This is a genomic window from Pararhizobium qamdonense (genome assembly GCF_029277445.1).
Lineage (GTDB): Bacteria > Pseudomonadota > Alphaproteobacteria > Rhizobiales > Rhizobiaceae > Pararhizobium > Pararhizobium qamdonense.
Genome location: NZ_CP119566.1, coordinates 1,121,030 through 1,178,700, shown reverse-complemented (window position 1 = coordinate 1,178,700; position 57,671 = coordinate 1,121,030). Strand labels below are relative to the sequence as shown.

The window sequence follows — 57,671 nt, the reverse complement described above, 5'->3', positions numbered from 1 at the left end:
AAAAACGCCTTCGACCTCGAGATATCCTTGACCGGCAGGTTGACGAAAATCATTCTCATGGACAGTCTCCTCCTTGGTTAACACATGGTCCGCTCCCAGAAGCGGACCGGAATTTGTCGTCAGGCAAGCGCCAGAAGGTCGGAGCGCAACCGGTCCGGCCGCCCCTCGCCCAGCGCATCATCGACATCGGCATGCGTGCGCTTCCAGATCGGCACCGCCGTCGAGAGCAGCGCATGGCCTGCCGGCGTCAGCTTCATCCGCCGCAGCCGGCGATCCCTGTCATCACTCATCGTAACGAGCAGCCCGCGCTTTTCCAGTGGCTTCAGCGCCGCCGTCAGCGTGGTGCGATCCATTGCCAGAAGATTGGCAACCGGACCCATGCCCGGCGGGTCCGGCCGATTGAGCGACATCAGCAGGGAAAATTGCCCATTGGTCAGATCGAGCGGCCGCAATGCCTCGTCGAATTTCCGCGCCAAAGCCCGCGCCGCGCGCTGCACATGAAGGCACAGGCATGTGTCGCGAACATGAAGGGTGGTTTCGAAGGGAATCACAATGGGCTTTGACATGAGCTAATAATGTTGATATCAACCTATTTAGTCAAGCGGAACGAAACGCGATTTTCTGAGGAGGAATGAACGATGTTGAGCAATCCGGTTGTATCCAGAGACGAATGGCTTGAAGCGCGCAGGGCCCTGCTCGTTACCGAAAAGGAAGAAACCAAGCTGCGCGACAAGATCCGCGCCGCCCGGCAGAACATGCCCTGGGTCAAGGTCGACAAGGCCTATCTGTTCGAGACGCCGCAGGGTCAAAAGACACTTGCCGACCTGTTCGACGGCCGCAGCCAGCTGATGATCTATCATTTCATGTTCGGCCCGGACTGGGAGGCCGGCTGCCCCGGCTGTTCTTTCCTGTCCGACCATATCGATGGCACGCTTGCCCATCTCAACAATCACGACGTCACCTATGTGACCGTCTCGCGCGCACCGCTCGACAAGATCGAAGCCTATAAGAAGCGAATGGGCTGGAAATTTCCCTGGGTCTCGTCCTTCGGCAGCGATTTCAATTTCGACTACCACGTCTCCTTCACCAAGGAAGAGCTGGAAAGCGGCAAGGTCTTTTACAATTTCCGCGAAACATCCGGCGACGACGCCAATGACGAGCTGCCTGGCATGAGCGCCTTCATCCGCGACGAGGCCGGCAATATCTACCACACCTATTCCGACTATGCCCGCGGCGGCGAGGAGATCCTGACGACATTGATGATCCTCGACCGGGCGCCCAAGGGCCGCAACGAAACATCGACACTGAGCTTCGTGAAGCGTCATGACGAATATGACGCAGAGGCAAAGCCGCATTCCTGCTGCGCCTGACCTGACTGACCCGGAAATCGCCCTTAAGAGAGGAGAAGACGCGATGAAGGCAGATCTTGTGGACGAACACCGCTGGCTCCAGCAACTGACGGGACGATGGCGCCTGACGTTCAATCCTTCCCAGGAAAGCGGCGAGATGGATGGCGGCGCCAGCTGGGAGGAGACCGCCCGCTTGCTGGGCGACGCCTGGGTCGTTGCCGAGGCCACCGGCACGATGCCGGACGGCAGCGCGGCAACGAATATCCTGGCGCTTGGCTACGATCCGGCAAGGAAACTTTATGTCGGATCGTTCATCAGTTCCGTCATGACAAACCTCTGGATTTACGAGGGCAAGCTCGATGAAACCGGAAAGGTGCTGACGCTCGACTGCGAAGGCCCCGATTTCGGCAATCCCGGCCAAACCGCCCGCTACCAGGACATCATCACCATCAGGGACGCGGATAGCCGCAATTTCTCGTCCCGCATCCGCCGTGCCGACGGCACGTGGAAATCCGTCATGTCCTGCGACTACAACCGCATTTGAACAATCCAGCGATCCCGGCCAGACGGCCACAAAATGAGGAGGAGAATTACAATGAAAAAAGGACATGGCGCATTCGTCTGGTACGAACTGATGACCACCGATACCAAGGCTGCCGAAACCTTCTATGATGACGTGGTCGGCTGGACCTCGGCCGATTCCGGCATGCCCGATGCGGATTATACGCTGTTCAAGACCAACGGCTTGCGGGTTGCCGGTCTGATGACATTGCCGCAGAGCGCCCGGGACATGAACGTTCCACCGGCCTGGCTCGGCTATATCGGCGTCGATGATGTTGATGCTTCAGCGGAAAAGCTCGTCAAGCTCGGCGGCACCGTGCACCGGCGACCGGACGATATTCCAGGCGTTGGCCGCTTCGCCGTTGTCGCCGACCCGCATGGTGCCGTCTTTGCCCTGTTCAGCACGAGCGACGGCGAAATGCCGGATATCAAGCAGATGGACCCCGGCAGCATCGGCTGGCATGAGCTGATGGCCGGCGATATTGCCGTCGAGCTTCCCTTCTATCAGGAAATGTTCGGCTGGCAGAAGGATGAGGGCCTCGATATGGGCGACATGGGCATCTACCAGCTCTTTTCCCATGACGGCGCCCAGATCGGCGGCATGATGAACAAGCTGGCCGCCATCCCGGCACCACCCTATTGGGGGTTCTACTTCAACGTCGATGCTCTCGATGCAGCCATCGACCGCTCCAACGCCAAGGGCGGCAAGGTCGTCAATGGCCCGATGGAAGTCCCCGGCGGCGCCTGGGTGGTCAATTGCGTCGATCCGCAGGACGCCTATTTCAATCTTGTGGCGATGAAACGCTGATCCATTCGGCACGCACCGGCGCAATACGCCGGTGCCATCTTGTGAGGAACTCCCGGAGGTCCCATGACGCTGGACGCAATCGAGGTCATCACCCTGTTCGTCGATGATATCGATGAAGCCAAGTCATTTTATCAGCGGGCGTTTACTCCCAAGGTCCTATTTGAAGACGACGTCTCCGCCGTGCTGAATTTCTCCGGCCTGCTGGTCAATTTGCTGGTATCGAGCGAAGCACCGGAGCTGGTGACACCTTTGCCTGTGGCTGCATCATCCTCCGGCTCGCGTATGCTGTTGACGATCAAGGTTGATGACACCGACGCCGTCTGCGCCGAACTCAGCCGCCTCGGGATCACGTTGCTCAACGGCCCGATCGACCGTCCCTGGGGCCGCCGCACCGCAGCCTTCGCCGATCCTTCCGGCCATGTCTGGGAGATTGCGGCAGACATCAGGTAACCGGCAGGGCATTCCCGGTGCTTTGCCCAAGATGGACACCAGCATCACCTGCAAACGGGTTATTTCTGCAACTCCTAAAATATGGTAGATATCGCCCAGTCGAGGGCAAGGACCATGTCCAATTCGCTGCTGGAAGCACTGAGCGCTGCAGAACTTCACTGTCCGGTGATCACTGCCGGTGATCCGGACTATGATCGCTACCGCCATGTCTGGAACGGCATCGCCGACCGCCTGCCGCGCGCGATCGTGCGCCCTCAGGATGTCGAGGATGTTCAAAAAGCCGTGCGGGCGGCGGCGGCCTCCGGAGCCTTACTTGCCGTGCGCGGCGGCGGCCATAGCCTGCCTGGTCTCTCCACCTGCAATGACGGGCTGGTGCTCGACCTCTCCCTGATCCGTCCCATCGTTATCGACAACCAGGCCCAGACCGTCGATGTCGGCGGCGGCGCTTTGCTCGGCGATCTCGATCGCGCAACGGTGCCACGGGGTTACATCGTGCCAGCAGGCGTAATTTCTCACACCGGCATTGCCGGACTGACGCTGGGCGGCGGCATGGGCTGGGCAAGCCGCAAATATGGCCTGACGATCGACAGCCTGCTGGGTGCCGAAATCGTGCTCGCCAGCGGCGATATCACCTGGACCAGCCCAACCTGGAACCCGGAACTCTTCTGGGCCATTCGCGGCGGAGGCGGAAATTTCGGCGTCGTCACCCGCTTCCGGTTCCAGCTGCATCCGTTCGACGGCATTGTCGCTGGCCAATGGAACTACCCGTTCAGCAGTGCCCGCCAGGTCCTCCCTGTGTTGCGCGATCTGCTGCGGCAACAATCCAGGGATCTGACCGTGTCTTTCACCGCATCGCAATCGGGGATCGCCGTCACGGCTGTTTGGTTCGGTGATAGCGCACACGCGCCAGCAACATTGTTACCGTTCGGGACCTTGGCTCACGGTGCCGGTGGCGGCCTGGAAAACCTGTCTTATCTCACGCTGCAAAGCCGCAACGACGCAGCCTATGCCTGGTCGCGCCGTTATTATGCCAAAGGCGGTTTCTGGTCCGAAATCAGCGATCAGGCCATCGGCCACATCATCGATGCGATCGCGCATGCGCCGGCGCCGGATTGCGAAATCTACGTCCTTCAGCTGGGTGGCGCGATCGGGGACGTGGCGGACGAGGCAACCGCCTATACCGGGCGCAACGCCGGCTTTTACTGGCTGTGCGAACCCATCTGGGACGACAGCACCGGCGATGACGGATGTATCGAATGGGGCCGCAGGAACGGCCGTCTACTGTCCGATGGCTCGATCCCTGGAAATTATGTCAACGAGCAGGGCGACACCGGCTCGCACATCGCCCGCGATGCCTATGGGCATGAGAAATACCAGCGCCTTGCCCGCCTCAAGGCACGCCTCGATCCGGCCAATCTGTTCCGCCTCAACCAGAACATCGAACCGCAGGAATAGGCCCAACTGAGCCATGCGCTGCTCTTCCTGCGGGGAAATGAATCTTCCCGCCGGGAATTGCGCCTTGCAATCTCTCTTCGCATTGCACAAAATCCCCTCAATGGCGGCAGAGACACGCCATCAAGGGGATAAAAATTCGCATGGCGATCAAAGCAAGCATATATCACCTGACGCATTACAAGTATGACAAGCCCGTACGGCTCGGTCCCCAGATCATCCGGTTAAAGCCGGCGGCCCATTCCAAGACCAAGGTGATCAGCCACTCTTTGAAAGTCACGCCGGAAAATCACTTCGTCACGCTGCAGCAGGACCCCTACGGCAACTACCTCTCGCGCTACGTCTTTCCCGACCCGGTTACCGAGTTCAAGATCGAAGTCGATCTCGTCGCCGATATGACCGTCTACAATCCCTTCGACTTCTTCATCGAGGAAGACGCGGAGACTTTTCCCTTCTCCTACCCTGAAGATATCCGCGACGACCTGAAGATCTACATGCAGCCGGAGCCGATGAGCCCGGCGCTGGAAGCCTATATCAACGGCATCGATCTGACCCCCACCCGCACGATCGATTTCATCGTCGGCCTCAATGCCCGCCTGCAGCAGAAGGTCAACTACATCATCCGCATGGAACCCGGCGTCCAGACGCCGGAAGAGACGCTGCAGCTGGCGCTTGGCTCCTGCCGCGATTCCAGCTGGCTGCTGGTACAGATCCTGCGCAATCTCGGGCTCGCCGCCCGCTTCGTCTCCGGTTACCTGATCCAGCTCGCACCCGATCTGAAAGCGCTCGACGGCCCCTCGGGTACCGAGGTCGATTTCACCGATCTGCATGCCTGGTGCGAAGTCTATATCCCCGGCGCCGGCTGGGTCGGGCTTGATCCGACCTCTGGCCTGCTGACCGGCGAAAGCCATATCCCGCTGGCGGCCACCCCCCATTACCGCAATGCCGCGCCCATCTCCGGCGGCCTTTACGGCGATGCCAACACCACGTTCGACTTCGCCATGACCGTCAGCCGCGTGGCGGAGCATCCGCGCATCACCAAGCCGTTTTCCGAGGAAAGCTGGCAGGCGCTGAATGCGCTCGGCGAACACGTTGACACGGTGCTGAACGGCGCGGATGTGCGCCTGACCATGGGCGGCGAGCCGACCTTCGTTTCCATCGACGATTTCGAATCGGAGGAATGGAACACCGGCGCCGTCGGCCCGACCAAGCGCGACAAGGCCGACGAGCTGATCCGGCGCCTGCGCGAACGCTTCGCCCCCGGCGGCTTCCTGCATTACGGCCAGGGCAAGTGGTATCCCGGCGAAAGCCTGCCGCGCTGGACCTTCTCGCTTTATTGGCGCAAGGACGGCAAGCCGATCTGGCATGACCCGGACCTGATCGCCGCCGAAGGCAAGGATACCAATGTCACCGCCAAGGAAGCCGAAGCCCTGATCACCGGCATCGCGGCAGCCCTTGAGATCGAACAGGAAATGGTCATCCCCGCTTTCGAGGATCCGGCCGAATGGATCATCAAGGAAGGCAGCCTGCCGGAAAATGTCGATCCCGACAATTCCAAGCTTGAAAGCCCGGAAGAACGGGCGCGTATCGCCAAGGTGTTTGCCAGAGGTCTCACCACCCCGACCGGCTATATCCTGCCCGTCCAGGCCTGGAACTCCAAGGCGGAGGGACAGAAATGGATTTCCGAGAAATGGCGCACCCGCCGCGGCAAGATCTTCCTGATCCCCGGTGATTCGCCGATCGGCTTCCGCATGCCGCTCGGCACCCTGCCCTATGTGCCGCCGTCGCAATATCCCTATATCCACGAGGCCGATCCTTCGATCCCGCGCGATCCGCTGCCCGATTACGGCGCACCGGCACGGGCGCTGGCCGAGGCCTCGCGCAAGGCCGCAGCCGAAGCGCGGCAAAAGCGCGTCGAGCAGGTGCTGGAAGCGGCCAATGCCGATATTCGCGGCGCCGTGCGCACCGCCATGAGCGTCGAGCCGCGCGATGGCCGCCTCTGTGTGTTCATGCCGCCGGTCGAGCGCATCGAGGACTATCTCGACCTGGTCGCCGCAGCCGAAAAAGCCGCAGCCGATCTCGGTCTGCCTATCCATATCGAGGGCTATTCGCCGCCGCAGGACGAGCGCATCAACGTCATGCGCGTCGCACCCGACCCCGGCGTCATCGAGGTCAACATCCATCCGGCCTCCAACTGGGCCGATTGCGTCGCCATCACCACGGCGATCTACGAGGAGGCCCGTCTCACCCGCCTGGGCGCCGACAAGTTCATGATCGACGGCCGCCACACCGGCACCGGCGGCGGCAACCATGTCGTTGTCGGCGGCAACAATCCCAACAACAGCCCCTTCCTGCGCCGGCCGGATTTGCTGAAAAGCCTGATCCTGCACTGGCAGCGCCATCCATCGATGTCCTACCTGTTTTCCGGCATGTTCATCGGCCCGACCAGCCAGGCGCCGCGCGTCGATGAGGCCCGGCACGACACGCTGTACGAGCTGGAAATCGCCATGGCGCAGGTGCCCTTGCCCGGCATGGCGCAGCAACCTTTGCCCTGGATGGTCGACCGTCTGTTCCGCAATCTTTTGACCGATGTCACCGGCAACACGCACCGCTCGGAAATCTGCATCGACAAGCTGTTCTCTCCGGACGGCCCGACCGGCCGTCTCGGCCTCGTCGAATTCCGCGGCTTCGAAATGCCGCCGAATGCGCGCATGAGCCTTGCCCAGCAGCTGATGGTGCGGGCGCTGATCGCCCGCTACTGGCAAAACCCGGCCGAAGGCAAGCTGGTGCGCTGGGGCACGACCCTGCATGACCGTTTCATGCTGCCGCATTATGTCTGGCAGGATTTCCTCGACGTGCTGAACGACTTGCGCGCCAACGGCTTCAATATCCGGCCGGAATGGTTCGAAGCGCAGCTCGAATTCCGCTTCCCCTTCTGCGGCGAGGTCGAATACGAGGGCGCCAAGCTTGAGCTGCGCCAGGCGCTGGAGCCCTGGCATGTGATGGGCGAGGAAGGCGCGCCCGGGGGCACCGTGCGCTATGTCGACAGCTCGGTCGAACGGCTGCAGGTCAAGCTCGAAACCGCCAATCCCGAACGCTACACCGTGGCCTGCAACGGCCGGGCACTGCCACTGACCAAGACCGGCTTCAATGGCGTTGCGGTTGCGGGCGTCCGCTACAAGGCCTGGCAGCCCTCGTCGGGTTTGCACCCCAATTTGCCGGTTAACACGCCGCTTACATTCGATATTTATGATACATGGTCGAAGCGTTCGATCGGCGGCTGCATCTATCATGTTGCCCATCCGGGCGGGCGCAGTTACGACACTTTTCCGGTGAACGGCAATGAAGCGGAAGCACGAAGGCTCGCCCGTTTCGAACCGTGGGGGCACACGGCCGGCGCCTATGCACTTCAGCCGGAAGCCCCATCGGCAGAATTTCCCCTGACGCTCGATTTGCGGCGTCCGGCAGGCATGTAGGACTTTGATGTCAAAGAAGCAGACGGCCCAAGCGACACGGCGCGAAGACCGGATCGGCAACGATCCGGTCTTCGGCTATCGTGCGCTGCCCGGCATTGCCGATGAAATGCTCGACACGCAGGGTAATGTCCGGCCGGTCTGGCAGCATTTTCTAGCCTCCATCGGCCGTATGGACGAGACCGAGCTTGCCAATCGCTTCGCCCGCGCCGACCGTTATCTGCGCGATGCCGGCGTGTTCTACCGGGCCTATGGCACCAAGGAAAATTCGGAACGCAACTGGCCGCTCTCCCACGTCCCCGTCCTGATCGACGACACCGAATGGCAGGCGGTCTCGAAAGGGCTCGTGCAGCGCGCCGAACTCCTGGAACGGATCGCTGCCGATATCTATGGCCCGAACCGGCTTGTTGCCGAAGGCTTCCTGCCGCCGTCGCTGGTGGCGTCCAATCCAGAATTCCTGCGCCCGATGGTCGGCGTTCTTCCGGCCGACGGGCATTTCCTGCATTTCTGTTCCTTCGAGATCGGCCGTGGCCCGGACGGCAACTGGTGGGTGCTGTCGGACCGCACCGAGGCGCCGTCGGGTGCAGGGTTTGCTCTGGAAAATCGCGTCGCCACCACCCGCGCCTTTTCCGATCTCTATGCCGAAACCCATGTCCATCGCCTCGCCGGCTTCTTCGGCGCCTTCCGCGACGAACTGCAATCGCGCAAGAAACATCCGGACGACCGCATCGCCGTTCTGACACCGGGTGTTGCCAACGAAACCTATTTCGAGCACGCCTATATCGCCCGCTATCTCGGCTTCATGCTGCTTGAGGGCGAAGACCTGACCGTGATCGACGGCCGCGTGATGGTGCGCACCGTGGCCGGTTTGAAACCCGTTGGCGTGCTGTGGCGCCGCCTGGATGCCGCCTTTGCCGATCCGCTGGAATTGAAACAGAGTTCGCATATCGGCACGCCCGGGATCGTCGAGGCGCTGCGGTCGGGCTCGGTCTCGATCGTGAATTCGCTCGGCTCGGGCATTCTGGAGACCCGCGCCTTCCTCGCCTTCATGCCGACAATCTGCCGCCGTCTGCTTGGGCAAGACCCCGTCCTGCCCAGCATCGCCACCTGGTGGTGCGGCCAACAGCCGGAACGCGATCAGGTGGCTGGTAATATCGAAAAAATGGTCATCGGCCCTGCTTATTCCACCCGGCCGTTCTTCGATGATAACGGCCAGTCCGTTCTCGGCTCGTCGCTGCGCGATACCGCAAAGACATCCGTTGCGGAATGGCTGCAGACGGATGGCCCGAAACTCGTCGGGCAGGAAGTGGTCACCCTGTCCACCACGCCCGCCTGGATCAACGGCAAGCTGACGCCGCGGCCGATGAGCCTGCGCGTTTATGTGGCGCGCACCCGTGATGGCTGGCAGGTCATGCCGGGCGGTTTTGCCCGCATCGGCTCCGGCGCCGATGCCGCCGCGATCGCCATGCAGGCGGGCGGTTCGGCGGCCGATGTCTGGATCGTCAGCCAGAAGCCCGTCGAACAGATGACGCTGCTGCCGGCCGAGGAAAGCTTCATCCGCATCATGCCCGGCAGCCTGCCGAGCCGGGCGGCCGACAACCTGTTCTGGCTCGGCCGTTATATCGAGCGCGCCGAAGGGGCTCTGCGCATCCTGCGCGCCTGGCACGGGCGCTTTGCCGAAACAGCCGATACCGAAATGCCGCTGTTGAAGGATATTACCGACTATCTGGCCGGGCTGGATATCGACACCAAGCAGCCGGTACCCGACAGCCTGATGGCCAATCTCAACAGCGCACTTTTTTCCGCCAGCAATATCCGCGACCGCTTCTCCGCCGATGGCTGGCTGGCGCTCAACGATCTCGCCAAGACCGCCCGCAAGTTCCAGTCCACGGTTCAGGCCGGCGACGACGCCACCCATGCAATGACCATCCTGTTGCGCAAGCTGGCGGGCTTTGCCGGTCTGGTGCACGAAAACATGTACCGCTTCACCGGCTGGCGCTTCCTGTCGATCGGCCGCTATCTCGAACGCGGCCTGCACATGACCCGGCTGCTCGGCCACATGTCCGGCGAGGACGCGCCCGATGGCGCCTATGACATGCTGCTCGAAATCGGCGACAGCGTCATGACCCATCGCCGCCGCTACAATGTGAACACCGCAGCCCTGACCGTCACCGACCTCTTGGTGCTCGACCCGCTCAACCCGCGCTCGATCCTCTACCAGCTGAACGAGATCAAGACGGAAGTCGAGCAATTGCCGAATGCCTTCGTCAACGGCCAGATGTCGCCGTTCTACCGCGAAGCCATGAAGCTCCACGCTGGTCTCGCCGTCATGACACCCGAGGCGATGACCGCCGAGGTCTATAACAATCTGGAACAGGAGCTCGGCCGCTTCTCCGACATCCTCGCGCAAACCTATCTCGGATAGGATATGACAAACCCCATGCGCGCAAACTGAGAGTTTCATGCTCTACGACATCAACCTGCAGATCACCTATACCTACGAAGTTCCGGTTTCGGGCGGACGGCATGTGGTGCGCGTGCTGCCCTTGTCGCTTCCCGACCGCCAGAGGCTGGTGGCCGGAACCGTGACCTGCACGCCGGCACCGGAAGAGCGCCGCGACAGCGTCGATTTCTTTGCCAATCCCTCGACCTCGATCCTGTTTCGCAAGCAGCATGAAAAACTGGTGATCCGCATGCAGGCCCGCGTCCAGCTGGATCAGCAGCCGCTCGCCGCCGATTTTTCCCCCGATCTCAGCCGTTTTCCCACAGAGATCGCCAATGTCTGGTCGCTCGACGCCAACTCGCCGCATCATTTCCTCGGCGCCAGCCCGCGCCTTCCCGAAGATGCCGCGATCTCGGCCTATGCCCGCGAGATCGTCACGCCCGGCATGACCATCCGCCAGATCGCCACCGCCATCTGTGCCAAGATCCACACGGATTTTGTCTACGATCCGAAGGCGACCACCGTGGATACCACCCCGCGCGAAGCCTTCAAGCTGAAGCGCGGCGTCTGCCAGGATTTCACCCATGTGATGATCACGGCGCTGCGCAGCCTCGGCATCCCCGCCGGCTATGTCAGCGGCTTCCTCAGAACCATTCCGCCTGCGGGCAAGGAGCGCCTTGAAGGCGCCGACGCCATGCATGCCTGGGTGCGCGTCTGGTGCGGGTCGGCCACCGGCTGGCTCGAACTCGATCCGACCAACAATATTTTCGCCGGCCTCGACCACATCGTCGTCGGCCATGGCCGCGACTACAGCGACGTCGCCCCCGTCATCGGTGTGCTGAAAAGCTACGGATCCCACAAGACCGAACAGGCCGTGGACGTCATTCCACTGTAGTGACCCGAAACGGGAACGGCCACAGTCCCCTTTTCGCACACTCCAAAAAGCCCCGACCGCCTGCATTTGAGGGGCAATTACAATTGTATTTAATTGCAACCTATGAGTTGAACGGGATCGTAACACTTAACGGTTAAAAGGCTTTTCATGGAAAATTGAACAGGCCAGGTAGATAAAGTGACCAAGCGAAACCGTATCCTTCAATTATGCTTCAATCTCGCCCGCGACAAGGCTGGCAACTTCGCAATACTGACCGCTATTATCCTGCCGGTTTTGCTTGTCGCGGGCGGATCTGCGGTTGACTACAGCGTTGCCGTTTCAGAGCGTTCCAAATTGCAAGGTATTGCCGATGCGGCAGTTTTGGCAGCCGGTGGGGTTTTTGACGGCAGCAATTTCCCGGATGCAAAAAAGGCTGCTGAGGCATTTGTCGAAGCGCACACGACCAGTGCGCTTGATGAGGACATCGAGGTGGAAAAGACACTCGCTGTGTCCCGTTTTAAGATCAGCGCGCTGGAAAACACACTCACGGTCGAGATGAACAAGCCGGTGCCGACGAGCCTGCTGAAGCTGGCATCGATGAACGAGATCAATGTCAGCGTCACTGCATCGGCCCTGTCGCCGATGAAACCGCAAAAAATGACGTTGAACCCGACAACGGTGCAAGGCTGGTACTATAAGAAGGTCTCGATTCTCGTTATGCGCAAGGGCGCCACCAAGGAAGAGGTCGTCGGCACTGTGACGTATCAGCCGACAACCCAGAAAGACGGTGGCTCGGGCACTTTCGTGGCAAACCCGAAGGGCGTTATCGACCTCGGCACCTACACCAATCTTGCCCTGCGCATGGACATCAAGAATGACGGTTGTGACATCGGAAAGAAAGCAACGGTCAGCAATAGCAAGGTGACCTGCACGGATGACACCGGCAAGTCCTATCGGACCTATAATTCTGCTCTGCGCACCGATGACCCAGCCACGAGCAACCATCTGTTCGTTGACGGCAAGCAGGTTCCGCTTGGGGTGACGGCATCACTGGAAAAATACTTCGGCTGCACGAAGACTCAAAATCATGCCTGGGAAGACGGCGGCGGCTGGGAGCGGCAGGACTTTTTCTACACCGTGACCGCCACCTGCGCACCCGACGGAACCTATGTCCGCCTGACAAAATAACCGCCTTTACCCCTATGATTTCATAGCCCGTTCCGGCATTCCGGAGCGGGCTTTTACGTGTTGCCTTTAAAATCGCAAGCCGTTTCGAACACGGCATCATCTACAATTTTCATCTTATTGAAAACGCTATTGCAAGCGCTTCGTATCGGTGCATAAATCGCTCATATGCCCCGTTGGTGTTCGCCTCCGGTCTCCCAAACCGCACGCAAAGGGTAAGTTTTTTCCATGATCGATCGTTTGTCCAACGAAAAAATTCCAAGTGCCGCACCCCGCGCTTCCAGCGCGCAAGTTCTCGCCCAGGAAATCATCGAGCGCCTCACCTACCGTATCGGCAAGGACCCGAAGGTCGCCAAGCCGCATGACTGGCTGACCGCCGCAATTCTGGTGGTGCGCGACCGTATTACCGACAACTGGATGGAATCGACGCGCAAGACCTATGCCACCGATGCCAAGCGCGTCTATTACATGTCGCTGGAATTCCTGATCGGCCGTCTGATGCGCGATGCCGTCACCAATATCGGGCTGATGGACGAATTGCGCGAGGCGCTTGCCTCGTTCGGCGTCGATATCGACGTTATTGCAGCGCTTGAGCCGGACGCAGCGCTTGGCAATGGCGGCCTTGGCCGCCTGGCTGCCTGTTTCATGGAAAGCATGGCCACCGTCGATATCCCCGCCTATGGCTACGGTATCCGCTATGTGCACGGCCTGTTCCGCCAGCAGATGGCCGATGGTTGGCAGGTGGAACTCCCGGAAACCTGGCTCGCCCACGGCAACCCATGGGAATTCGAGCGCCGCGAAAGCTCCTACGAAATCGGCTTCGGCGGTTCCGTCGAAACCGTCAATGTCGATGAGGAGGTCACCCGCTACGTCTGGAAACCGGCCGAACGCGTCATCGCGACTGCCTGCGATACCCCGGTCGTCGGCTGGCGTGCCAAGCGCGTCAACACGCTGCGTCTGTGGACCGCCCATCCGATCGACCCGATCCTGCTCGATGCCTTCAATGCCGGCGACCACATCGGCGCGCTCAGAGAAAGCAACAAGGCCGAAAGCCTTGCCCGCGTGCTCTATCCGGCGGATGCGACGCCCGCCGGACAGGAACTGCGGCTGCGCCAGGAATTCTTCTTCTCGTCAGCCTCGCTGCAGGACATCCTACGCCGTCACCTGCAGCAATATCCGGATTTCACATCGCTTCCAGACAAGGTGGCGATCCAGCTGAACGATACCCATCCGGCCGTCTCCGTCGCCGAACTCGTGCGCCTGTTGACCGATGTTCACGGCATGGATTTCGAAACCGCCTGGGATATTGCCCGCCACACCTTCTCCTATACCAACCACACGCTGCTGCCCGAAGCGCTGGAAACCTGGCCGGTGCCGCTGTTCGAGCGGCTTCTGCCGCGCCATATGCAGATCGTCTACGCCATCAACGCCAAGATCCTGCTCGAGGCCCGCAAGCAGAAGACCCATACGGACCAGGAGGTCCGCAATATCTCGCTGATCGACGAAAGCGGCGACCGCCGCGTGCGCATGGGCAATCTCGCCTTTGTCGGCTCCCACTCGATCAACGGCGTCTCCGCCCTCCATACCGAGCTGATGAAGGAAACGGTCTTTGCCGACCTGCACCGGCTCTATCCGGCACGGATCAACAACAAGACCAACGGCATCACCCCGCGCCGCTGGTTGATGCAGTGTAATCCCGAGCTTGTGACGCTGATCCGTGATGCGATCGGCGACGAGTTCATGGACAATACCGAGGCTCTGCAGGCGCTCGATCCCTTCGCCGACAAGCCGGATTTCCAGGAAAAATTCGCAGCGATCAAGCGCGCCAACAAGGTCAAGCTTGCGCAGCTGGTTCAGAGCCGCATGGGCATCCGCATCGATCCCTCGGCGATGTTCGACATCCAGATCAAGCGTATCCACGAGTATAAGCGCCAGCTCCTCAACATCATCGAGGCGATCTCGCTCTACGACCAGATCCGCTCGCATCCGGAGCTGGATTGGGTGCCGCGGGTCAAACTGTTCGCGGGCAAGGCAGCGCCGAGCTATCACAATGCCAAGCTGATCATCAAACTCGCCAATGACGTCGCGCGCGTCATCAACAATGACCCGGCGGTGCGCGGCCTTCTGAAGATCGTCTTCATCCCCAATTACAACGTCTCGCTTGCCGAGATCATGGTGCCTGCCGCCGACCTGTCGGAGCAGATTTCGACTGCCGGCATGGAAGCGTCTGGAACCGGGAACATGAAGTTCGCGTTGAATGGTGCGCTGACCATTGGAACGCTTGACGGCGCCAATGTCGAAATGCGTGACTGGGTCGGTGAGGAGAACATCAAGATCTTCGGGATGACGGCAGACGAAGTGACCAAGGTGCGCGCGGAAGGACATAATCCCGGCGCCATCATCGAGCAATCGCGCGAGCTGTCACAGGCCCTGTTTGCGATCTCGTCCGGTGTCTTTTCCCCCGATGATCGCAACCGTTTCACCGGCCTGATCGACGGTATCTACAATCACGACTGGTTCATGGTGGCGGCCGATTTCGACGCCTACACCAAGGCACAGCGTGAGGTAGACGCTATCTGGACGGATACGGACAGCTGGTATTCCAAGACCATCCGCAACACCGCGCGCATGGGCTGGTTTTCCTCTGACCGCACAATCCGGCAATATGCCGGGGAAATTTGGAGAGCTGGATGACATTAGTGCCAAAAGACGCCACGCCTACCGCTTCGCCAGCCAGTCTGTCGGCGGAAGAGATTGCGGCGATCCTCGCTGGCACTCATAACAACCCATTCGCCGCCCTCGGGGTGCACCCGGCGGGCAAGGCGTTTGTCGCCCGCTGTTTCATTCCCGGCGCCGAAACGGTGACCGCAGAAACTCTGGCCGGCAAGGAGATCGGCACGCTGGAACGGCGTGACGAGGCCGGATTCTTCGAGGGCGCCATCGCCGTCAAGAAGGCCCAGCCGGTCCGTTACCGCGCCCGCAATGGCGGTGGCGAATGGACCGTCACCGACCCCTATAGCTTTGGTCCGGTGCTCGGCCCCATGGATGATTATTACATCCGGGAGGGCTCGCATCTGCGGCTGTTCGACAAGATGGGGGCGCATCCGCTCAAGCATGATGGCGCAGAAGGCTTTCATTTCGCCGTCTGGGCTCCGAATGCGAAGCGCGTCTCCGTCGTCGGCGATTTCAACGAGTGGGATGGCCGACGCCATGTGATGCGGTTGCGCCAGGATACCGGCATCTGGGAAATCTTCATTCCGGATGTGCCGTCAGGCGCGATCTACAAATACGAGATCGTCGGCAAGAACGGCGAACTTTTGCCCCTGAAGGCCGATCCGTTTGCCCGCCGCTCGGAACTGCGCCCGAACAATGCGTCGGTGACCACGGGCGAGATCGAACAGGTCTGGCAGGACGAGGCGCACCGGGCGCATTGGGCTGATGTCGATGCCAGACGCCAGCCGATTTCGATCTACGAGGTTCACGCCGCCTCCTGGCAGCGCCGCGACAATGGGGACATGCTGACCTGGGACGAGATGGCCGAACGCCTGATCCCATACTGCGTCGACATGGGCTTCACCCATATCGAGTTCCTGCCGGTCACCGAATACCCCTATGATCCGTCCTGGGGATACCAGACCACCGGCCTCTATGCGCCGACCGCCCGTTTCGGCGAGCCGGAAGGGTTTGCCCGTTTCGTCAACGGCGCCCACAAGGTCGGTCTCGGCGTCATCCTGGATTGGGTGCCGGCGCATTTCCCGACCGACGCCCATGGCCTGCGCTGGTTCGACGGCACGGCCCTTTACGAACATGAGGATCCGCGTCAGGGCTATCACCCCGACTGGAACACCGCGATCTACAATTTCGGCCGTGCCGAAGTGTTTTCCTATCTGGTCAACAACGCGCTCTATTGGGCGGAGAAATTCCACCTCGACGGTCTGCGCGTCGATGCGGTCGCCTCGATGCTCTATCTCGACTATTCGCGCAAGCATGGCGAGTGGGTGCCGAACGAATATGGCGGCAACGAAAACCTCGACACGGTCCGCTTCCTGCAGACCATGAACACGGAGGTCTACGGCAGCCATCCCGGCATCATCACCATTGCCGAGGAATCCACCTCCTGGCCGAAGGTTTCGGCACCAGTTCATGCCGGCGGCCTGGGCTTCGGGTTCAAGTGGAACATGGGCTTCATGCACGACACGCTGCAATATCTGCAGCGCGAGCCCATCCACCGCAAACACCATCACAACGACCTGACCTTCGGTCTGCTCTATGCGTTCAGCGAAAATTTCGTGCTGCCGCTTTCCCATGACGAGGTGGTGCACGGCAAGGGCTCGCTGATTGCCAAGATGGCCGGCGACGACTGGCAGAAATTCGCCAATCTCAGGGCCTACTACGGTTTCATGTGGGGTTATCCCGGCAAGAAGCTGTTGTTCATGGGGCAGGAATTCGCCCAATGGCAGGAATGGGCCGAAGACCGCTCGCTCGACTGGAACCTGCTCGAATATCCCTTGCACGAAGGCATGCGCAGGCTGGTGCGTGACCTCAACGGCACCTATCGCAACAAGGCCGCGTTGCATGCGCGCGACTGCGAGGGCGAAGGTTTCGAATGGCTGATTGCCGACGACCGCGAGAATTCGGTCTTTGCCTGGCTGCGCAAGGCGCCTGGAGAAAAGACCATTGCCGTCATCAGCAATTTTACCCCGGTCTACCGGGAAAACTATACGATACCGCTGCCGGTGGAGGGGCGGTGGAAGGAAATTCTCAACAGCGATGCCGAGATCTATGGCGGCAGCGGCAAGGGCAACGGAGGAGCCGTTCAGGCAACGAAAAACAGTGCAGGCGTCATTACCGCCACCATCACCCTGCCGCCTTTGGCGACACTGATGCTGGAACAGGATTAGTTCATGGCAAGGCGGGCTCCCAAGACCCGCCATGGCCATGGGCCAGAATAATATTTGGAGAGGACACAGTTCCAGGAGCGGTCAAACCGCCCGGGAACCATACTATCGGGAGGAAATTCAATGGAAAAACGCACCCAGCCCCTCGCCCGTGATGCAATGGCCTATGTCCTTGCCGGCGGCCGCGGAAGCCGCCTGAAGGAACTGACCGATCGCCGCGCCAAGCCCGCGGTCTATTTCGGCGGCAAGGCCCGCATCATCGATTTCGCGCTCTCCAACGCGCTGAATTCCGGTATCCGCCGCATCGGCGTCGCAACCCAGTACAAGGCGCATTCGCTGATCCGCCACCTGCAACGCGGCTGGAACTTCCTGCGCCCGGAGCGAAACGAAAGCTTCGATATCCTGCCGGCCTCGCAGCGCGTCTCCGAGACACAGTGGTATGAAGGCACCGCTGACGCCGTCTACCAGAATATCGATATTATCGAGGATCACGGCGTCGAATACATGGTCATTCTGGCCGGCGACCATGTCTACAAGATGGACTACGAACTCATGCTGCAACAGCATGTGGACTCTGGCGCCGACGTGACCATCGGCTGCCTGGAAGTGCCGCGCATGGAGGCCACCGGCTTCGGCGTCATGCATGTCGATGAAAAGGACCAGATCATCGCCTTCGTCGAAAAGCCGGCCGACCCGCCGGGCATTCCCGGCAATCCGGAGATGGCTCTGGCCTCGATGGGCATCTATGTCTTCCACACCAAGTTCCTGATGGACGTGCTGCGCCGGGATGCCGCCGATCCGTCGTCCTCGCGCGACTTCGGCAAGGACATCATCCCCTACATCGTCCAGCACGGCAAAGCCGTCGCCCACCGGTTCAACGAGTCCTGCGTCCGCTCGGATTTCGAGCGCGAAGCCTATTGGCGCGATGTCGGTACGATCGATGCCTATTGGCAGGCCAATATCGACCTCACCCATGTCACGCCGGAGCTCGACATTTACGACGGCACCTGGCCGATCTGGACCTTCGCCGAGATCAAGCCGCCGGCAAAATTCGTCCATGATGACGAAAACCGCCGGGGGTCCGCCACATCCTCGCTGGTATCGGGCGACTGCATCATTTCCGGTGCCTCGCTCAACCGTTCCATGCTGTTTACCGGCGTGCGGGTCAATTCCTTCTCCCGTCTCGACGGCGCGGTCATCCTGCCCAACGTCAAGATCGGCCGGCATGCCCAACTCAGCAATGTCGTCATCGACAGCCGTGTCGTCATCCCGGAAGGCCTCGTCGTCGGCGACGATCCGGAATTCGACGCCAAGCGCTTCCGCCGCTCGGAAAACGGCATCTGCCTGATCACCCAGGCGATGATCGACAAGCTGGATATGTGAGCATGGAAGTTCTGTCCGTCGCATCGGAAGTGTTTCCGCTGATCAAGACAGGGGGTCTCGCCGATGTGGCGGGCGCCCTGCCGGCGGCGATGAAACCGCATGGCGTGCGTATGCGCACGTTGATGCCCGGCTATCCGGTGGTGATGCAAAAGATCAAGGAGCCGCAGAAGATCGGCGGCTTCGACAATCTGTTCGGCAGTCCCGCCTCGATTCTCGCCGTGGACCATGACGGCCTCGATCTTCTTGTGCTGGATGCGCCTGAATTGTTTGATCGCGACGGCGGGCCCTATGTCGATCAGACCGGACGCGACTATACCGATAATTTCCGCCGGTTCGCAGCCCTGTCGTTGACTGCGGCAGAGATTGCGGGTGGCCTGTTGCCAAGCTGGAAGCCGGACCTTGTGCATGTGCATGACTGGCAGGCGGCGCTGACGCCCGTCTACATGCGTTTTGGCCCGGCCTCTGCGACGCCCGTGGTGCTGACCATCCACAATATCGCTTTCCAGGGGCAATTCGGCCCCGATGTCTTCGTCGAGCTGGCACTGCCGCCGGAAGCCTTTTCGATGCGCTATGTCGAATATTTCGGCGATGTCGGCTTCCTGAAAGGCGGCCTGCAAACGGCCGATGCCATCACCACCGTCAGCCCGTCCTATGCCCAGGAAATCCTGACCCCCGAATTCGGCATGGGTTTCGAAGGCCTCTTGGCCTCCCGCCTTTCCAGCCTCTCCGGCATCGTCAACGGTATCGATACCGATGTCTGGGACCCGCAGAGCGACAGGAACATCGCGGAGACCTATGGCCCAGCCTCGCTGAAAAAACGCGAGGCCAACCGCAAGGCGCTGTCGGCGCAATTCGGTTTCGACAATGCCCCCGGCCCGATCTTCTGTGTCGTCAGCCGCCTCACCTGGCAAAAGGGCATGGATGTGCTTGCCGAAGTCATCGACGATATCGTCGACAATGGCGGCAAGCTCGCGGTGCTCGGGTCCGGCGATCCGGCGCTCGAAGCGGCCTTCATCACCGCTGCGGCCCGCCACCCCGGCCGAGTCGGCATGGTGATCGGCTATAACGAGCCGCTGTCGCATCTGATGCAGGCAGGCGCCGACGCCATCCTCATCCCCTCGCGCTTTGAGCCCTGCGGCCTCACCCAGCTCTACGGCTTGCGCTATGGCTGCGTGCCGATCGTTGCCCATACCGGCGGCCTTGCCGATACGATCATCGATGCCAACGAGGCAGCACTTGCCGCGAAGGTGGCAACTGGCTTCCAATTCTCGCCCGTTTCTGCTGCAAGTCTGCGCCAGGCGCTGCGGCGTGCCTTTACCGCCTACCGGCAACCGAAAGTCTGGGCTCGTCTCCAGGCTCAGGGTATGAAATCAGACGTGTCCTGGAATATGAGCGCGCATCGTTATGCCGATCTCTATTCCAGTCTTCTTGCGAAAGGCTAAGACCATGATCAGAACCGTTCAGACCACGCCCTATTTGGACCAGAAGCCCGGAACCTCCGGCCTGCGCAAGAAGGTGCCGGTTTTCCAGCAGAAAAACTACGCCGAAAACTTCATCCAGTCGATCTTCAACAGCCTCGACGGGTTCAAAGGCGACACGCTGGTCATCGGCGGCGACGGCCGCTACTACAATCGCGAAGTCATCCAGATCGCCATCAAGATGGCCGCTGCAAACGGTTTCGGCCGCGTCCTCGTCGGCCGTGGCGGTATCCTCTCGACCCCGGCCGCTTCCAACGTCATCCGCAAATACAAGGCTTTCGGCGGGATCGTCTTGTCGGCCAGCCACAATCCCGGCGGCCCGACCGAGGATTTCGGCATCAAGTACAATATCGGCAATGGCGGCCCGGCCCCTGAAAAGGTCACCGACGCCATCTATTCCGGCACCCGCACGATCGAGACCTACAAGATCGCCGAGGTCGCCGACATCAACCTCGATACCGAAGGCAGTCAGAATGTCGCCGGCATGGAAGTGGTCGTCATCGACCCCGTCTCCGACTATGCCGAACTGATGGAAAAGCTGTTCGATTTCCCGGCGATCCGCAACATGATCGGCGGCGGCTTCCGCATCCTCTTTGATGCCATGAGCGCCGTCACCGGCCCCTACGCCAAGGAAATCCTCGAAAACCGGCTCGGCGCCGCCAAGGGCTCGGTGCTCAACTTCATCCCGCTTCCCGATTTCGGCGGCCACCATCCGGACCCCAACCTCGTGCACGCCCGCGCGCTCTACGAGGAAATGATGAGCGAGGATGCGCCGGACTTCGGCGCCGCCTCCGACGGCGACGGCGACCGCAATCTGATCATCGGCAAAGGCATCTTCATCACGCCCTCCGACAGCCTTGCCATGCTCGCCGCCAATGCAAGCCTGGCTCCCGGCTATTCCAAGGGTCTCGCCGGTATCGCCCGCTCGATGCCGACAAGCGCTGCCGCCGACCGTGTTGCCGAAAAGCTGGGCATTGGTATCTACGAGACGCCGACCGGCTGGAAATTCTTCGGCAACCTGATGGACGCCGGCCTCGTCACCATCTGCGGCGAGGAAAGTGCCGGCACCGGCTCCAACCACGTGCGCGAAAAGGACGGTCTCTGGGCTGTGCTGCTCTGGCTCAACATCCTCGCCGTGCGCATGGAAAGCGTTGAGGACATCGCCCGCCAGCATTGGACGACCTACGGCCGTAACTACTATTGCCGCCACGACTACGAAGAGGTCGATTCGGATGCCGCCAACGGCCTGATGACGGCACTGCGCGACCAGCTTTCCACCCTGCCGGGCAAAAGCTTCGGCAAGCTGAAGGTCACGACGGCCGACGATTTCTCCTATAACGATCCGATCGACAAGTCGGTCTCCAACAACCAGGGCATCCGCATCCTGTTCGAAGGCGGCTCGCGCGTCGTCTTCCGCCTGTCCGGCACCGGCACCTCAGGCGCAACGTTGCGCGTCTATATCGAACGCTACGAGCCCGACGCCTCCAAGCACGACACCGAGACCCAGGAGGCACTCGCCGACCTGATCGCAGTCGCCGACGAGATCGCCGGCATCAAGGCCCGCACCGGCCGCACCGAACCGTCCGTCATTACCTGATGGGAAACTCTGAGAGAGACAGAAAATTTCCGGCTCTTGGGGAGGACCAGCGCGTATCGGGAAAGACACCCTCTGACCTGTCGGCCATCTCCCCCACAAGGGAGAGAGACCTTGCCGTGAACCTTCATTTTAATCCACAGGGACTGGCGGCAGGCGAAGCCCCTCCCCCTTGTGGGGAAGGGTTCTTCCATCCCATAAAACTCTGACTCACTGGCATGCCTCACTAAACCCACCCGCAAGGAACCGCGACAATGACCGACAACGATCTCGTCGCTCTCTACAAGGCCGGGAAATTCAAGGAAGCGCTCGCCGCCGCCATTGGCGAAAACGGCAAGTCCAAATCCACCCCGACCCGCCTCGTCATGGACAAGCAGGCCGGTAAGCTGCGCTGCTACCGTGGCAACAAGCGCGTCGAGAAAGACGCAAACGGCGAATGGCAGCTGGTCAAGCTTTTAGGGTAAACCAGCCTGTCGTTACGCCACCGGCCGGCCGCGTGCCACTTCCAGAACCTGAAACCAGTCCTGCAGGTCAAATATGATCTCGCCTGCGCGCGAAAGGGCGCGCACCCGCTCCGGTTCGGTCGAGCCGATAATCGGCAGCGGCTTTGACGGCAGGCGCAGCAGCCAGGCCAGCGCGACCGTGCCCGCCCCCGGTACGCCATATTTCTCCGCAAGGCGGGTCAGGAGCTCGACGAGTTCAGGGTTGCCTTTCTCCTTGTCGAACAGGCGCCCGCCCCCCAACGGCGACCACGCCATCGGCGCGATCCCCAGGCGCTGGCAGTCATCCAGCGTTCCATCGATGAGAGGCTGCGTATGGCTGACCGAAAGCTCGATCTGGTTTGCCACCAGCGGAATGTTGAGCTTCGACTGCAAAAGGGCAATCTGCGACGGCGTATAGTTGGACACGCCGACAGCACGCGTCTTGCCCTCCGCCACCAGCGCCTCAAGTACCCCGGCCACCTCGCCCGCATCCAGCAGCGGATCGGGCCGGTGCAAAAGAAGGAGATCGACATGGTCGGTCTTCAGGTTGATCAGCGAGTTTTCCAGCGAGCGGCGGATATGCTCCGCCGTGCTGTTATAATGCTTGACCCGATGCTCCGGCCGCGCTGCGCTGGTCAGCGCGATACCGCATTTGGTCACCAGTTCGATCCGGTTGCGCAAGTCCGGCCGCGTCGCCAGCATCTCGCCAAACAGCGCCTCGACACGGTAGCCGCCATAGATATCCGCATGATCGATCGTGGTGATCCCGGCATCCAGGCAAGTATCGACCGTGCGCGCAATCGAGGCGACCCCGCTCGTCTCCGGATTGTCGGCAATGCGAAACGCCCCCCAGACCAGCCTTGAAAATTCCGGTCCGTCACGATGCAGCTTGATACGGGATGACATGATAGGGCACTCGCTTGGCAATATGGAAATGAGGATGGCCCATCTATAGAGCCCTGACAAAACCCGCACAACGGCTGGGCTGAAACATCATGACAGACGTGTCTTAGGGCCGCAGAAGATACGGCATCCTCCCTCTTCTCCCCAGCGGGGAGAAGGTGGCCCGCAGGGCCGGATGAGGGGGGCGAAGCCACCTCAAACAAAGACATCCTGAATGTTTAAAGCTTAAAGAACGCAGCTTAAACCGCCCCGCTCATGCCGGACCGCCCCCTCATCCGCCCTTCGGGCACCTTCTCCCCGCTGGGGAGAAGGGGAGTGCTACCTCCCCTCAAGGGGAGGGTGAAACATAGCGCTTGCAACATTTGCCAAAGCAGCGACAAATCACTGTCAAACCAAGCCGGTACAAACCGCCATCCGCCCCGCGTCATCCCAAGGTGATCCCCGATGCCGAACCCGTCCGTCTCTTCCCTTGGCGCCACACTCACCGGCAGCAGCACGACGTTTTTGGTCCGCTCAAGCACGGCGTCCGGCATCGACCTCTGCCTTTATGACGAAACCGGTGATCGCGAACTGCGCCGGCTGCCGATGCAGCGTGGCGAGGACGATCTATATAGCCTCACCCTTGCCGACGCCCCCGCCGGAACCCGCTACGGTTTTCGCGCATCGGGAAACTACGACCCGGATAACGGCCTCTGGTTCGACCCCGCCAAGCTTCTGGTCGATCCCTATGCCCGCGAACTCGACCGGCCCTTCCATTACGATCCCCGCCTGTCGGCCTTCGGCGACGACACCGCCGATCTGGTGCCGAAGGCAATCGTGACCGCGCCACAGAACGCGCCGCAGCAAGCGCCGGTGTTTGAAACCGGCGGTCTGATCTACGAAATTGCCGTGCGCCCCTTCACCATGCTGCACCCAGACGTGCCGGAACACCAGCGCGGCACCGTTGCAGCGCTTGCCCATCCCGCCGTCATCGCCCATCTGCAGCGGATCGGCGTCTCGGCCATCGAGCTGATGCCGGTGACGGCCTGGATCGACGAGCGCCATTTGCCGCCGCTCAAGCTAACCAACGGCTGGGGCTATAACCCCATCGCCTTCATGGCGCTCGATCCGCGCCTGGTGCCGGGCGGCATGACCGAATTGCGCGAAACCGTTGCAGCCCTTCATGCCGCAGGCATCGGCACCATTCTCGACCTGGTCTTCAACCATTCCGGCGAAAGCGACCGCTTCGGCGCGACGCTCTCCATGCGCGGCCTCGACAACCATGTCTACTATCGCCACGCCACGGACCGGCCGGGCGAACTCATCAACGACACCGGCTGCGGCAACACCATTGCCTGCGATCATCCGGTGGTGCGAACGTTGATCCTCGACAGCCTGCGCCATTTCGTTCTGTCCGCAGGCATCGACGGTTTCCGCTTCGATCTCGGCTCGATCCTTGGCCGCGACATGAATGGCTTCAGCAGCGATGCCGCACTTTTGACCGAAATGCGCACCGATCCGGTGCTCAAGGACCGCGTGCTGATTGCCGAGCCCTGGGATATCGGCCCCGGCGGCTACCAGCTCGGCAATTTTCCGGCCCCATTTCTCGAATGGAACGACCGCGCCCGCGACGACCTGCGCCGCACCTGGCGCGGCGATAGCCATACGATCGGCGAGCTGGCGACGGCCCTTGCGGGTTCATCCAATATCTTTTCCCGCAACAACGGCGAACAGACCCGCAGCGTCAATTTTATCGCCGCCCATGACGGCTTCACGCTGATGGATCTCGTCTCCTATGCCGGCAAGCACAATGAAGCCAATGGCGAGGACAATCGCGACGGCCATAACGACAATCACTCCTGGAACAACGGCGTTGAAGGCGCAACGAACGATCCGGAGGTTATCGCCTTCCGCCGCCGCGACGTCATGGCGCTGCTATCGACCCTGTTTGCGACGCGCGGCGCGATCATGCTGACGGCCGGTGACGAAGGCGGCCGCAGCCAGCGCGGTAACAACAATGCCTATTGCCAGGACAATGCCATCACCTGGATCGACTGGACGACACTGGACGACACGCTGATTGGGCACACGGCCACGCTGGCGCAGATCCGCGCCCGCTTCGATGTCTTTCATGATACCGCTTTCTTCAGCGGAAACGGCGATGTCGAGTGGCTGCGGTTCGATGGCCAGCCGATGACAACGGCCGATTGGGAAAGCGCTGTGGCCGATCACCTGGTCATGCTGCTTTCAACCGGCGACGCCGTGCAAGGCAGGCGCACCCGGCTTGCCATCGCCATCAACCGCAGCCATGCCCCGCATGCGATCCAGCTCCCGGTCCGGCCGGGGTCGGGCTGGCAGAGCCTTTTGCCGTCGGCCAATGCCGGCATCGGCCGGGTGGCGGCGCGAAGTGTCGGGTTCCACGTCGAGATTTTATGAGCATGACGGCTCCCCCCGATTGCCGTTTTTCGCATGAGCGGCATATAGAGAAACGGGGGATGTTTTTGATCGGAAAAGAGAATGCCGCAGGAAATTTCGCTATCTGACGTCAAGAACCTGGTGGGCACCGAGGTCGGTACCTCCGACTGGATCACCGTCTCGCAAGAGACCATCGACAAATTTGCAGGCGCCACCGACGACCACCAGTTCATCCACACCGACCCGGTTCGCGCCGCCGCCGAAACCCCCTTCGGCGGCACGATCGCCCATGGTTTCCTGTCGCTCTCGCTGCTCTCGGCGATGAACTACAATTGCCTGCCGCGCATCCGCGAACAGACGATGGGCATCAATTACGGTTTCGACAAGGTGCGCTTCATGACGCCGGTGAAAAGCGGCGCCAGGGTGCGCGGCCACTTCACCATGGCCGAAGCCCGCTTCCGCGGCGCCGGCATGCTGATGGTCACCTACGAGGTCACCGTCGATATCGAAGACGAACGCAAACCGGCCCTCACCGCCACCTGGCTGACGATCATCCAGTTCGACCCGAAGGACCGGCCGGAGGATGCGTGATGCAGAAGGTCGCTTGGTTCCTCTCCGGTCTCCGGCAAGGCTATCCGGTCTCCAGTCGGGTGACTGCGTATGAAATGAGGGAGCCTGAGAGGGACTTCCCCCTTCTCCCCAGCGGGGAGAAGTGCCGAGCGCATGCGAGGCGATGAGGGGGTGTTTCCGCGAGTTCGGGGCGAACCGCCCCCTCATCCGGCCCTGCGGGCCACCTTCTCCCCGCTGGGGAGAAGAGGGAGGATGCCGGTTCTACCGAATGTATTGGCTGATCAGCGCGGCGTAAACCGCCGTCAGTTCCCCGCATCCTCTGCAGCTTCAGCAAGCAGCGTCGAGACATAAGGCGCAAACGACCGCCAGCATTCGACCCGGAATGTGTCCTCGGCAGTGCGCAGGAGCACGATTTCGGCCTTGGCCAGGACCGTGCGCGAGCAAGCGCCGACCGGGAAGGCTGTCAGCGACAGGTCCTGCGGGCAGCCGCCATTGATTGCCACTGCGGCACCACGGCCCTTGACGATGACAGCCGTGTTGCGGTGGGAAATATCCGTTGCCGAATGCATCACGTTGCTTGAAGTGACAGCCGCCATCAGGTCGGCCCCGTTCTCGTCGACGACGAGCCATTCGTCCGGCCCGAGCCAGAGCGCATGGCGGCCATTCGACGATACCGAGGTCTTGGCCTTGACCGGCAGCGGCAGTCCGAGCGCACCGGAGAGTGCGGTGACGGCATCGGGCTTTGCCCGCAGCGAAATCCGGGTTGCGGGTGCTGCCACCGAAAGCGCGGCAGCACCAGAGCCGCCATGAAAGCCTGCAAACGGCAGGGTGCGGGATGCAACAGATGCCACATTGGCCCCAATCAGATCAGCCATTGATGCGGCCTCCTTCCTTGTCAAAGAACACCATGTCGCTCACCTCGACGGCGATCGTCTTGTCGGGCATCGGCACATAGAGCGTCTGGCCGATCTTCGCCTTGCCGCCGGCAACCAGTGCCAGTGCGATCGAACGGCCGCAATTTTCGGACCAATAGGCCGAGGTCACATGCCCGATCATCGTCATCGGCAGCGGCTGGTTGGGATCGGCAACGATCTGCGCGCCCTCTTCCAGCACGACGTTGGGATCCTTGGTCAAAAGTCCGACAAGCTGCTTGCGGCCATCGGCGACCAGGTCGGGGCGGCGCAGGCCGCGGATGCCGACGAAATCCGTCTTCTTCTTGCCCACGGCCCAGCCGAGCGATGCATCGTCCGGGGTCACGGTGCCATCGGTGTCCTGACCGACGATGATGTAGCCCTTTTCCGCGCGCAGGATATGCATCGCCTCGGTCCCGTAGGCACAGGCGCCGAGCGCTTGCGCACGTTCATAGATCGCAGCCCAGACGGCCGGGCCGAAATCGGCGGGGACGTTGACCTCGAAGCCGGTTTCGCCGGTGAACGACATGCGAAACAGCCGTGTCGGCACGCCGCAGATTTTGCCTTCGCGAACGCTCATGTGCGGGAAGGCTTCGTTCGACAGGTCGATCTCCTCCACCAGCGGCGCGATGATCTCGCGGGCCTTGGGTCCCTGAACCGCGATGACGGCCCACTGCTCCGTGGCAGAGGTCAGCCAGACGTTCAGATGCGGAAACTCTGTCTGCAGATAATCTTCCATATGGTTCATGACACGGGCAGCGCCGCCCGTCGTCGTCGTCACATGGAAGCGATCTTCCGCCATGCGCCCGACAACGCCGTCGTCATAGACAAAACCGTCTTCGCGCAGCATGATGCCGTAGCGGCAGCGGCCGGGCTTCAGCGTATCCCAGCTGTTGGTGTAGATGAGATTGAGGAACTGCGCCGCATCCGGGCCGACCACCTCGATCTTGCCGAGCGTCGAGGCATCGAAGATGCCGGCAACGTCACGCACGGTCTTGCACTCGCGGTTGACGGCCTGATGCATGTCCTCGCCGGCGCGCGGATAATACCAGGCGCGCTTCCACTGGCCGACATCCTCAAACACCGCACCTTCAGCTTCTTCCAGCGCATGCATCGGCGTCTTGCGGGTCGGGTCGAACAGTTCGCCGCGCGAATGGTTGATCAGCGTGCCGAAAGTCACCGGCGTATAGGGCGCACGGAAGGTGGTGAGGCCGACCTTGGGGATTTCGCGGCCAAGCGTTTCGGCGGCGATGGCAAGGCCGTGGATGTTGGACAGCTTGCCCTGGTCGGTTGCCATGCCATTGGTGGTGAAGCGCTTGATATGCTCGATCGAGTGCATGCCTTCGCGCACCGCAAGACGGATATCCTTGGCACAGACATCGTTCTGGAAGTCGATGAAGGCCTTGACCGTCGTGTCAGGCCCCGCACCTTCGGCCGCACCCGCCATGCCGCCGGTCCAGGCAAAGGCGTTTACGCCCTGAAGCTCCAGCTTGTCTGCGGCGGTAAAGCCCGATGCGTTCGACATCAGCTCGCCGGCGGCCAGCGATTCCTCGATGGTGGCCTGCAGGTCGTTGGTGCCATTGCAGGCGCCGACGGAAAGGCAATCCTGCGCATAGGTGCCGGGCAGGAAGCGCTGGCTTTCGAAGTCGTAGGCCACCTTGCCGCGCGACTGCGAGAACATGTGCACCGACGGCGTCCATCCGGCCGATACGAGCAGCGCATCGACGGCGATCTTGCGGGCTGAGCCGCCGCCATTGCGGGCAACCGACATGGACGAAACCCGAAGCTTGCCGCCGGTATCGACGACACCGTGCCCAGTAAGGACCTCGATGCCGAGAGACCGGGCTTCTGCAAGCACGGCTTCGCCTGGCTGCTCGCGGCTATCGACGATGGCAGCGATGGTGATGCCGGCACGCTTCAGGTCGAAGGCGGCCTCGTAGGCTGAATCGTTGGCGGTGTAGACGCCCACCTTCTTGCCGACGGCGACGCCGAAATGATTGAGGAAGGTGCGCGCGGCCGAGGCCAGCATGATGCCGGGGCGGTCGTTATTGGCAAACACCATATGCCGTTCGATCGCGCCGGTGGCGATGATGACGCGCTTGGCGCGGACCTGCCAGAGGCGCTCGCGCGGCAGCCTCTTGTCGGGCTTTGCCAGATGCTCCGTCACGCGCTCGTTGAGGCCGACGAAATTCTGGGCGTAGTAGCCGAAGGCCGTCGTGCGCGGCAGCACGGTGACATTGTCCATCTTCGCCAGGTTGGCGGCCGTCGCCTGTGCCCAGGTGAAACCATCCAGCCCGTCAATGGTGACGCTCTTATCGTAATGCAGCGCGCCGCCGACTTCCGGCTGTTCGTCGCAGATGATGACGCGGGCGCCGGTCTTGGCGGCGGCAAGCGCTGCCGAAAGACCGGCAACGCCGGCGCCGATCACCAGCACGTCGCAATGGGCGTAGCGGCTGGCATAATGATCGGTATCGTCCTCGGTCGGCGAAACGCCGAGACCGGCGGCCGCGCGGATCTGCGGCTCGTAGACATGCTTCCAGGCCTGCTTCGGCCACATGAAGGTCTTGTAGTAGAAACCGGCGGCAAAGAAGGGCGCCAGGATATTGTTAACAGCACCGACATCAAAGGCGAGCGACGGCCAGCGGTTCTGCGAGATCACCTTCATGCCATCAAAGACATCCTGCACGGTGGCGCGCACGTTCGGCTGCTTGCGGGCAGCATCCCGCTCGACGCCGATCAGGGCGTTCGGCTCTTCCGCACCCGCCGACACGATGCCGCGCGGCCGGTGATACTTGAACGAGCGGCCGACGAGATGCACGCCATTGGCCAGGAGCGCGGACGCGACCGTGTCGCCCTCAAGGGCTGCATAGCTCTTGCCATCGAAGAAGAAACGGGCGGTTTTTGCAGGGGTGAGACGGCCTGCACCGGGGATACGATTGGCGCCGCTCATTTAGCATCCGACTCCGTAGCTTCATAGGTTTCGACTGTGACTTCGGTTGCCGGGCGCAATGTGCCAAGATCGGGTCTCGGCAAGCCGGCCTTGTAGGTCGTCAGGAACTTGTCGCTGACGGTATCGCGGGCCGCATTGAAGAACCGGCCACAGCCGTTGAGGTGGCGCCAGCGCTCGAAGGTGAGACCCTTAACGTTGTCGCGCAGGAAGAAGAACGCCTCGAAATCCTCGTCGGTCATATCGGTCATATCGGTCGGACGCGCGATATGCGCGTCGCCGGCCTGGCGGAATTCGAGCTCGGAACGCTCTTCCTCACAATAGGGGCAGTAGATCAAAAGCATGGTGTTTTCCCCTTAATGCGCAACGGCGGCGGCGGCCGCTTCATCGATCAGGCGGCCTGAGCGGAAGCGTTCCAGCGTGAACGGCGCGTTGATCCTGTGCGGCGCGTCGTTGGCGATGGTGTGGGCAAAGACATTGGCCGAGCCCGGCGTCGCCTTGAAGCCGCCGGTTCCCCAGCCACAGTTGACATAGAGACCGGAAACCGGGGTTTTGGCGAGGATCGGCGAGCGATCCGGCGTCACATCGACGATACCGCCCCAGGAGCGCATCATCTTCATCCGGCGGAAGATCGGAAACAGCTCGCAGATCGCATCCAGCGTATGGGTGATGATCTGCAGGCCGCCGGTCTGCGAATAGGAGGAATACTGGTCGGTCCCGGCGCCGATGACGAGTTCGCCCTTGTCGGACTGCGAGATATAGGCGTGCACGGTGTTGGACATGACAACGCAGGGGAAGATCGGCTTGACCGGCTCGGACACCAAGGCCTGCAGCGGATAGCTGACCAGCGGCATGCGCACGCCGGCCATTTCCATCAGAACCGAGGTGTGACCGGCGGCGACGACGCCGACCTTCTTGGCATTGATCTGGCCGCGATTGGTATCGACACCGGCAACGGAACCGTCCGGGTTGCGGCGGATACCGGTGACTTCACAGTTCTGGATGATATGAACACCGCGATCGGCGGCCGCACGGGCATAGCCCCAGGCAACGGCATCGTGACGTGCCGTGCCGCCGCGGCGCTGCAGGGCGGCGCCATTGATCGGATAACGGGCGTTGCGGGAAATATCGAGCGGCGGGCAGAATTCCTGCGCCTGCTCCGGCGTCAGCCATTCATTGTCGATGCCGTTCAGGCGGTTGGCATGAATATGCCGCTTGAACACCTGCTGGTCGTGGATGTTGTGCGACAGCATCATCACGCCGCGCGCCGAATACATGACGTTGTAGTTGAGATCCTGGCTGAGCCCATCCCAGAGCTTCAGCGCGTGATCATAGATCCCCGCGCTCTCGTCATAAAGATAGTTGGAGCGGATGATGGTGGTGTTGCGGCCGGTATTGCCGCCGCCGAGCCAGCCTTTTTCCAGCACCGCGATATTGGTGATGCCATGTTCCTTGGCAAGGTAATAGGCCGTGCCCAGGCCATGACCGCCGGCGCCGATGATGATGACATCATACTCCTTGCGCGGCTCGGGCGAGGTCCATTGCGCCTCCCATCCCCTGTGGCCGCGCATCGCTTCGCGAGCGACAGCAAAAACCGAATATTTGCGCATCCGCTTTCACACTCCGTAGTCCTGCCGAAAGGCCGGTGAATTTCTTAAGGTCGAACCTAGAAATCGCAAATCCCGGACTTCCGCAACGTTTCTTTTGCGACGCGAGACGGCGCTTGTCGCACGACTTGCGACATGCCGCATCCCCGCTGCAATATAAGGCGGTGCACATATGGGAAAGCGCGCCGCACCTGCTGACGCACACCCTCGCCGCATCGCAATTCCCGCACCCCATGCCGCAAAGCCACGGTTTTCCGGCAGTTTCAGTAGGGTAAAGCAACTGCAAGCTGGACTTTGGGCGAGCGATCTGGTATCCGCTCACCCAATCGTAAAGCTTCCGGGCTCCGCGAACATTATTTTTTTGCCTCGTTGACCTGACTTCATGAGGCGATCACTCCAAACTGAAGGAACGGGATTCACGTGCAGGTACTAGTCCGCGACAACAATGTCGATCAAGCGCTTCGCGCACTCAAGAAGAAGATGCAGCGCGAAGGCATTTTCCGCGAAATGAAGATGCGTGAGGCCTACGAAAAGCCATCCCAGAAGCGCGCCCGCGAAAAGGCTGAAGGCGTTCGCCGCATCCGCAAGCTGGCCCGCAAGCGTCTGCAGCGCGAAAGCGGCATCGTGACCGCCCGCCCTTCGGCGGCTGCAGCACGCTGATCAAGCATTTACGGCGCATTTGACGCGTAAATCGGGCGGGGGCGATATCATCGCCACCGCTCTTTCTATTTCTTCAGTCGCACCGGAAATAATTCCGCGTACGGGCGACCAGCGCGCAGAGCGTGCTACACTGTCTTCGGACACACGGAACGCCCATCATGATGGTGCCACCCATTATGGTGTAAGAGCGTCCCGGACTTTGAAACTGTGCATGCTGGCCCGATCCGCCGCTTCAGGCCCGGGACATGCCGAGACGCTTCGCTTAATCGAGGAAATCAATCTTGACATCGACTGCCAGGACTGCGGATTTTTCCGACCATACCGGCCATGCCGGGCGCTCCCATCGACGCGGCTTCGCTCTCGCCTCCCTATTGGCGGTGGCCGGCGCTTTGGCGCTTTCAGGCTGCACCACCGCCGAGACGTCGAACGACACGATGCGTGTCGAGCGGGCACAGGGCAGCGAGGAGAACATCGCCTCGCTCTCCGCCGTGATTTCGGCCAATCCGAGCGATCCGGAAGGCTACAATGTGCGTGGGTCGGCCTATGGCCGCGCCGGCGAATTCCGCCGGGCGCTTGCCGATTTCAACAAGGCGATCGAACTCAACCCGCAATTTTACCAGGCCTATGCCAACCGGGCGCTTGTCGAGCGCAATATGGGCGACCAGTCGTCGGCACAATCCGACTATAACCGGGCGCTGCAGCTGAACCCGCGTTACGACGTCGCCTTCATCGGCCGCGGCAATCTTTACCGCCAGGCCGGGCAGCTGGATCAGGCATTCGCCGATTTCAACAAGGCCATAGAACTCGACACGACAGATCCCCGCGCCTATCACAATCGCGGCCTGATCTATCAGGCCCGCAAGCAGCATGCCCAGGCGATCGAGGATTTCTCCACCGCGATCTCGCTTTCGCCCAGTGCGCCCGAGCCTTACAACGGCCGCGGGATTTCCTATGTCGCCACCAACGACGACGATAACGCGTTTGCGGATTTCAACACGGCCATCAATCTGAACGGCAAGATCGCCGAATCCTGGGCCAACCAGGCGCTGGTCTATGAGCGCCGTGGCGACAAGGCAAAGGCGGCAAAATCCTACGGCCATGCGCTGTCGCTGGATCCCAAATACGAACCAGCCCGCGCCGGCCTGGCACGCGTGAAGGCCACCGGGTAAAAGCAAGCCTTTACCGATAAGCGACATATCAACCCGCTGCCACCGCAGCGGGTTTTTTATTGCTTGTCCTTCGTACTGGAGGGAACCAACTTCTCTGCGATCCGTTGTTGGCTCACCATCCGCGCATTGCCCTTATGAACCCCGCATGCGCGAAGAATTGAACGCCCCCTCAGAGCAAAAACGGCGATGAAGGGGTAGAACAGGAGTAAGAACCATGTTGAAACGCACAATCATCGCCGCAACTGCACTGGCCGCCGTCTGGGTCGCACCAGTGGCTGCCGCAGATTATGTGACCCTGGGCCGGCTGGTATGTGGCTCGGACGGTAACGTCGGCATGATCATCACATCCGAGAAGCTTCTGAGATGCACCTACACCTCGGCGGCTGGCGGACCGGCAGCGGTTTATGACGGCAAGATCGAGAAATTCGGTATTGATCTTGGCCAGACCGGCAAGAGCGTAATGATCTGGGATGTGCTCGCCAAGACCGGCGTCAGCGATGCCAACTTTCCGCTGAGCGGCGCTTATTACGGCGTTGGAGCCGATGCGAGCTTTGCAGCCGGTGCGGGCGCCAAGATCCTTGGTGGCGGCATCGACAAGGCGTTCATGTTGCAACCCGTCAACGTTCAGGTTCAGGAAGGCCTGAATATTGCTATCGGCGTCGAGAAGATGACGCTGGCTCCGGCAGCCATCTGATCCGGATATTTTGACCTCCAGTCACAAAAATGCCCGCCACACCGGCGGGCATTTTCGCGTTCAGCTTTGAAGACTGCCGTCAGTGGTTCATCGCCTTGACGATATCGTCGGTCATCTTCTTGGCATCCCCAAGCAGCATCATCGTGCCGTCCTTATAGAACAGCGTATTGTCGATACCGGCATAGCCGGAGCCGAGCGAGCGCTTGACGAACAGGCAGGTCTTGGCCTTATCGACGTCGAGGATCGGCATGCCATAGATCGGCGAGGTCTTGTCGTCGCGTGCCGCCGGGTTGGTGACGTCGTTGGCGCCGATGACATAGGCTACGTCTGCCTGCGCGAATTCCGAGTTGATGTCTTCGAGTTCGAACACTTCATCATAGGGCACATTGGCCTCGGCCAAGAGCACGTTCATATGGCCGGGCATACGGCCGGCAACCGGATGGATGGCATATTTCACTTCGACGCCATTCTTTTTCAGCGCATCCGCCAGTTCGCGCACGGCATGCTGGGCCTGCGCCACCGCCATGCCGTAACCCGGCACGATGATCACCTTCGACGCATTGGCCATCAGGAAGGCGGCATCATCGGCCGAGCCTTGCTTGACCGTGCGGACAACGCCGTCATCGCTGGCAGCGGCTGCAGTATCGCCACCGAAACCGCCGAGGATGACCGAGATGAAGGAACGGTTCATGCCTTTGCACATGATGTAGGACAGGATCGCGCCCGACGAGCCGACCAGAGCGCCGGTGATGATCAGCGCCAAATTTCCAAGTGTGAAGCCGATGCCGGCAGCGGCCCAGCCGGAATAGGAATTCAGCATGGAAACGACCACCGGCATGTCGGCGCCGCCGATCGGCACGATCAAGAGCACGCCGAGCACCAGCGACAGAACAACGATCGCCCAGAAATCGAAATGGCTTTCCGACGCCGCAAGCCCGACGATGAAGAAGATGATCAACAGCAGAAGCACCGTGTTGATGACATGGCGGAACGGCAGCATGATCGGCTTGCCGGACATGCGGCCATCGAGCTTCAGAAACGCGATGATCGAGCCGGTAAAGGTGATGGCGCCGATGGCGACACCAAGCGCCATTTCGACCAGCGCCTGGGCATGGATCCCGCCGATCTCACCGATGCCGAAAGAGGACGGCGTATACAGTGCCGAGGCTGCGACGAGCACGGCGGCAAGACCGACCAGCGAATGGAAGCCGGCGACAAGCTGCGGCATCGACGTCATCGGGATCGAGCGGGCGATATAGGCACCCGCGCCGCCACCAATGGCAAGACCGAGCACGATCAGCACCAGACCGCCGAACGACGGCGTGGCCAGCAGAAGCGTGGTGACGATGGCAATGCCCATGCCGACCATGCCGAGAATATTGCCCCGGCGCGAGGTGGTCGGATGCGACAGACCGCGCAGCGCCATGATGAACAGGACACCGGAAACCAGATAGAGGAAGGCTGCGATATTGGCACTCATGACGGCAGCCTCACTTCTCTTTTTTCTTGTACATGGCCAGCATGCGCTGGGTCACCAGGAAGCCGCCGAAAATATTGACCGAGGCAAGGATCAGCGCCACGAAGCCGAAGCCGGTGGCAAGGCCGGAGGCAGAAATGCCGACGGCAAGCAGTGCACCAACGACGATAACCGAGGAAATCGCATTGGTGACCGCCATCAGCGGCGTGTGCAGAGCCGGCGTCACCGACCACACCACGTAATAGCCGACGAAGATCGACAGAACGAAGATCGCCAGTTGAAACACGAACGGATCGATCGCGCCGCCACTCAACCCGTGGACGACATTACCGGTGGCATCCGGCACATATTCGGCGGCGGTGCGCACCGCTTCGACCGCCCGGTCGAGCTCGCCGATCGCCTTGTCGAGCATCTCATTGGCCATACCATTTCTCCCTGAGGCAGCCGCGCTTCTCCCCGAAGCACGCACGCTGCCCTCTCCAATTTTTTAAGAGCTTGCGGCAACCACGACCGGCGCTGCGGCGAAATTCGGATGCACCACGGCACCGCCATGCGTCAGCATCGTCGCCTTGACCAGTTCGTCCCCGGCATTGAGCGCCAGCGCCTTGGTTTCCTTGGAAACCATAGTCTCGAGGAACGTCACGAGGTTCTTGGCGTAGAGTGCGGACGCGGACGCGGCGATACGGCCGGGCATATTGGTGTAGCCGACGACCTTGACGCCCTCGACCTCGACCACCTGATCGGCAACCGCACCTTCGACATTGCCGCCGCGCTCGACGGCCAGATCGACGGCGATCGAGCCGGGCTTCATCGCTTTGAGCATATCGCGGGTGATGAGCCGGGGCGCCGGGCGGCCGGGGATCAGCGCGGTGGTGATGACGATATCCTGCTTGGCCAGATGCTCGGCGGTCAGCGCCGCCTGCTTGGCCTTGTATTCCGCCGACATTTCCTTGGCATAGCCGCCAGCGGTTTCGGCCGCCTTGAATTCCTCGTCCTCGACGGCCACGAACTTGGCGCCGAGCGAGGCGACCTGTTCCTTGGAAGCAGGGCGGACGTCGGTGGCGGAGACAACGGCACCCAGACGCCGCGCCGTGGCAATCGCCTGCAGGCCGGCAACGCCAGCGCCCATGACGAAGACCTTTGCCGCAGGGACAGTGCCCGCCGCCGTCATCATCATCGGCATCGCCCGGTCATATTCTGAGGCCGCCTCGATCACGGCCTGGTAGCCGGCAAGATTGGCCTGAGAGGAGAGCACGTCCATGGACTGGGCACGGGTGATGCGCGGCATCAGCTCCATCGCAAATGCCGAAACGCCGGCCTTGGCCATATCGGCCAATGCCTGATCGTTGCCATAGGGATCCATGATCGCCAGCACGATGGCGCCGGACTTGTAGCCTGCGACTTCTGCCGAAGACGGGCGCCGCACCTTCAGCACCACATCGGCGCGGGCAGCATCCCCGGCAGAGCCGATCGCCGCACCGGCTTTTTCGAATTCGCTGTCTGGAATACGCGACAGAGTGCCGGCACCGGCCTGAACCACGACATCGAAGCCGAGGGTCTTGAGCTTCTTCACACTCTCAGGCGACGCCGCGATACGGCCCTCACCCGGAAATGTTTCCAACGGTATGAATACGGTCTCTGCCACAGGTTCCTCCCTGAAACGGGCGGGAGCACGGCAGGCCGCGATTTCCACTATCCCGTACACTCGATAATCACGCCTTGAGCCACCCTCCGGCGGCCTGCGCGCATGCCTTTTCCGGCCCGGCGAACACCGGGCCATGCAAAAGCCGGCACCTCACTCCCAAGTGCCGCTTCCGTCAGAACTTTGGAAAGCCGGTCAGCGCAGCAGCACGAAACCGGCGATATTGAGGAGAACGAAAAGAACGAAGGCGGTGAAGAAGCCGGCGCTGGTGAAGAAACCGGCAGCCATGGCGATCAGCAGCGCAACGCAGAAGATCGTGACAATTTTCGTCGCCTCGAGGAAGAAATTATAGGTCTTCTCGTGTTCGGCATAATCCATCGGTGCGCCCAGTTCGGCCGGTCCGGAGTGATGTTCAGCCATTGTCATATCTCCCTGAAATTCAGCCGCGCGCTGGTTCGCCTTTGGCGGCAAGCGCGGCATCCCGTCTCTCTTCCATTCCATGCGCATTCAAAGAGCCCGAGAGCATCGATCGCGCATAGGTGGCCTTACACAAAGCCACGGTCAAACGCAACGAAAACTGCAGCTGCAACCTGCGGCATAACGGTGTGGCGGAGGGCCGTTGCGGCACTTCAAGCCTGGTCAGCCCGGATTGCGCGCACGGCTCTGCATCGTCAGCGCCAGCCGCGCGGTTGGCAGCACCGTCAGCGGCGCATACTGCGCCTCCCGGTCATCCCCGAACATCATGCGCCGCTCGAACGCTTCCGAATCGAAAAACGGAAACCGCGTATAGAGCCAGGGCCGGATTTCGCGGACGCGGGCAGCAAGCAGCGTCAGGTCGATCTTGTAGTCGCCGCAGTTCTTTTGCGGTGACACGATCGTGTCGGCATCGAAGATGCGCCTGTAGAAGGCGGCATGCTGCGGCTTGACCAGCGACAGACACCGGTCGACATCGAAATGCTCGGAGGCCATAGTGGCGACCCGCAGGGTCAGATAGGGGATCGCCGGCATTTCCTTGAGGATCTCCGGATCGGCGGCAAGCCGGACCGGATCGATCAGGGACAGGCCGGCATCCAGAAAACTGTCGATCTCGGCGCCAAAGACCGAGCCGGACGAGCTGACCCGATGTTCGGGCGTCACATGATGCACCCGCACCGTGCTGATCAGGCGCTCCTCGAAATAGATCCCGAACACATAGGCGTGACTGTCGAAATCGATGTCATCGATCAGCATCGTGCCGGACAAGGGCAGGATGTCGGCCATCTTATAGGCCTTGAAACGAATGCGGGCGACATCTTCCATGTCCTCGCCCGTCTCGACCCGGCGGTATTCCACATGGTCCAACAGTTCGAGCAACCGCTCTGAAAATCTGTTCTGCTCCGCTTTCATCTCGTCAAACGCCCCTGTTGAATGGGCATTCATCGGCTAAACGGAGGCACCTCACAATATCTTAATGGTTTATTAAGCATAAACCATTTGTTAAGGTTAACAGACAGTTAACGCTAAATTACCATTGAGCTTTTTGATGGCGTAACGGCGTGAAACAGGCGCAACTCCGGTGTCCCGGAATGGCAGCACGGTCGGATCGAAAGCAAGGCGAATTGAGACTCTACGTCTACGCGGTCCGCCGGCTGCGCCGTTTCGATACGGAAAGCTTCTTCAGCAATGTGTCTGACAGGCTTTCGATCGCAAGCGACGGCATGGGCGCGGCAAACACATATCCCTGGATCAGGTCGGCACATTTATACTGATTGATCAGCGCCAACTGGTCGCTGGTCTCGACCCCCTCGATGACGATTTTCAATCCGAGCTCGCGCGACAGGTTGACCATGCCGCGCAGAAGCTTGAAGCGGCGGGCGTCCTCGCGGATGTTGCGCACGAAGGAGCGGTCGATCTTGATGATATCGAGCGGCAGCGCATCGAGATAGCTGAGGCTGGAATAGCCCGTCCCGAAATCGTCGATAGCGATGGTAATGCCGCGCGCGCGCAGTTCCTGCAGGATCGTCTGCACCTTGGCCGCCTCTTCCATCAGGCAGCTTTCCGTCACTTCCAGATGCAGCCGGGACGGATCGAGCCCCGTCTCGGACAGGATATCCGTGACGATCGGGATGATCTCGCCGTTGCGCAGATCGAGAACCGAGAGATTGACGGAAACGGCGATATGACTTGGCCATTGCAGGCAATCGAGGCAGGCCTGCCGCAGCATGAATTTGGTGATGCTGGAAACCACACCGATTTCCTCGGCCACCTGGATAAACACATCCGGCGAAACCGGGCCACGCTCGGGATGGGTCCAACGCGCCAGCGCCTCGCAGCATTCGATGCGCGAGCCGTCGGCAATGAACATCGGCTGATAGGCTACCGACAGCCCGCCCATCTCGATTGCCTCGCGCAGATCGGTCTTCAGCTTCTGCCTGTCGAGATAGTTTGCATCCATCTCCGCTTCGAACGCGGTGCAGCTGCCCTTGTCGCGGCTCTTGCTCTCAAACAGCGCGAGATCGGCCTTGATCTGCATGTCTTCCAGCCGGAAATCGCAATTATCGGCAATCACGTAGCCGGCGCTCATCGAGATATTGAAGGTAAAGCCGCTGGCGAGATAGGCGCCGCGCATCTGGGCGTGCACCGCCCGCATGCGCTCTTCCAGCACACGCCGGTTGCTGTCGCTGGAAAAGAACAGAACGAATTCGTCGCCCATCAGGCGCGCTGCAATCGCCTTGTTCCCCGTCACCTTCTTCAGCCGCTCGGAGATCGCGCACAACAATCTGTCGCCGACGATATGGCCGCGCGTATCGTTGACATGCTTGAACTCGGCGACATTCAGAATCATGAAGCCGGCCAGACCATTGCGGTTTTTATCGACGAGCGCATTGCTGACCAGTTCGCCGAAATAGTCGCGATTGGGCAGGCCAGTCAGCGTGTCGAACCGCGCCATCTGCAGGATCTTCTTTTCCGCCCGCACCCGCGCCGTCACGTCCTCAAAAATCAGCACGACGCCGCCATTGTCGCGGCGGCTTGCGGAAAACTCCAGAAACAGGTCGTCTGAAAACGGGATGAGCGCGCGCGACTGCATGCCCTGCACCAGCTGGTTCAGCTGCTTCAGCACCTGCTTTGCCTGATCCTGCTCCAGAAACGTGTGGCGCACGCCGTAGCGCAGGACGGCATCGAGATGGCAGTCCTTGAGGCGTTCGCGCTCGCCGAGATTGAGAAGCTCACAGGCCCGCCGGTTGGCGACCAGAATGCGATTGTCTGCGTCCAGCATAAACAGGCCATGCGGCATATTGTTGAGCGCGAGATCGAACCGGCTGGCGATCGTCGATATCTCGCGCGCGGCCAGAACATTCTTGTGCAGGGTTTCGCGCACACCGCGCGCCATCGACCAGGTGGTGAGGATGAATGGCACGATCAGGACGGCAAGCAGCGCCATGAACACGTCCATCAGGCCGAGCAGACCAAGGATGATCGGGCCGCAGGCCGACAGGGACATGACGACGACGGCACGCGCGGAACCGTAATTGCGGCCGACGAGCGACACCATGGTGGCAAGGGTCACGGAAATGCAGGCGAGTTCGGCAAAGGGATCGCGGGTGGCGAGGATGGCATAGCCGCAGGCTATTCCCAGCGTCAGCGTCGCGCAGACACCACCGGCATTATAGCGGTTTTCCCAGCGGCGGATGCCTTCAAAGCTCAGCGAGGCCAGATCTTCCCGGTCGAACCGGCGCATGCCGACGCCCCGGACGAGCCAGATCAGCACAATGGCGACCGTGCAGCCGAGGAAAAAAGGATCGTGGGTTTTTGCAAAGACAAGCAGGAATGTTACGACATGCGACAGCATGCCGATCAACAATGTCTGTCGATAATCGTAGAGTGAGCTTACGAACGAAAGATACACATCGGTCGGAAGAGCGCTCTGTTCATTTGACTTCATGAACCCCCTGCTCCGGTTTGGCGAAGTGTTATTCCCGAGGGTTTAACGAAAGATTTCGCGCGGTTACCGGAAAAAATCACTGCATATATTAGGTATATCGGTTCAAACACGCTGACTTTGACGGATTTCAACCCAGTATTGTAGCCATCTTTAAGGAGTAATGCCTTTCTGCAACCGGACATGGTTTCACGCTGCAAACCGGTTTTGACCCGCGCCGGCACAAGGCTTTTTTCTAGTAATTTTGCCCGGCGATTTATCTGATGGAATGGTTACTCCAATTCTAAGACAAAGGGCCATATCTTGCCAGTTGCTGACAAGAGGTTTGCGTATACCGCCGCCGCGACCGGAATTGACTTCCGTTGGCCGTCAGGGCAATGGCTTGATCATGTGATAAGAGGCCTTGCTTTCAGCGATGCTGACGGACCGCAAATGGAGACCCAGCAGTGCCAAAACCGGTTGTAGCCATACCCGCTGACTTCAGGACATTCGACGGCAATGTCTGGCATGCCACGCCGCATCAATATGTTCGTGCCGCCGTCGAAGGCTCCGGCGTGATGACCTTCCTCGTTCCGGCCCTTGAGAATGGCAATGATGCCGATGAAATCCTCGACCGGGTGGATGGCGTGCTGGTCAGCGGATCGCGCACGAATGTTCATCCCTCGCTCTATGGTCAGGAGGCGACGGAGGCCGATGGCCCGTTCGATCCGGGCCGCGACGCCACAAGCTTGCCGCTGATCCGGCGGGCGCTGGAACGCGGCGTGCCGGTGCTTGCCATCTGCCGCGGCATTCAGGAACTGAACGTTGCGCTGGGCGGTACGCTGGCAAGCGAAATCCAGGACATGCCCGGCATTTCCGATCACCGCAAGCCCGATGTGCCGGATCTCGATATCGCCTACGGCATCCGCCAGAATGTCCTCGTCAAGGAAGGCAGCTGCCTCGCCTCCATTCTTGGCGCCGGCGCAGTGCAGGTCAATTCGCTGCACCGGCAGGCAATCTCGAAGGCTGCCCCCCGGTTGGCCGTCGAGGCCGTCGCCGAGGATGGCACTGTCGAGGCCGTATCGGTCATCGACGCCAAAGCGTTTGCTGTCGGCGTGCAATGGCATCCGGAATATTGGGTCGGCAAGGACACACCGTCCTCGACCCTGTTTGAGGCATTCGGCGATGCCGTTCGCGCCTATGCGGCGGCCAAGACGAAGGGTTGACGGCGTTACGCCGTCTTCCGCTTGAACGGCGTTTCCGGGACCGGCGTCAATGCTGCACCGGTTTCAAACCAGGCAACCAGATTGTCCACCACCAGATCGGCCATGGCATCGCGCGTCGCCTGCGAGGCCGAGGCGACATGCGGCAGAAGCGAGACATTCGGCAGAGAAAGAAGAGCCTCGGGAACGTGGGGTTCATTCTCAAAGACATCGAGACCGGCGGCAGCAATAACGCCGCGCTGCAGGGCATCGATGAGTGCCTCCTCATCCACGGTCGTGCCGCGTCCGACATTGATCAATACACCCTGCGGCCCCAGGGCTTGCAACACCTCGGCATTGACGGTCCTGCGGGTGCTCTCGGTTCCGGGCACGATGACGATGATCGTATCAACCGCTTCCGCCATGCTCTTCAACGTCGTGTAGTGTGTATAGGCCAGCCCCTCGCGCGGCGTGCGGGTATGATAGGCAATGGAGACACCGAAGGCTTCCAGCCGCTTGGCAATCGCCAGTCCGATCCGGCCGAGGCCATAGAGACCGACGGTGCGGCCGCGCAGCGTCAACGGCGTGAGAACAAACGCGCCCTCCTTGACCCAGCGTCCCTGACGCAGCCACTGTTCGGCAACCGGGAAACACCGGACCGTATTGAGCAGCAGGCCAATAGCGGTATCGGCGACCTCTTCCGTCAGCACATCCGGCGTGTTGGTCACCATGACACTACGCTCTGCCGCATGCACAGCGTCCACGCCATCATAGCCGACGCCGAAATTGGCGATGATTTCCAGCTTGGGAAATGCATCAACGAATTCGGCTGGAATTTTACCCTGGACTGCGATGCCGGCAACGCTGGACGAAAGCTCGGCCGTGACCAGCGCTGGATCGGTGGCGGCGATGAAAACGGGGTCGAAATGGTCAGGCAAACGGTCGAGCACGCGCTGGTTCATTTTTCCAGGCACGAGAATACGCTGGCGGTTATTCGACATGGTTACTCCTTGCGGAATTGGATAAACTTACTCTGTGGGATTGGGCCGGAGCGGACCGGTCGATTGACGGATCCGCATTTCCGGCTTGATCAGGTGGATACCATCCGGCTCATGGCTGCCATTCAGCTTGTCGAGCAGCGCGCGGGCGGCACTGCGGCCGACATCCGACTGACCGTTCCAGACGGTGGTGAGCGCCGGCGTTGCGATCGAGGCTTCCTCCAGATCGTCATAGCCGGTCACCGAAACATCGCGGCCGGGCACAAGGCCAGCGCGGGCAATGCCGTTCATCATGCCGATGGCGACCAGATCGTTCCAGCAGACGACGGCTGTGGGTTTCTGCGGCAAGGAGAGCAGATGCACCGCCGCCTCGAAGCCGCCCTGCATCGAGCGGGGACCGGGAATGCGCAGGTCCGGATCGACGTCGATATTGGCCTTGCGCAGCGCATTGACGTAACCTTGATAGCGGTCGCGGCCGGTCGAGGTCTGATCGGTGCCGCCGACCATGGCGATAACGCGGTGGCCAAGGCTGATCAGGTGATTGGTGGCAAGCGAAATGCCATAGGCATCGTCACCGCGGAAAATCGGCACGTCCACGCCCTCGATCGAGCGGGCGATCAGGATGGCCGGCATGCCATTGTCCTCCGCCAGCTGAATATCTTCCGGCGGCGTACCGATCGCCGGCGACATGATGACGCCATCGCCGCCGAGTTGCAGCAGCGTCTCGATGAAGGCGCGCTGCTTTTCGACGGAATCATAATGGTTGGAGAGAATGAACGTCTGCCGGTCGCGGTCCAGTTCGGCCTCGATGGCTTTCAGGATTTCGCCGTAGAACGGGTTCATGATGTCGTGCACGACGACGCCGATAATGCCGGAGCGGGAGGTGCGAAGGCTGGCGGCGCGGCGATTGTAGATATAGCCGAGCGCGCGGGCCTGCTCCTTGATCTTGTCGCGGGTCATGGCAGCCACGAGCGGGCTATCGCGCAATGCCAGTGAAACGGTTGCCGTGGACACACCCAGCGTTTCCGCAATGGTGGAGAGCTTGATCTTCTGCGCCACGTTTCCCCCTCAGCTATCCCGGCTCAATACCGCTATTTTTAAATCCTCTTTAAACTGTTTAAATTGCCGCCGCAATCGCCAATTAAGGCAGGAAGAGAGGGAGCTATTCTACGGCCACTGTTCCCTGAAGATTGCCATCGACAGCACGCAGCAGCTTCATCAGGGTCTTGATCTGCTTTTCGGTAAGGCCTTTGGTCGCCATGTCCTCAGAGGTCTTGCCGGCCTCTGTAATGGTCTGCAGCCGGTCGCGGCCGAGCGTCGTCAGATAGACCTTGGTCAGTCTCGCATCCTCGTCGTCGGCCCGCCGCTCCAGGAAACCCTGGGCTTCCATGCGGCCGATGGTCCGGGTCATGGTCGGCGCCTTGACGCCGAGCTTCATCGCCAAAACCCCGGCGGTCAGCCCGTCGGTTTCGGCCAAAGCCAGCATCACCCCGTCCTGTCCCGCATAGAGCCCGCTTTCAAGCAGGTTGCGCGACAGCACCGTGCGCATCGAACGCGCCGCCTGGACCAGCACCGAGGCGAGGTCCTGTGCGTGGACCTCGACGTCGTGATGCTTTTTCTTGGCACCCTTGGCTTTCTTTTCGGCCTTGCTCTTCTTTCCCATCGGTCCTCCACCAAATTTCTTGCACGGCCATCCGTCACCTGTATGACTCGAATGACAGCCATACCGCAAGTACAACCGAAAGGCTCTCAGGAGCATGACAGTCCCCGCACCGCATTGGAAAGACAATGTTTCCGATCTCGCGCCCGCAGCGCGAAAGGACTGGATCGCCGTCCTGCCGCTCGGCGCCCACGAACAGCACGGGCCGCACCTGCCGTTTGAAACCGACACACTGATTGCGGAAGGACTGGCCGAGCGGGTGATCGCCCGCCTGCCCCCCGCCCTGCCCGTCACATTCCTGCCCACCGAACCCACCGGCTATTCGATCGAACATGCGGATACGCCAGGCACGCGTTCGCTGGCCTATGACGAGGCGGTGAAGCGCTGGATCGGCATGTCGCAAAACCTCCACGAAAAGGGCATCCGCAAATTCGTCATGCTCAATGCCCATGGCGGCAATTCACCGCTGATGACCATTGTCGCGACGGAAGCGCGCGTACGGTTTGGCATGCTGGCGGTGGCCACCAGCTGGACCCGCTTCGGTCAACCGGAGGGCTGGATCCGCGCGGAAGACAAGGCAATCGACATTCACGGCGGCGACATCGAGACATCCGTGATGCTGGCCATGTACCCGGACAAGGTGGATATGGCGAAAGCGGAGCGCTTTACGTCGCGCCAATCCGAATTCGCCAGCCGTTTCAAACATCTGCGCGCTTATGGCCCGCATGCCTTCGGCTGGAAGATGCCGGACCTCAACGAACAGGGCGCCGCCGGTGACGCATCGGCTGCGACAGCGACGCGTGGCGAGCAGCTGATTGCGCACGCGGTAGACGGGATCATCGAACTGTTGGAGGATGTGAGAGATTTTGACGTGGACGAATTGAAATAATCAGGGCCGGCGCGCTGCCGTCCAGATCGACATGTTCTCGATCAACTCCGGAATGGGGAGGCGTTCGATATCCTTATCCGAATATCCGCGTTGCTTCAAAGCATCGTAATTGTGCGCCATGAATTCGATAAAGGCTCCCCATATTGCGCTCGGCCCATCCGCTCTGAGGTTCGCGGCATGGCTCAGCCAATCACGGACGGCTTTTACAACTTCTTCCGGCTCGTTCCCATGGACCGCTATATCAGCGTTCGACAGATCGGATATGGTAGCCTGGTGGCGATAGCGCTCTTCCTCCAAAATAAGTGTGATTTTACCGGAAAGTTGAACCTGCCCGAAAAGCTTTGCTCCAATATCAAGGCCAAGCTCAAATGGCATGTTCATACGGTAATACTCGTCGCGCTTTTCAGCTTTCGCGCGTGACAGGTCGTGAATGCCATATTTACACGCCCCAATCAGCTCGACAATCTTGCTGAAGCGTGCCTCACCCGCATCGAGGCGTTCCAACGCGATACGAGGAACCATATCGAGATACAAAACTGTAAAAAGGAGCGGGCGAAGAAGTTCGATATATTTTTCATCGAACGGACAGTTTATGAACACGCTTTTGTGGAACAAAATCGCTCAGCCCTTCGGAGGAAAAGGGTCGCGTCCGTAAGATCGTCTATCGCTAATCGTTCCATCTCTACGATGGATGTAGAGTTCGCTATGATTGGCCCGCGCAGCGTCCCTGGCATAGGCCACCGCTTCACTTTGCGAGTCAAAGGTCCTGGCTGCGCGCGAGGCACCCGCGCTGCGAACACTCCAGCCGCCTTTCGAATTCGGGACGACATGCTTGGATTTCGACATACACGCGCTCCATCTTGGAGGACAAAGATAATTTGGGGCTGAACCCTATGCAATATGCCATGAAAAGAAATCGACATGGTTGCCGCCCTGCGCAAAGTGCTTATATGAAGCAGGCAATCACCATTTTCTGGGAACAATTTCCCTGCACGAGGCTCCCATGACCGAAGCAACCACAGCTGCCGCCAAGCCCATTCCCGTTACCGTGCTCACCGGCTATCTCGGTGCCGGCAAGACGACGCTCCTGAACCGCATTCTGACGGAGGCCCATGGCAAGAAATATGCCGTCATCGTCAACGAATTCGGCGAGATCGGCATCGACAATGACCTGATCGTCGAATCCGACGAGGAAATCTACGAGATGAACAATGGCTGCGTCTGCTGCACCGTGCGCGGCGACCTGATCCGCGTTGTGGAGGGCCTGATGCGCCGTCCGGGCCGCTTCGATGCCATTATCGTCGAAACCACCGGTCTTGCCGATCCGGTGCCTGTCGCTCAGACCTTTTTCATGGACGACGATGTGCGCGCCAAGACCGAACTCGACGCCGTTGTCGCTCTGGTCGATGCCAAGCATCTGCCGCTGCGCCTGAAGGACAGCCGCGAAGCCGAAGACCAGATCGCTTTTGCCGATGTCGTGCTGCTCAACAAGACCGATCTCGTTACGCCGGAAGAACTGGCGAAGATCGAAGCGACCGTGCGCGCCATCAACCCTTCGGCCCGTATTCACCGCACGGAGCGCTCCAATATCGACCTGACCAAGGTCCTCGACCAGGGCGCATTCAGCCTGGAACGGGCCTTGGAAAACGAGCCGAATTTCCTCGACCATGATGATCACCACCACGACCATACCTGCGGTCCGGATTGCGGCCACGATCATCACCACCATGATCATCATGATCACGACCACCACGACCACCACGACCATGATCATCACGGCCATGACCACCATCATCACGATCACGCCCCCTCGCCGATCCACGACGTGACGGTGCAGTCGGTGTCTCTGCGCGGCGGCGAAATGAACCCGGACCGCTTCTTCCCCTGGATCCAGAAGATCACCCAGACGGAAGGCCCTAACATTCTGCGCCTGAAGGGTATCATCGCCTTCAAGGACGACGCAGAGCGCTACGTTGTCCAGGGTGTACACATGATCATCGAAGGTGATCACCAGCGTGCCTGGAAGGACGGCGAGAAGCATGAGAGCCGTCTCGTCTTTATCGGCCGCGAACTCGACCGCGAAAAGCTTGAACGCACGTTCAAGGCTTGCGAAGCCGTTCCCGCCGAGGCCGCAGCTCACTGATGCCGACAGTTGCTCCTCTCGACCTTCAAGGTCACGTCGCCGGCGTGGCCTTTCTCGGCGACATCCCGTTCTTTGCCGAATCCTCCGGGCTCATCCATAGCCTCGATCACGGCCACAAAACCGCCGAGGCGCATGAGGGCCTACTCTCCTCCATCCGCGATGACGCGACCGATACGCTTTTGACCGGCGGCGAAGACGGAAAGGTGCTGCGCATCAAGGCAGATGGCACGGTGAGTGAAATCGCCCATGTGCCACGCAAATGGATATCGCAGGTCGCAGCCGGACCGCAGGGTGCAGTTGCCTATGCCTATGGCAAGACGGCGCATGTGCGGCTGGCCGACGGGAGCGTCAAGGATTTCACCGAGGAGCGCACCGTCGAGGGCATCGCCTTTGCGCCGAAAGGCTTGCGCATTGCGCTTGCCCGCTATAATGGCGTCTCGCTGCATTGGGTGGCGATCCCGGGCCAGCCGGTCGATCTCGAATGGAAGGGCGCCCATACCGGCGTGAGCTTCTCCCCCGACGGCCGCTTCGTCGTCACCTCGATGCAGGAAAACGCGCTGCATGGCTGGAAGCTGGATACCAAGCCCGGCGCCGAAACCCGGCACATGCGCATGACCGGCTATCCGGCCAAGATCAAATCAGTTTCATGGTCGGCCAAGGGCAAATGGCTGGCATCCTCCGGCGCACCGGCCGCCATCGTCTGGCCCTTCCAGGCCAAGGATGGCCCGATGGGCAAGGCGCCGCTCGAACTCGGCACCCGCGCCAATATCATGGTCACGCAGGTCTGCTGCCACCCGGTCGAGGAGATCGCAGCGATCGGCTATGCCGATGGCATGATCATGGTGGTGCGCTTCACCGACAGCAAGGAAGTGCTGCTGCGCCGCCCCGGCAAGGGCGCCATCACCGCCATGGCCTGGAACAAAAACGGCCGCCAGCTTGCCTTCGGCTCGGAAGCGGGCGATTGCGGCGTGGTCGATATCGCCGGGTGACAAAAAAGCACGTTTTCGCTCTACGTGAACTCGGGCTCGCGGACATGCCAATGGCCGCGCGCATTCATCGCGAGACGTTCAATGCCAGTTTTCCGTGGATCGGGGCCCTGCACACACCCTCTGAAGACCTTGCCTACTGGTCCGAGCATCTGTTCAAGACGAGCAGAATCTGGGGCGCGCTGAGTGACGGCAACCTTATCGGCGTCATCTCGTTCAGCGAAACCTGGATCGAACAACTCTATGTCCGTCCAGGCTTCCAGCATGCCGGTGTCGGCTCGGCGCTTCTTGACGTTGCACAACATGCCGCGCAGTCCTTGCATCTCTGGACATTTCAGCGGAACGACGACGCACGTCGTTTCTATGAAAAACTCGGTTTCGTCCTAGTCAAAATGACGGACGGTTCGGAGAACGAGGAAAGGGAACCGGACGTGCTCTATCGATGGGACAAATCCGGCATATCGCGATGATGGTGCAAGCCCTGCCAGCCTACGCGCTCTTCACCACGCCAATTCCACCTGCGGCCGGCCGTTCGAGGTTTTCTCGACCGTTCGTCCGGTTTCGTCGATGGTGCAGTGGACGCGTTTGCGGAAAGCCGAGAAGCTGTCGAACGTGACGACATCCACGGGCTCGTCGAAATCGAGCGTGAGGCGGTAGCGGCCGGGTTGGGCGGTCACGGCCTGGACGCCGAGAATTGTCGCTTCGAAGGGCTGGCCGAGATAATGGCCTTTGACCCGCGACCCGAGCATCCACGGATTGAGGGGCGGCCGGTTGCCGATCACAGCATGCAGCGTGTTCCAGTCGCGAAACCCGTATTGCGCGGCCAGAAGCTCCAGCGATTTCGAATGGGTGATGTTCTGGCCGCCGGTGGCAAGACCGGCGCGCAGCCGTTTTGCCTGGTCCTTCAGGGCATCGAGTGAGGGAAGCGGGATCGGTCCACGCATCGTTCAGTCTCCAACATGGAGCGTGCAATCATCCGGAGGGGGTCCGCCTTGCCACCGTTCGCACGCCACAGGATATGGACGACCGAAGAGGATTATAAGAGACTTCACCAAAAGCACGGAGCTCGCGGACAGCCGGGGCTCTCACCCGTTGGCGAGCGTTTACCCCAGCGGAACCTGTCTGTCAAACCACGGTCATCAACCGGGACGCATGGTAGCTGCGGTCTCGTTGGCAAGAATGATGTCGGCCATCAGCTGGTGCAGGCTATCGCGGTAACCAGTGCGGGCGGATGGCGCGTCTTCCTGGGAGGTCATGGCGACGGTGAGCCCTAGCGACGGCACGATATAGAGCATTTGGCCGCCATAACCCCAGGCATAGCGAACGTCGCGGCCCGCCATATTGCGCAGGAACCAGCCATAGCCGTAACTGTCGCCGGTAAACTGCGAATTGGTCCTGTGCTGCCAGGATTGCGCAACCCAGTCCGCAGGCACGATCTGAACCCCTTCCGGCGTCTTGCCGCCATTGCGGTAGAGTTCGCCAAAAGCCAGAAGCGACCGCGTGCTCATCGCCATCTGATTGCCCCCGAGATAGATGCCCTGCGGGTCTCGGTCCCAGGCGGTGATGGAAAAGCCCTTCAGCGGCTCGAACCAGCGGCGCGCCAGAGCCAGCGTCGATTGCCCGGAGGCACGTGTCAGGATGGCAGACAAAAGATGCGTAGAGCCTGTCGAGTAAAGCATGGGTCCGCCGGGATCGGCAGCAAACGGCAGGGAAAGCGCGCTGCGCACCCAGTTGCGGCTTGAAACCCAGCGGCCGTAATTGGGACCGGACGTCCGCCCAAGCCCCGCCTGCATGGAAAGAAGGTTTCCGATCGTCACCTGCTGCAGGCGCGGATCAGGGTTTTCAGGCAGGTCCCGCGACAAAATCGGCGCAATCTTCTGATCGACGCCCTCCAGTTCGCCTTTGGCAATAGCGATACCGACGAGCGCGGACATGATCGATTTGGAGGCCGATTTGATATTGGTGGGCTCTCGCGGCGTATGCCCGCCATAACCGCGTTCGGCGATGATGCCGCCATCACGCGAGACGACAACCGATTTTAGCGATGACAATTGCGCGGCGCGATCGAGAATGGCGCTCACCGCCGCCGTTTGGGCAGCAATGGGAGGAGCGGCTTTGTCCTGTGCCAGGACAGAGCCGCTGGAGAAAACAAGGGCGATGCAAAGAAGGGTCCGGATCAACATGCCGGTATGCTGGCTGCGGAAGACGGCGAATTCCAGAAGGAAATCCGGATTTTCCCGGATGTCACGCGAAGTTGACGGGCATGTTACCGCGCGGCGGGCGTCAGCATGCCGGCAGGAAAAATGGCATCGCGCTTTTTACAGCGCGATGCTGTGGCCATTTCAAGCTGCGCGGCGAAGGCGCGGCATGGCGAGCTTGCGGCCGCTGGCGACCAGCATGCCGGCCGCACCGTCCAGCCAGCCGTCTTTCAGCTCGATGGCCAGAAACCGGTTGCGCTCGAACGGGCCAGGCATGACCAGATGCTGTGCCTTGGCGGCAAAAAAGCCGAAACGCTCGTAATAGGGTGCGTCGCCAACCAAAAGGATGGCGCCGTGACCACGGCTCTTGGCTTCGCCGATCGCCGCCCGCATCAGGGCGCCGCCGATACCCTTGCCCTCATGGGCGGCATCGACCGCCAGGGGGCCGAGCAGCAGCGCGTCAACGGGCGTGCCGTCGCGGCTGACGCCGGCTTCGACGTTCCACAGGCGCACGGTGCCGATGACATGGCCATCCGGATCGCGGGCGACCAGAGCCAGGCCTTCGGCCGGCACACGGCCGCGGCGCAGCGTCTCGGACGACTTGCGGCGGCGGTTCGGGCCCATGGCCTGGTCAAGCAGATTTTCGCGCGCGACAACGTCGCCCGGATTTTCAGCGTCGATGGTGAAGGCATTCTGCGCAAAGAAGGCGCGGACAGAATCAAGAACAGCGGCCATCTTGGCCTCCCGTACTCAAAACCGATTCAAACGGTATCGAAAACAAATTGTGAATTCGCTGCTCCGATTTGACCCGGAGCAGACTGTTTAGCTGACGCCAATCAGATGACGTAGGACTTCAGCGGATCGAAACCGTTAAAAGCCACGGCCGAATAGGTCGTCGTGTAGGCGCCCGTGCCCTCGATCAGAACTTCGTCGCCGATCGAAAGCGTGATCGGCAGCGGATACATGTTCTTCTCGTACATCACGTCAGCCGAATCGCAGGTCGGACCGGCCAGCACGCAAGGCTCCATCTCGTCGGCATCATGGATGGTGCGGATCGGGTAACGGATCGCTTCATCCATGGTTTCGGCGAGACCGCCGAACTTGCCGATGTCGAGGAACACCCAGCGGTGGTTGTCATTGTCCGACTTCTTCGAGATCAGGACGACTTCCGCCTTGATCACGCCGGCATTGCCGACCATGCCGCGGCCCGGCTCGATGATGGTTTCCGGGATGTTGTTGCCGAAGTGCTTGCGCAGCGACGAAAAGATCGCCTTGCCATAGGCTTCCGCCGAAGGCACGTCGCGCAGGTACTTGGTCGGAAAACCACCGCCCATATTGACCATCTTCAGCTGGATGCCCTGCTTGGCAAGCTGCACGAAAACGCGCTTGGCATCGGCGAGTGCCGAATCCCAGGCATCGACCTTGGTCATCTGCGAGCCGACATGGAATGAGACGCCGTGCGAGACGAGGCCCAGCTGATGCGCATAGACGAGAACGTCGACAGCCATCTGCGGGACGCAGCCGAACTTGCGCGACAAGGGCCATTCGGCACCTTCGCCATCGGTGAGGACGCGGCAGAACACGCGGGCGCCGGGAGCGGCACGGGAAATCTTTTCGACTTCCTCATGGCTATCGACAGCAAACAGCGAAACGCCGAGCGCATGCGCCTTGGCAATGTCGCGTTCCTTCTTGATCGTGTTGCCGAAGGAGATGCGCGAAGCGGTCGCACCGGCATCGAGCGCCATCTCGATTTCGGCGACGCCCGCGCAATCGAAGTTGGAGCCCAGGGAGGCGAGCAGACGCAGGATTTCCGGCGACGGGTTTGCCTTGACGGCATAGTAGATCGAGCTATCCGGCAGAGCGTGACGGAAAGCCTTGAAATTGTCGCGCACGACATCGAGGTCAACCACAAGGCAAGGACCTTCGGGACGTCGGGTGTTCAGGAAATCGATGATACGTGCAGTCGTCATGGTTCTATCCTCAATCAGATACGCTCCACAAAGATGTGGAGGACAAAGGACATACGCGAACATGCCCTGGAACCAGCCGGTGGAGACCCCGGAACCAGACATGCGCACGATGCGCGAATGATGGAACAACGCCCCGCCAAGAGCTTTGATCCGCTTTGTCTGCCATTGATTGGAAGGATGACCCTACCGCACTTCCGGCAATGAAGGTGTGCCTCTTCAGTAACCCCCGCTGATGGAAAGCAGGGAGAGAACAAAAAGGCCCGCACCGTCGTTGCTTCAGATGTCCTCGCATTTTCCGGTTGGCCGGAGGAGCGACTGGAGGGGTTAATTCCAGGTACCTTACCGATTTCCTCACCAAATTCGAGGGTCGGCGGACACCCATGGGCACGTGCGACTTTGGGCTGAAGCGGAGATAAGAAAAAACCTTGTCGTAATCAAGACTTTTTTCAAATTGGCCGATGATTTTTTCTGCGCAGCGCCAACTGTTAATATGTTCAGATTTGCTGAACAATCCGGGCGAACCCGTCGCGAAAACCAACGCCTTGTTTTAAGATCGTTTTTGGAAAAGCCGCACCGGCTTTCTGCAGAACGCGAAACGTTAACGGCTGCAACGGTCCTTCGCCTTTGCGCAACGCCGGTCTATCGTCGCGACGGCCGAGAAAAGCGAATCAGGAACAGGGCGGCAGCCCAAACAGGCAGGAACAGCAGCCCGATGGATACACTGACCCGCATTCGCGCCTTCATCGACGTCGTCGATGCCGAGGGGTTTTCCGCAGCCGCCCGGCGTGTTGGCCGCTCGAAGGCGCTTCTGTCGAAATATGTGCGCGAGCTTGAGGACGAACTTGGCGCCCTTCTGCTCAACCGCACGACCCGGCAGTTTTCGCTCACCGAGGCCGGTCATACCTATTACCGTACGGCGTCGGAAATCCTGAAAGAGATCGACAACCTCGCCGACCTGGTTCGCGCCAGCAATTCCGACCTCAAGGGCCGCCTGCGCATTTCAGCACCCCGCACCTTCGTCGATGCGGAAATCGGCCAGTCGCTGATCGATTTCGGCAAGGCGCATCCGGAACTGTCGCTGGAAATCATCTCCGACGACCGTTTCGTCGATCTGGTCGAAGAAGGGTTCGACGTGGCAATCCGGATCACCAAGCTGGAGGATTCGACGCTGATTGCCCGCAAGCTTGATGATTTTCAGGTTCTCTACTGCGCGACACCGGCATTCCTTGAAGAGTTTGGACCCATCAACCACCCGTCCGAACTGTCGCGGCACGCCTGCATCATCGACACCAACGGCCGCTCCTACAGCAACTGGCGCTTTACCGAGCCCGATGGCACCGGGTTCAGTGTGCCGGTTGGCGGCCCGATCGAGGTCAACAGCCCGCTTGCCGCCGTACGCGCGGCGGAATCCGGCATGGGCATTGCCAGCGTTCCCGATTTCATCGCCCGGCCGAAGGTCACCGCCGGCACATTGGTCTCCATGTTCGAAGACTATATCCCGAAGGATCGCGGCATCTACGCGATCTACCCGCACCGGCGCTATCTGCCGACCAAGGTGCGCACCTTCGTTGATTTCCTGCACCAGTGGTTTCGCAAGAATGCGGAAAATTGACGCGGTCCCATTGGGCGAAAAGTCCCAATTCCGTCCCATTTGACATACATTGCTCGCGTATTGGCGTTGCGCCCGAAACAGCCAAAGGAATCATGATAGAATGAAGCGATTGCCCCTGATCCTGACGGCAGCGGCCGTATTTGCGCCTGGTGCCGCACTCGCGCATCCGCATATCTTCGCCGAGGCCCGCCTGGAGATTGTCGCCGACGGGACGAACCAGATCACCGAATTGCGCAATGTCTGGCGCTTCGACGAGCTGTTTTCCGCCAGCGTCGTGATGGATTTCGACAAGAATTCCAATGCGCAGCTCGATCCCGACGAATTGCAGGAGGTCGGCCAGACCGTGCTCGATTCCCTGCAGGAATACAATTATTACACGACCATCACCGACAATGGCAAAACCATCAAGGTCAACAAGCCCAACGAAATCACTGCGGATTACAAGGACGGCCAGCTGCTTTTGATGTTCGCCGTCAAGCCTGCCGAGCCGATCCCGCTCAAGGGCAATATGTCGTTCGGCGTCTATGACCCCACAATGTATACGGCGATGGATTTTCCGACGGACAGCGATCTCGTTGCGGTCGGCGACCAGCTGAACGCCTGCGAGCACAAGGTGGTACGCCCCGATCCGGACGAAGTGCTTGCCCAGAACCAGGCCAGCCTGACCGACGCCTTCTTCAACGACCCGACCGGAACCGACATGTCGAAGATGTTTGCCACACGAATCGAGTTCAAATGCTGATGGGGCGCGGTCCTGCCCGCCTGATCGGCCTCGCGCTGATTGTCACGGCCGCCGGTATCAGCGTCGCCCATGCGCAGTCGCCACTCGGCATCGGCACCGCAGAGCCATCCTTCAACACCAGCGGTATCTTCGGCGGCTTTTTCGCCTGGATCAACGTGGAGCAGCAACGCTTCTACCACACGCTGACCGAAGCGATCAAAGCGATGCGCGACGACCCGTGGCATCTCTGGTCGCTGATCGGGCTATCCTTTGCCTATGGCGTGTTCCATGCCGCAGGCCCCGGCCACGGCAAGGCGGTCATCTCCTCCTACATGATCGCCAACGAGACCGAGCTGAAGCGAGGCGTGCTCCTGTCGTTCCTGTCATCGATGATGCAGGGCGGCGTCGCCATCCTGCTGGTGGGTGCCGCCTATCTCGTCCTGCGCGGTTCCTCGATCTCGATGACCCAGGCGACGCATTTTCTGGAAGTGGCGAGCTACGCGCTGATCGCGGCCTTCGGCGGCTGGCTGCTGTTTCGCAAACTGCGCGGCATGCGGGCGCGGCGCCTGGCGCCGGCCGTTGCACACGACCACGGACACGCGCATAGCCACGCACATCATAACCACGATCATTCCCACGGCCACAGCCATAGCCACGCTCACGGCGAGGTCTGCGACACCTGCGGCCACGCGCATGCACCTGATCCCTCGATGCTGAAAGGCGACCGGTTTGCGCTGCGTGAAGCCTGGTCGGCGATCATTGCCGTGGGGTTGCGGCCCTGTTCCGGAGCGCTGATCGTGCTGAGTTTCGCACTGCTGAACGGGCTCTATCTGGGTGGCGTGCTCTCGGTCTTTGCCATGTCGATCGGCACGGCCATCACCGTCTCGGTGCTGGCGACGCTCGCGGTTACCGCCAAGGACCTCGCCGTGCGCTACGCATCCAGCGGCTCATCGGCCATGCGCATCAGCAATGGCATAGAAATTTCCGGCGCGTTGCTGGTGCTGACGCTCGGCATCGTCCTGCTTGGCGCTTCGCTGCAGGGCTGACCTTTATAGCCCGCGGCCACGCTGGTAGCGGGCCCGCAGCCAGAAGATCAGGAAGAAGGCGAGCACGAACAGCGCGCCGAAGGCCGCCGCAAGCCAAGGTGAATAGGTACCGATCCAGAGCATGATATTCGGCAGGATGAAGAAGCCCGCGCCGACGACAAGCAGGATCACTGCCGCTGCGATTGCCGGCGAACGGTCCTTCTTTTCCGGGATGGTCATGCGGTCTCCTTTTGCGAAAGCTCGGTGCGGATATCTTCCAGCTTGCGCTTCTGCGTGCCATCACCGGCAAAATTCTCCGGCGAAAGCCAGGCTTCGAAAGCCGCATTCAGCACAGGCCATTCGCCGTCAATGATCGAGAACCATGCGGTATCGCGATTGGCGCGCTTGGACAACATGTGCTGGCGGAAAACGCCTTCGAAGCTGAAGCCGAGACGGTTGGCCGTCTTCTTGCTGGCTTCGTTGCGGTTGTCGCATTTCCACTCGTAACGCCGGTAGCCAAGCTCCTCGAAGACGTGCTTGGCCATCAGATAGTGCACCTCGGTGGACAGAGGTGAGCGGGCCATCGAGAAGGAATGGGCGACACCGCCGACCTCGACCACGCCATTGGCCGGATCCGGCCGCATGTAATTAGCCAGGCCCACCACATCGCCCGTAGCCTTGTCGTAGAACACCTCCGTGACCCAGCCGCCCTTTTGCACGCCCGTCAGCCAGGCATCGAAATCCTCGATGCTGCGAAAGTCGTCCTGCGCAAAATATTGCAGCCGCGCATTGATCTCCAGGCCGCCGAAAGCCTGCCAGAGCGCCTCTAGATGCGCGGAGCGATCATAGGGCACGATCCGGACATACCGGCCTTCGAGAGTCACCGGCTTCGGTGCCGGACAGCCAGTCCAATTGGTCAAATCACGCATCTGCACACTCCCCGAGTGACCACACCATCAGCCCTA

At 60.7% G+C, this 57,671-nt stretch carries 52 protein-coding genes (1 of these 52 cut by a window edge); 28 read left to right on the top strand and 24 right to left on the bottom strand.

Going from position 1 to position 57,671, the window contains the following annotated elements; translation table 11 throughout:
• Together PYR65_RS05540 and PYR65_RS05535 are read right to left on the bottom strand one after the other, a co-directional pair.
• Positions 1 to 59, bottom strand: partial view of a VOC family protein gene (locus PYR65_RS05540; RefSeq protein WP_060639321.1) — the 5' end (the start) only. Its footprint begins 340 nt before the window's first position; only the first 59 of its 399 coding nucleotides appear in the window; its start codon is at positions 57 to 59; its stop codon lies off the left edge, out of view.
• Positions 60 to 119: 60 nt separating this feature from the next.
• Entirely contained in the window at positions 120 to 566 is a 447-nt protein-coding gene (locus PYR65_RS05535) for a MarR family winged helix-turn-helix transcriptional regulator (protein ID WP_060639320.1), read from the bottom strand.
• 75 nt (positions 567 to 641) lie between these two features.
• Here PYR65_RS05535 and PYR65_RS05530 point away from each other — a divergent pair, with 75 nt between their 5' ends.
• From PYR65_RS05530 to PYR65_RS05460, 15 genes are all read left to right on the top strand, one after another.
• A complete protein-coding gene (locus PYR65_RS05530) occupies positions 642 to 1,370 on the top strand; it encodes a DUF899 domain-containing protein (protein WP_276120975.1) in 729 nt (242 codons plus the stop codon).
• A 43-nt stretch (positions 1,371 to 1,413) separates the two neighbouring features.
• On the top strand, positions 1,414 to 1,893 hold the full coding sequence (locus tag PYR65_RS05525; protein WP_276120233.1) for a DUF1579 domain-containing protein: 480 nt from the start codon (positions 1,414 to 1,416) through the stop codon (positions 1,891 to 1,893).
• Positions 1,894 to 1,944: 51 nt separating this feature from the next.
• Positions 1,945 to 2,718 carry a VOC family protein gene (locus tag PYR65_RS05520; protein WP_276120232.1) on the top strand — a complete coding sequence of 258 codons (774 nt, stop codon included), beginning with the start codon at positions 1,945 to 1,947 and terminating at the stop codon, positions 2,716 to 2,718.
• Between the two features lie 63 nt (positions 2,719 to 2,781).
• Positions 2,782 to 3,168: a VOC family protein gene (locus PYR65_RS05515; RefSeq protein ID WP_276120231.1), complete on the top strand. Its 387-nt coding sequence runs from the start codon at positions 2,782 to 2,784 to the stop codon at positions 3,166 to 3,168.
• Between the two features lie 114 nt (positions 3,169 to 3,282).
• The gene (locus PYR65_RS05510; RefSeq protein ID WP_276120230.1) at positions 3,283 to 4,623 is read left to right on the top strand and encodes an FAD-binding oxidoreductase; all 1,341 of its coding nucleotides are present in this window, start codon (positions 3,283 to 3,285) and stop codon (positions 4,621 to 4,623) included.
• A 140-nt stretch (positions 4,624 to 4,763) separates the two neighbouring features.
• Positions 4,764 to 8,096 carry a transglutaminase family protein gene (locus tag PYR65_RS05505; protein ID WP_276120229.1) on the top strand — a complete coding sequence of 1,111 codons (3,333 nt, stop codon included), beginning with the start codon at positions 4,764 to 4,766 and terminating at the stop codon, positions 8,094 to 8,096.
• Positions 8,097 to 8,103: 7 nt separating this feature from the next.
• Positions 8,104 to 10,518, top strand: coding sequence for a circularly permuted type 2 ATP-grasp protein (locus PYR65_RS05500; protein WP_276120228.1), 2,415 nt, complete (start codon positions 8,104 to 8,106; stop codon positions 10,516 to 10,518).
• 37 nt (positions 10,519 to 10,555) lie between these two features.
• On the top strand, positions 10,556 to 11,431 hold the full coding sequence (locus PYR65_RS05495) for a transglutaminase family protein (protein ID WP_276120227.1): 876 nt from the start codon (positions 10,556 to 10,558) through the stop codon (positions 11,429 to 11,431).
• 177 nt (positions 11,432 to 11,608) lie between these two features.
• Positions 11,609 to 12,598 carry a TadE/TadG family type IV pilus assembly protein gene (locus tag PYR65_RS05490; RefSeq protein ID WP_276120226.1) on the top strand — a complete coding sequence of 330 codons (990 nt, stop codon included), beginning with the start codon at positions 11,609 to 11,611 and terminating at the stop codon, positions 12,596 to 12,598.
• A gap of 225 nt (positions 12,599 to 12,823) precedes the next feature.
• A complete protein-coding gene (locus PYR65_RS05485) occupies positions 12,824 to 15,289 on the top strand; it encodes a glycogen/starch/alpha-glucan phosphorylase (protein ID WP_276120225.1) in 2,466 nt (821 codons plus the stop codon).
• Positions 15,286 to 17,496: a 1,4-alpha-glucan branching protein GlgB gene (gene glgB / locus PYR65_RS05480; RefSeq protein ID WP_276120224.1), complete on the top strand. Its 2,211-nt coding sequence runs from the start codon at positions 15,286 to 15,288 to the stop codon at positions 17,494 to 17,496. The genes PYR65_RS05485 and glgB overlap by 4 nt, the downstream gene beginning before the upstream one ends.
• A 120-nt stretch (positions 17,497 to 17,616) precedes the next feature.
• Positions 17,617 to 18,876, top strand: coding sequence for a glucose-1-phosphate adenylyltransferase (gene glgC, locus PYR65_RS05475; protein WP_060639309.1), 1,260 nt, complete (start codon positions 17,617 to 17,619; stop codon positions 18,874 to 18,876).
• A gap of 2 nt (positions 18,877 to 18,878) precedes the next feature.
• Positions 18,879 to 20,318, top strand: a complete 1,440-nt coding sequence (gene glgA / locus PYR65_RS05470; RefSeq protein ID WP_276120223.1) for a glycogen synthase GlgA — start codon at positions 18,879 to 18,881, stop codon at positions 20,316 to 20,318.
• A 4-nt stretch (positions 20,319 to 20,322) separates the two neighbouring features.
• The gene (locus PYR65_RS05465; protein ID WP_060639307.1) at positions 20,323 to 21,951 is read left to right on the top strand and encodes an alpha-D-glucose phosphate-specific phosphoglucomutase; all 1,629 of its coding nucleotides are present in this window, start codon (positions 20,323 to 20,325) and stop codon (positions 21,949 to 21,951) included.
• Between the two features lie 251 nt (positions 21,952 to 22,202).
• On the top strand, positions 22,203 to 22,412 hold the full coding sequence (locus PYR65_RS05460) for a hypothetical protein (protein WP_060639306.1): 210 nt from the start codon (positions 22,203 to 22,205) through the stop codon (positions 22,410 to 22,412).
• 12 nt (positions 22,413 to 22,424) lie between these two features.
• Here PYR65_RS05460 and PYR65_RS05455 read toward each other — a convergent pair whose 3' ends face one another.
• Positions 22,425 to 23,336 carry an aldo/keto reductase gene (locus tag PYR65_RS05455; RefSeq protein ID WP_276120222.1) on the bottom strand — a complete coding sequence of 304 codons (912 nt, stop codon included), beginning with the start codon at positions 23,334 to 23,336 and terminating at the stop codon, positions 22,425 to 22,427.
• 441 nt (positions 23,337 to 23,777) lie between these two features.
• On the opposite strand from PYR65_RS05455, the gene glgX reads away from it, so the two are divergent.
• Positions 23,778 to 25,748: a glycogen debranching protein GlgX gene (glgX, locus tag PYR65_RS05450; RefSeq protein WP_276120221.1), complete on the top strand. Its 1,971-nt coding sequence runs from the start codon at positions 23,778 to 23,780 to the stop codon at positions 25,746 to 25,748.
• A gap of 81 nt (positions 25,749 to 25,829) precedes the next feature.
• Positions 25,830 to 26,318, top strand: a complete 489-nt coding sequence (locus PYR65_RS05445) for a MaoC family dehydratase (protein WP_060639303.1) — start codon at positions 25,830 to 25,832, stop codon at positions 26,316 to 26,318.
• 281 nt (positions 26,319 to 26,599) lie between these two features.
• Here PYR65_RS05445 and PYR65_RS05440 read toward each other — a convergent pair whose 3' ends face one another.
• From PYR65_RS05440 to PYR65_RS05425, 4 genes are read right to left on the bottom strand one after another with little or no spacing between them, the layout of a single operon-like run.
• Positions 26,600 to 27,172, bottom strand: coding sequence for a sarcosine oxidase subunit gamma (locus PYR65_RS05440; protein ID WP_276120220.1), 573 nt, complete (start codon positions 27,170 to 27,172; stop codon positions 26,600 to 26,602).
• The gene (locus tag PYR65_RS05435) at positions 27,165 to 30,158 is read right to left on the bottom strand and encodes a sarcosine oxidase subunit alpha (protein ID WP_276120219.1); all 2,994 of its coding nucleotides are present in this window, start codon (positions 30,156 to 30,158) and stop codon (positions 27,165 to 27,167) included. The genes PYR65_RS05440 and PYR65_RS05435 overlap by 8 nt, the downstream gene beginning before the upstream one ends.
• Positions 30,155 to 30,499 carry a sarcosine oxidase subunit delta gene (locus PYR65_RS05430; protein ID WP_060639300.1) on the bottom strand — a complete coding sequence of 115 codons (345 nt, stop codon included), beginning with the start codon at positions 30,497 to 30,499 and terminating at the stop codon, positions 30,155 to 30,157. Before PYR65_RS05430 ends, PYR65_RS05435 begins: the two co-directional genes overlap by 4 nt.
• A 12-nt stretch (positions 30,500 to 30,511) precedes the next feature.
• Positions 30,512 to 31,765, bottom strand: a complete 1,254-nt coding sequence (locus PYR65_RS05425; protein ID WP_276120218.1) for a sarcosine oxidase subunit beta family protein — start codon at positions 31,763 to 31,765, stop codon at positions 30,512 to 30,514.
• A 411-nt stretch (positions 31,766 to 32,176) separates the two neighbouring features.
• On the opposite strand from PYR65_RS05425, the gene rpsU reads away from it, so the two are divergent.
• The 3 genes from rpsU to PYR65_RS05410 all read left to right on the top strand — a co-directional run bounded on the left by rpsU (position 32,177) and on the right by PYR65_RS05410 (position 34,285).
• Positions 32,177 to 32,422, top strand: coding sequence for a 30S ribosomal protein S21 (rpsU, locus tag PYR65_RS05420; RefSeq protein WP_328518504.1), 246 nt, complete (start codon positions 32,177 to 32,179; stop codon positions 32,420 to 32,422).
• A 281-nt stretch (positions 32,423 to 32,703) separates the two neighbouring features.
• A complete protein-coding gene (locus PYR65_RS05415) occupies positions 32,704 to 33,591 on the top strand; it encodes a tetratricopeptide repeat protein (protein WP_276120217.1) in 888 nt (295 codons plus the stop codon).
• Between the two features lie 214 nt (positions 33,592 to 33,805).
• Positions 33,806 to 34,285, top strand: coding sequence for a DUF992 domain-containing protein (locus tag PYR65_RS05410; protein WP_060639296.1), 480 nt, complete (start codon positions 33,806 to 33,808; stop codon positions 34,283 to 34,285).
• 79 nt (positions 34,286 to 34,364) lie between these two features.
• Here PYR65_RS05410 and PYR65_RS05405 read toward each other — a convergent pair whose 3' ends face one another.
• The 6 genes from PYR65_RS05405 to PYR65_RS05380 all read right to left on the bottom strand — a co-directional run bounded on the left by PYR65_RS05405 (position 34,365) and on the right by PYR65_RS05380 (position 41,326).
• Positions 34,365 to 35,765 carry an NAD(P)(+) transhydrogenase (Re/Si-specific) subunit beta gene (locus PYR65_RS05405; RefSeq protein ID WP_060639295.1) on the bottom strand — a complete coding sequence of 467 codons (1,401 nt, stop codon included), beginning with the start codon at positions 35,763 to 35,765 and terminating at the stop codon, positions 34,365 to 34,367.
• A 10-nt stretch (positions 35,766 to 35,775) separates the two neighbouring features.
• The gene (locus tag PYR65_RS05400) at positions 35,776 to 36,186 is read right to left on the bottom strand and encodes an NAD(P) transhydrogenase subunit alpha (protein ID WP_276120216.1); all 411 of its coding nucleotides are present in this window, start codon (positions 36,184 to 36,186) and stop codon (positions 35,776 to 35,778) included.
• Positions 36,187 to 36,249: 63 nt separating this feature from the next.
• Positions 36,250 to 37,407 (bottom strand): Re/Si-specific NAD(P)(+) transhydrogenase subunit alpha, encoded by a 1,158-nt coding sequence (locus PYR65_RS05395; RefSeq protein WP_276120215.1) that lies wholly within the window; start codon positions 37,405 to 37,407, stop codon positions 36,250 to 36,252.
• A 192-nt stretch (positions 37,408 to 37,599) separates the two neighbouring features.
• Positions 37,600 to 37,824: an aa3-type cytochrome c oxidase subunit IV gene (locus tag PYR65_RS05390; RefSeq protein WP_060639570.1), complete on the bottom strand. Its 225-nt coding sequence runs from the start codon at positions 37,822 to 37,824 to the stop codon at positions 37,600 to 37,602.
• 219 nt (positions 37,825 to 38,043) lie between these two features.
• The gene (locus PYR65_RS05385; protein WP_276120214.1) at positions 38,044 to 38,790 is read right to left on the bottom strand and encodes an N-acyl amino acid synthase FeeM domain-containing protein; all 747 of its coding nucleotides are present in this window, start codon (positions 38,788 to 38,790) and stop codon (positions 38,044 to 38,046) included.
• 226 nt (positions 38,791 to 39,016) lie between these two features.
• Positions 39,017 to 41,326, bottom strand: coding sequence for a putative bifunctional diguanylate cyclase/phosphodiesterase (locus tag PYR65_RS05380; protein WP_276120213.1), 2,310 nt, complete (start codon positions 41,324 to 41,326; stop codon positions 39,017 to 39,019).
• A 443-nt stretch (positions 41,327 to 41,769) separates the two neighbouring features.
• On the opposite strand from PYR65_RS05380, the gene PYR65_RS05375 reads away from it, so the two are divergent.
• On the top strand, positions 41,770 to 42,528 hold the full coding sequence (locus PYR65_RS05375) for a gamma-glutamyl-gamma-aminobutyrate hydrolase family protein (protein ID WP_276120212.1): 759 nt from the start codon (positions 41,770 to 41,772) through the stop codon (positions 42,526 to 42,528).
• A gap of 5 nt (positions 42,529 to 42,533) precedes the next feature.
• Here the strand turns inward: PYR65_RS05375 and PYR65_RS05370 are convergent, their stop codons facing one another.
• The 3 genes from PYR65_RS05370 to PYR65_RS05360 all read right to left on the bottom strand — a co-directional run bounded on the left by PYR65_RS05370 (position 42,534) and on the right by PYR65_RS05360 (position 45,165).
• Positions 42,534 to 43,505: a 2-hydroxyacid dehydrogenase gene (locus tag PYR65_RS05370; protein ID WP_276120211.1), complete on the bottom strand. Its 972-nt coding sequence runs from the start codon at positions 43,503 to 43,505 to the stop codon at positions 42,534 to 42,536.
• Positions 43,506 to 43,532: 27 nt separating this feature from the next.
• The gene (locus PYR65_RS05365) at positions 43,533 to 44,561 is read right to left on the bottom strand and encodes a LacI family DNA-binding transcriptional regulator (protein ID WP_060639288.1); all 1,029 of its coding nucleotides are present in this window, start codon (positions 44,559 to 44,561) and stop codon (positions 43,533 to 43,535) included.
• 103 nt (positions 44,562 to 44,664) lie between these two features.
• The gene (locus PYR65_RS05360; RefSeq protein WP_276120210.1) at positions 44,665 to 45,165 is read right to left on the bottom strand and encodes a MarR family winged helix-turn-helix transcriptional regulator; all 501 of its coding nucleotides are present in this window, start codon (positions 45,163 to 45,165) and stop codon (positions 44,665 to 44,667) included.
• A 94-nt stretch (positions 45,166 to 45,259) separates the two neighbouring features.
• On the opposite strand from PYR65_RS05360, the gene PYR65_RS05355 reads away from it, so the two are divergent.
• Positions 45,260 to 46,051: a creatininase family protein gene (locus PYR65_RS05355; RefSeq protein ID WP_276120209.1), complete on the top strand. Its 792-nt coding sequence runs from the start codon at positions 45,260 to 45,262 to the stop codon at positions 46,049 to 46,051.
• On the opposite strand, the gene PYR65_RS05350 is transcribed toward PYR65_RS05355, so the two are convergent.
• Positions 46,052 to 46,666 (bottom strand): hypothetical protein, encoded by a 615-nt coding sequence (locus PYR65_RS05350; protein WP_276120208.1) that lies wholly within the window; start codon positions 46,664 to 46,666, stop codon positions 46,052 to 46,054.
• 6 nt (positions 46,667 to 46,672) lie between these two features.
• Positions 46,673 to 46,897: a DUF2188 domain-containing protein gene (locus PYR65_RS05345; RefSeq protein ID WP_276120207.1), complete on the bottom strand. Its 225-nt coding sequence runs from the start codon at positions 46,895 to 46,897 to the stop codon at positions 46,673 to 46,675.
• Between the two features lie 157 nt (positions 46,898 to 47,054).
• On the opposite strand from PYR65_RS05345, the gene PYR65_RS05340 reads away from it, so the two are divergent.
• From PYR65_RS05340 to PYR65_RS05330, 3 genes are read left to right on the top strand one after another with little or no spacing between them, the layout of a single operon-like run.
• Positions 47,055 to 48,194, top strand: a complete 1,140-nt coding sequence (locus PYR65_RS05340; protein ID WP_276120206.1) for a CobW family GTP-binding protein — start codon at positions 47,055 to 47,057, stop codon at positions 48,192 to 48,194.
• On the top strand, positions 48,194 to 49,183 hold the full coding sequence (locus PYR65_RS05335) for a WD40 repeat domain-containing protein (RefSeq protein WP_276120205.1): 990 nt from the start codon (positions 48,194 to 48,196) through the stop codon (positions 49,181 to 49,183). Before PYR65_RS05340 ends, PYR65_RS05335 begins: the two co-directional genes overlap by 1 nt.
• A 50-nt stretch (positions 49,184 to 49,233) precedes the next feature.
• Complete coding sequence (locus PYR65_RS05330; protein WP_276120204.1) at positions 49,234 to 49,650, top strand: GNAT family N-acetyltransferase; 417 nt, start codon at positions 49,234 to 49,236, stop codon at positions 49,648 to 49,650.
• Positions 49,651 to 49,680: 30 nt separating this feature from the next.
• Here the strand turns inward: PYR65_RS05330 and PYR65_RS05325 are convergent, their stop codons facing one another.
• The 4 genes from PYR65_RS05325 to odc2 all read right to left on the bottom strand — a co-directional run bounded on the left by PYR65_RS05325 (position 49,681) and on the right by odc2 (position 53,348).
• Positions 49,681 to 50,124 carry a glyoxalase superfamily protein gene (locus PYR65_RS05325; RefSeq protein WP_276120203.1) on the bottom strand — a complete coding sequence of 148 codons (444 nt, stop codon included), beginning with the start codon at positions 50,122 to 50,124 and terminating at the stop codon, positions 49,681 to 49,683.
• 195 nt (positions 50,125 to 50,319) lie between these two features.
• On the bottom strand, positions 50,320 to 51,360 hold the full coding sequence (locus tag PYR65_RS05320; RefSeq protein WP_407951309.1) for a serine hydrolase domain-containing protein: 1,041 nt from the start codon (positions 51,358 to 51,360) through the stop codon (positions 50,320 to 50,322).
• A gap of 162 nt (positions 51,361 to 51,522) precedes the next feature.
• Entirely contained in the window at positions 51,523 to 52,113 is a 591-nt protein-coding gene (locus tag PYR65_RS05315) for a GNAT family N-acetyltransferase (protein ID WP_060639282.1), read from the bottom strand.
• Between the two features lie 101 nt (positions 52,114 to 52,214).
• Positions 52,215 to 53,348, bottom strand: coding sequence for an ornithine/lysine decarboxylase (gene odc2 / locus PYR65_RS05310; protein WP_276120201.1), 1,134 nt, complete (start codon positions 53,346 to 53,348; stop codon positions 52,215 to 52,217).
• Between the two features lie 712 nt (positions 53,349 to 54,060).
• On the opposite strand from odc2, the gene PYR65_RS05305 reads away from it, so the two are divergent.
• The 3 genes from PYR65_RS05305 to PYR65_RS05295 all read left to right on the top strand — a co-directional run bounded on the left by PYR65_RS05305 (position 54,061) and on the right by PYR65_RS05295 (position 56,727).
• Positions 54,061 to 54,960 carry a LysR family transcriptional regulator gene (locus PYR65_RS05305; protein ID WP_276120200.1) on the top strand — a complete coding sequence of 300 codons (900 nt, stop codon included), beginning with the start codon at positions 54,061 to 54,063 and terminating at the stop codon, positions 54,958 to 54,960.
• 100 nt (positions 54,961 to 55,060) lie between these two features.
• Positions 55,061 to 55,702 carry a DUF1007 family protein gene (locus PYR65_RS05300; protein WP_060639279.1) on the top strand — a complete coding sequence of 214 codons (642 nt, stop codon included), beginning with the start codon at positions 55,061 to 55,063 and terminating at the stop codon, positions 55,700 to 55,702.
• Positions 55,696 to 56,727, top strand: a complete 1,032-nt coding sequence (locus PYR65_RS05295) for a nickel/cobalt transporter (protein WP_276120199.1) — start codon at positions 55,696 to 55,698, stop codon at positions 56,725 to 56,727. The genes PYR65_RS05300 and PYR65_RS05295 overlap by 7 nt, the downstream gene beginning before the upstream one ends.
• Before the next feature lie 3 nt (positions 56,728 to 56,730).
• On the opposite strand, the gene PYR65_RS05290 is transcribed toward PYR65_RS05295, so the two are convergent.
• Entirely contained in the window at positions 56,731 to 56,946 is a 216-nt protein-coding gene (locus tag PYR65_RS05290) for a hypothetical protein (protein WP_276120198.1), read from the bottom strand.
• Complete coding sequence (locus tag PYR65_RS05285) at positions 56,943 to 57,635, bottom strand: GNAT family N-acetyltransferase (RefSeq protein WP_276120197.1); 693 nt, start codon at positions 57,633 to 57,635, stop codon at positions 56,943 to 56,945. The genes PYR65_RS05290 and PYR65_RS05285 overlap by 4 nt, the downstream gene beginning before the upstream one ends.
• Positions 57,636 to 57,671 lie beyond the last annotated feature (36 nt).

Bases quoted from the DNA above. Each gene is read 5' to 3' on its own strand.
- PYR65_RS05485 (WP_276120225.1), top strand. From the start codon at position 12,824: ATGATCGATCGTTTGTCCAACGAAAAAATTCCAAGTGCCGCACCCCGC.
- PYR65_RS05295 (WP_276120199.1), top strand. From the start codon at position 55,696: ATGCTGATGGGGCGCGGTCCTGCCCGCCTGATCGGCCTCGCGCTGATT.
- PYR65_RS05455 (WP_276120222.1), bottom strand. From the start codon at position 23,336: ATGTCATCCCGTATCAAGCTGCATCGTGACGGACCGGAATTTTCAAGG.
- PYR65_RS05425 (WP_276120218.1), bottom strand. From the start codon at position 31,765: ATGCGCAAATATTCGGTTTTTGCTGTCGCTCGCGAAGCGATGCGCGGC.
- PYR65_RS05535 (WP_060639320.1), bottom strand. From the start codon at position 566: ATGTCAAAGCCCATTGTGATTCCCTTCGAAACCACCCTTCATGTTCGC.
- PYR65_RS05505 (WP_276120229.1), top strand. From the start codon at position 4,764: ATGGCGATCAAAGCAAGCATATATCACCTGACGCATTACAAGTATGAC.
- PYR65_RS05330 (WP_276120204.1), top strand. From the start codon at position 49,234: ATGGCCGCGCGCATTCATCGCGAGACGTTCAATGCCAGTTTTCCGTGG.
- PYR65_RS05355 (WP_276120209.1), top strand. From the start codon at position 45,260: ATGACAGTCCCCGCACCGCATTGGAAAGACAATGTTTCCGATCTCGCG.
- glgA (WP_276120223.1), top strand. From the start codon at position 18,879: ATGGAAGTTCTGTCCGTCGCATCGGAAGTGTTTCCGCTGATCAAGACA.
- PYR65_RS05465 (WP_060639307.1), top strand. From the start codon at position 20,323: ATGATCAGAACCGTTCAGACCACGCCCTATTTGGACCAGAAGCCCGGA.
- PYR65_RS05345 (WP_276120207.1), bottom strand. From the start codon at position 46,897: ATGTCGAAATCCAAGCATGTCGTCCCGAATTCGAAAGGCGGCTGGAGT.
- PYR65_RS05335 (WP_276120205.1), top strand. From the start codon at position 48,194: ATGCCGACAGTTGCTCCTCTCGACCTTCAAGGTCACGTCGCCGGCGTG.
- PYR65_RS05385 (WP_276120214.1), bottom strand. From the start codon at position 38,790: ATGAAAGCGGAGCAGAACAGATTTTCAGAGCGGTTGCTCGAACTGTTG.
- PYR65_RS05410 (WP_060639296.1), top strand. From the start codon at position 33,806: ATGTTGAAACGCACAATCATCGCCGCAACTGCACTGGCCGCCGTCTGG.
- PYR65_RS05325 (WP_276120203.1), bottom strand. From the start codon at position 50,124: ATGCGTGGACCGATCCCGCTTCCCTCACTCGATGCCCTGAAGGACCAG.
- PYR65_RS05370 (WP_276120211.1), bottom strand. From the start codon at position 43,505: ATGTCGAATAACCGCCAGCGTATTCTCGTGCCTGGAAAAATGAACCAG.
- PYR65_RS05520 (WP_276120232.1), top strand. From the start codon at position 1,945: ATGAAAAAAGGACATGGCGCATTCGTCTGGTACGAACTGATGACCACC.
- PYR65_RS05440 (WP_276120220.1), bottom strand. From the start codon at position 27,172: ATGGCTGATCTGATTGGGGCCAATGTGGCATCTGTTGCATCCCGCACC.
- PYR65_RS05300 (WP_060639279.1), top strand. From the start codon at position 55,061: ATGAAGCGATTGCCCCTGATCCTGACGGCAGCGGCCGTATTTGCGCCT.
- PYR65_RS05460 (WP_060639306.1), top strand. From the start codon at position 22,203: ATGACCGACAACGATCTCGTCGCTCTCTACAAGGCCGGGAAATTCAAG.
- PYR65_RS05495 (WP_276120227.1), top strand. From the start codon at position 10,556: ATGCTCTACGACATCAACCTGCAGATCACCTATACCTACGAAGTTCCG.
- PYR65_RS05525 (WP_276120233.1), top strand. From the start codon at position 1,414: ATGAAGGCAGATCTTGTGGACGAACACCGCTGGCTCCAGCAACTGACG.
- PYR65_RS05430 (WP_060639300.1), bottom strand. From the start codon at position 30,499: ATGCTTTTGATCTACTGCCCCTATTGTGAGGAAGAGCGTTCCGAGCTC.
- PYR65_RS05340 (WP_276120206.1), top strand. From the start codon at position 47,055: ATGACCGAAGCAACCACAGCTGCCGCCAAGCCCATTCCCGTTACCGTG.
- PYR65_RS05315 (WP_060639282.1), bottom strand. From the start codon at position 52,113: ATGGCCGCTGTTCTTGATTCTGTCCGCGCCTTCTTTGCGCAGAATGCC.
- PYR65_RS05515 (WP_276120231.1), top strand. From the start codon at position 2,782: ATGACGCTGGACGCAATCGAGGTCATCACCCTGTTCGTCGATGATATC.
- PYR65_RS05380 (WP_276120213.1), bottom strand. From the start codon at position 41,326: ATGAAGTCAAATGAACAGAGCGCTCTTCCGACCGATGTGTATCTTTCG.
- PYR65_RS05285 (WP_276120197.1), bottom strand. From the start codon at position 57,635: ATGCGTGATTTGACCAATTGGACTGGCTGTCCGGCACCGAAGCCGGTG.
- PYR65_RS05510 (WP_276120230.1), top strand. From the start codon at position 3,283: ATGTCCAATTCGCTGCTGGAAGCACTGAGCGCTGCAGAACTTCACTGT.
- PYR65_RS05405 (WP_060639295.1), bottom strand. From the start codon at position 35,765: ATGAGTGCCAATATCGCAGCCTTCCTCTATCTGGTTTCCGGTGTCCTG.
- glgC (WP_060639309.1), top strand. From the start codon at position 17,617: ATGGAAAAACGCACCCAGCCCCTCGCCCGTGATGCAATGGCCTATGTC.
- glgX (WP_276120221.1), top strand. From the start codon at position 23,778: ATGCCGAACCCGTCCGTCTCTTCCCTTGGCGCCACACTCACCGGCAGC.
- PYR65_RS05445 (WP_060639303.1), top strand. From the start codon at position 25,830: ATGCCGCAGGAAATTTCGCTATCTGACGTCAAGAACCTGGTGGGCACC.
- PYR65_RS05360 (WP_276120210.1), bottom strand. From the start codon at position 45,165: ATGGGAAAGAAGAGCAAGGCCGAAAAGAAAGCCAAGGGTGCCAAGAAA.
- PYR65_RS05500 (WP_276120228.1), top strand. From the start codon at position 8,104: ATGTCAAAGAAGCAGACGGCCCAAGCGACACGGCGCGAAGACCGGATC.
- PYR65_RS05290 (WP_276120198.1), bottom strand. From the start codon at position 56,946: ATGACCATCCCGGAAAAGAAGGACCGTTCGCCGGCAATCGCAGCGGCA.
- PYR65_RS05400 (WP_276120216.1), bottom strand. From the start codon at position 36,186: ATGGCCAATGAGATGCTCGACAAGGCGATCGGCGAGCTCGACCGGGCG.
- odc2 (WP_276120201.1), bottom strand. From the start codon at position 53,348: ATGACGACTGCACGTATCATCGATTTCCTGAACACCCGACGTCCCGAA.
- glgB (WP_276120224.1), top strand. From the start codon at position 15,286: ATGACATTAGTGCCAAAAGACGCCACGCCTACCGCTTCGCCAGCCAGT.
- PYR65_RS05435 (WP_276120219.1), bottom strand. From the start codon at position 30,158: ATGAGCGGCGCCAATCGTATCCCCGGTGCAGGCCGTCTCACCCCTGCA.
- PYR65_RS05390 (WP_060639570.1), bottom strand. From the start codon at position 37,824: ATGGCTGAACATCACTCCGGACCGGCCGAACTGGGCGCACCGATGGAT.
- PYR65_RS05305 (WP_276120200.1), top strand. From the start codon at position 54,061: ATGGATACACTGACCCGCATTCGCGCCTTCATCGACGTCGTCGATGCC.